The 54,951-nt window shown below is 55.2% G+C and carries 59 protein-coding genes, 2 tRNA genes and 3 pseudogenes (1 of these 64 running past the window's edge); 23 read left to right on the top strand and 41 right to left on the bottom strand.

From position 1 onward, the window contains the following. On the bottom strand, window positions 1-768 hold the 5' portion of the coding sequence (locus ACYQ15_RS08140) for a PstC family ABC transporter permease (RefSeq protein WP_459937022.1). It extends 81 nt beyond the left edge of the window; the window shows 768 of its 849 coding nt (coding positions 1-768); its start codon is at window positions 766-768; its stop codon lies off the left edge, out of view. Window positions 769-787: 19 nt separating this feature from the next. Beyond that, on the bottom strand, window positions 788-1,621 hold the full coding sequence (locus ACYQ15_RS08135; RefSeq protein WP_459937021.1) for a phosphate ABC transporter substrate-binding protein: 834 nt from the start codon (window positions 1,619-1,621) through the stop codon (window positions 788-790). 286 nt (window positions 1,622-1,907) lie between these two features. On the opposite strand from ACYQ15_RS08135, the gene ACYQ15_RS08130 reads away from it, so the two are divergent. The 3 genes from ACYQ15_RS08130 (at window position 1,908) to ACYQ15_RS08120 (ending at window position 3,400) form a co-directional block, all read left to right on the top strand. Then, entirely contained in the window at window positions 1,908-2,129 is a 222-nt protein-coding gene (locus ACYQ15_RS08130) for a hypothetical protein (RefSeq protein WP_459937020.1), read from the top strand. A 164-nt stretch (window positions 2,130-2,293) separates the two neighbouring features. Continuing rightward, window positions 2,294-2,809, top strand: coding sequence for a hypothetical protein (locus ACYQ15_RS08125; protein WP_459937019.1), 516 nt, complete (start codon window positions 2,294-2,296; stop codon window positions 2,807-2,809). A gap of 120 nt (window positions 2,810-2,929) precedes the next feature. Next, window positions 2,930-3,400, top strand: coding sequence for an HAD family hydrolase (locus ACYQ15_RS08120; protein ID WP_459937018.1), 471 nt, complete (start codon window positions 2,930-2,932; stop codon window positions 3,398-3,400). A gap of 285 nt (window positions 3,401-3,685) precedes the next feature. On the opposite strand, the gene ACYQ15_RS08115 is transcribed toward ACYQ15_RS08120, so the two are convergent. Both ACYQ15_RS08115 and ACYQ15_RS08110 read right to left on the bottom strand, forming a co-directional pair. Then, window positions 3,686-3,940: a type II toxin-antitoxin system RelE family toxin gene (locus ACYQ15_RS08115; RefSeq protein ID WP_459937017.1), complete on the bottom strand. Its 255-nt coding sequence runs from the start codon at window positions 3,938-3,940 to the stop codon at window positions 3,686-3,688. After that, entirely contained in the window at window positions 3,918-4,139 is a 222-nt protein-coding gene (locus ACYQ15_RS08110; protein WP_459937016.1) for a ribbon-helix-helix protein, CopG family, read from the bottom strand. Before ACYQ15_RS08110 ends, ACYQ15_RS08115 begins: the two co-directional genes overlap by 23 nt. 295 nt (window positions 4,140-4,434) lie before the next feature. Between ACYQ15_RS08110 and ACYQ15_RS08105 the strand changes: the two genes are divergently transcribed. After that, window positions 4,435-4,866: a hypothetical protein gene (locus ACYQ15_RS08105; protein ID WP_459937015.1), complete on the top strand. Its 432-nt coding sequence runs from the start codon at window positions 4,435-4,437 to the stop codon at window positions 4,864-4,866. A gap of 107 nt (window positions 4,867-4,973) precedes the next feature. Here the strand turns inward: ACYQ15_RS08105 and ACYQ15_RS08100 are convergent, their stop codons facing one another. From ACYQ15_RS08100 to glmS, 27 genes and pseudogenes are all read right to left on the bottom strand, one after another. Next, a complete protein-coding gene (locus ACYQ15_RS08100) occupies window positions 4,974-5,309 on the bottom strand; it encodes a helix-turn-helix domain-containing protein (protein WP_459937014.1) in 336 nt (111 codons plus the stop codon). Between the two features lie 128 nt (window positions 5,310-5,437). Next, window positions 5,438-6,280 (bottom strand): ATP-binding protein, encoded by an 843-nt coding sequence (locus tag ACYQ15_RS08095; RefSeq protein ID WP_459937013.1) that lies wholly within the window; start codon window positions 6,278-6,280, stop codon window positions 5,438-5,440. A gap of 111 nt (window positions 6,281-6,391) precedes the next feature. Next, window positions 6,392-6,541, bottom strand: a complete 150-nt coding sequence (locus ACYQ15_RS08090) for a hypothetical protein (RefSeq protein ID WP_459939637.1) — start codon at window positions 6,539-6,541, stop codon at window positions 6,392-6,394. A gap of 104 nt (window positions 6,542-6,645) precedes the next feature. After that, window positions 6,646-6,708: pseudogene (locus ACYQ15_RS08085) on the bottom strand (hypothetical protein); the annotation flags it as partial. Between the two features lie 102 nt (window positions 6,709-6,810). Further along, window positions 6,811-7,188, bottom strand: a complete 378-nt coding sequence (locus ACYQ15_RS08080; protein ID WP_459937012.1) for a hypothetical protein — start codon at window positions 7,186-7,188, stop codon at window positions 6,811-6,813. A gap of 96 nt (window positions 7,189-7,284) precedes the next feature. Beyond that, the gene (locus ACYQ15_RS08075) at window positions 7,285-7,875 is read right to left on the bottom strand and encodes a PqiC family protein (protein ID WP_459937011.1); all 591 of its coding nucleotides are present in this window, start codon (window positions 7,873-7,875) and stop codon (window positions 7,285-7,287) included. Window positions 7,876-7,877: 2 nt separating this feature from the next. After that, entirely contained in the window at window positions 7,878-8,948 is a 1,071-nt protein-coding gene (locus tag ACYQ15_RS08070) for an MlaD family protein (protein ID WP_459937010.1), read from the bottom strand. Window positions 8,949-8,966: 18 nt separating this feature from the next. Then, entirely contained in the window at window positions 8,967-9,731 is a 765-nt protein-coding gene (locus tag ACYQ15_RS08065; protein ID WP_459937009.1) for an ABC transporter ATP-binding protein, read from the bottom strand. Beyond that, window positions 9,728-10,882, bottom strand: a complete 1,155-nt coding sequence (locus ACYQ15_RS08060; protein WP_459937008.1) for an MlaE family ABC transporter permease — start codon at window positions 10,880-10,882, stop codon at window positions 9,728-9,730. The genes ACYQ15_RS08065 and ACYQ15_RS08060 overlap by 4 nt, the downstream gene beginning before the upstream one ends. Before the next feature lie 219 nt (window positions 10,883-11,101). Continuing rightward, window positions 11,102-12,382, bottom strand: coding sequence for an OmpP1/FadL family transporter (locus tag ACYQ15_RS08055; protein WP_459937007.1), 1,281 nt, complete (start codon window positions 12,380-12,382; stop codon window positions 11,102-11,104). Window positions 12,383-12,463: 81 nt separating this feature from the next. Further along, a complete protein-coding gene (locus ACYQ15_RS08050) occupies window positions 12,464-12,643 on the bottom strand; it encodes a hypothetical protein (RefSeq protein WP_459937006.1) in 180 nt (59 codons plus the stop codon). Window positions 12,644-12,777: 134 nt separating this feature from the next. Continuing rightward, a complete protein-coding gene (locus ACYQ15_RS08045; RefSeq protein WP_459937005.1) occupies window positions 12,778-12,903 on the bottom strand; it encodes a hypothetical protein in 126 nt (41 codons plus the stop codon). Window positions 12,904-12,981: 78 nt separating this feature from the next. After that, window positions 12,982-13,191 carry a DUF1254 domain-containing protein gene (locus ACYQ15_RS08040; protein ID WP_459939557.1) on the bottom strand — a complete coding sequence of 70 codons (210 nt, stop codon included), beginning with the start codon at window positions 13,189-13,191 and terminating at the stop codon, window positions 12,982-12,984. Between the two features lie 31 nt (window positions 13,192-13,222). Then, entirely contained in the window at window positions 13,223-13,516 is a 294-nt protein-coding gene (locus tag ACYQ15_RS08035; protein WP_459937004.1) for a hypothetical protein, read from the bottom strand. 117 nt (window positions 13,517-13,633) lie between these two features. Beyond that, complete coding sequence (locus ACYQ15_RS08030; protein WP_459937003.1) at window positions 13,634-14,479, bottom strand: transporter; 846 nt, start codon at window positions 14,477-14,479, stop codon at window positions 13,634-13,636. Window positions 14,480-14,497: 18 nt separating this feature from the next. Then, window positions 14,498-15,358, bottom strand: a complete 861-nt coding sequence (locus tag ACYQ15_RS08025; RefSeq protein WP_459937002.1) for a bile acid:sodium symporter family protein — start codon at window positions 15,356-15,358, stop codon at window positions 14,498-14,500. Between the two features lie 36 nt (window positions 15,359-15,394). Beyond that, window positions 15,395-15,853, bottom strand: coding sequence for a YidH family protein (locus ACYQ15_RS08020; protein ID WP_459937001.1), 459 nt, complete (start codon window positions 15,851-15,853; stop codon window positions 15,395-15,397). Window positions 15,854-15,884: 31 nt separating this feature from the next. After that, window positions 15,885-16,253, bottom strand: coding sequence for a DUF1622 domain-containing protein (locus ACYQ15_RS08015; RefSeq protein WP_459937000.1), 369 nt, complete (start codon window positions 16,251-16,253; stop codon window positions 15,885-15,887). Between the two features lie 266 nt (window positions 16,254-16,519). Next, on the bottom strand, window positions 16,520-18,061 hold the full coding sequence (locus tag ACYQ15_RS08010) for an arylsulfatase (RefSeq protein ID WP_459936999.1): 1,542 nt from the start codon (window positions 18,059-18,061) through the stop codon (window positions 16,520-16,522). An 18-nt stretch (window positions 18,062-18,079) separates the two neighbouring features. Further along, on the bottom strand, window positions 18,080-19,411 hold the full coding sequence (locus ACYQ15_RS08005; RefSeq protein ID WP_459936998.1) for an anaerobic sulfatase maturase: 1,332 nt from the start codon (window positions 19,409-19,411) through the stop codon (window positions 18,080-18,082). 13 nt (window positions 19,412-19,424) lie between these two features. Further along, on the bottom strand, window positions 19,425-19,760 hold the full coding sequence (locus ACYQ15_RS08000) for a putative quinol monooxygenase (protein WP_459936997.1): 336 nt from the start codon (window positions 19,758-19,760) through the stop codon (window positions 19,425-19,427). A 422-nt stretch (window positions 19,761-20,182) separates the two neighbouring features. Continuing rightward, the gene (locus tag ACYQ15_RS07995) at window positions 20,183-23,314 is read right to left on the bottom strand and encodes a sigma 54-interacting transcriptional regulator (protein WP_459936996.1); all 3,132 of its coding nucleotides are present in this window, start codon (window positions 23,312-23,314) and stop codon (window positions 20,183-20,185) included. A gap of 116 nt (window positions 23,315-23,430) precedes the next feature. Then, window positions 23,431-24,675: a BamA/TamA family outer membrane protein gene (locus tag ACYQ15_RS07990; RefSeq protein WP_459936995.1), complete on the bottom strand. Its 1,245-nt coding sequence runs from the start codon at window positions 24,673-24,675 to the stop codon at window positions 23,431-23,433. A gap of 168 nt (window positions 24,676-24,843) precedes the next feature. After that, the gene (locus tag ACYQ15_RS07985) at window positions 24,844-25,740 is read right to left on the bottom strand and encodes a DUF6268 family outer membrane beta-barrel protein (protein WP_459936994.1); all 897 of its coding nucleotides are present in this window, start codon (window positions 25,738-25,740) and stop codon (window positions 24,844-24,846) included. Window positions 25,741-25,844: 104 nt separating this feature from the next. Further along, window positions 25,845-26,441, bottom strand: coding sequence for a DUF3611 family protein (locus ACYQ15_RS07980; RefSeq protein WP_459936993.1), 597 nt, complete (start codon window positions 26,439-26,441; stop codon window positions 25,845-25,847). Between the two features lie 795 nt (window positions 26,442-27,236). Continuing rightward, window positions 27,237-29,774 carry a mechanosensitive ion channel domain-containing protein gene (locus tag ACYQ15_RS07975; RefSeq protein ID WP_459936992.1) on the bottom strand — a complete coding sequence of 846 codons (2,538 nt, stop codon included), beginning with the start codon at window positions 29,772-29,774 and terminating at the stop codon, window positions 27,237-27,239. 1,490 nt (window positions 29,775-31,264) lie between these two features. Continuing rightward, a complete protein-coding gene (glmS, locus tag ACYQ15_RS07970; RefSeq protein ID WP_459936991.1) occupies window positions 31,265-33,088 on the bottom strand; it encodes a glutamine--fructose-6-phosphate transaminase (isomerizing) in 1,824 nt (607 codons plus the stop codon). Window positions 33,089-33,533: 445 nt separating this feature from the next. Between glmS and ACYQ15_RS07965 the strand changes: the two genes are divergently transcribed. From ACYQ15_RS07965 to ACYQ15_RS07955, 3 genes and pseudogenes are all read left to right on the top strand, one after another. Further along, window positions 33,534-34,409 (top strand): YitT family protein, encoded by an 876-nt coding sequence (locus ACYQ15_RS07965; RefSeq protein ID WP_459936990.1) that lies wholly within the window; start codon window positions 33,534-33,536, stop codon window positions 34,407-34,409. 75 nt (window positions 34,410-34,484) lie between these two features. Further along, window positions 34,485-35,752 (top strand): annotated as a pseudogene (locus tag ACYQ15_RS07960) (ISAzo13-like element transposase-related protein). Window positions 35,753-35,936: 184 nt separating this feature from the next. Then, window positions 35,937-36,764, top strand: coding sequence for an SAM hydrolase/SAM-dependent halogenase family protein (locus ACYQ15_RS07955; protein WP_459936989.1), 828 nt, complete (start codon window positions 35,937-35,939; stop codon window positions 36,762-36,764). 104 nt (window positions 36,765-36,868) lie between these two features. Here the strand turns inward: ACYQ15_RS07955 and ACYQ15_RS07950 are convergent, their stop codons facing one another. From ACYQ15_RS07950 to nifU, 4 genes are all read right to left on the bottom strand, one after another. Next, window positions 36,869-37,375, bottom strand: a complete 507-nt coding sequence (locus ACYQ15_RS07950; RefSeq protein WP_459936988.1) for an FmdB family zinc ribbon protein — start codon at window positions 37,373-37,375, stop codon at window positions 36,869-36,871. Window positions 37,376-37,596: 221 nt separating this feature from the next. Then, on the bottom strand, window positions 37,597-38,535 hold the full coding sequence (gene epsC / locus ACYQ15_RS07945) for a serine O-acetyltransferase EpsC (RefSeq protein ID WP_459936987.1): 939 nt from the start codon (window positions 38,533-38,535) through the stop codon (window positions 37,597-37,599). A 14-nt stretch (window positions 38,536-38,549) separates the two neighbouring features. Further along, window positions 38,550-39,731 carry a cysteine desulfurase NifS gene (nifS, locus tag ACYQ15_RS07940; protein WP_459936986.1) on the bottom strand — a complete coding sequence of 394 codons (1,182 nt, stop codon included), beginning with the start codon at window positions 39,729-39,731 and terminating at the stop codon, window positions 38,550-38,552. Further along, window positions 39,728-40,573, bottom strand: coding sequence for a Fe-S cluster assembly protein NifU (gene nifU, locus ACYQ15_RS07935; RefSeq protein ID WP_459936985.1), 846 nt, complete (start codon window positions 40,571-40,573; stop codon window positions 39,728-39,730). The genes nifS and nifU overlap by 4 nt, the downstream gene beginning before the upstream one ends. Before the next feature lie 187 nt (window positions 40,574-40,760). Here nifU and ACYQ15_RS07930 point away from each other — a divergent pair, with 187 nt between their 5' ends. The 12 genes from ACYQ15_RS07930 to ACYQ15_RS07875 all read left to right on the top strand — a co-directional run bounded on the left by ACYQ15_RS07930 (window position 40,761) and on the right by ACYQ15_RS07875 (window position 48,100). Further along, window positions 40,761-41,501, top strand: a complete 741-nt coding sequence (locus tag ACYQ15_RS07930) for an adenosylcobinamide-GDP ribazoletransferase (RefSeq protein WP_459936984.1) — start codon at window positions 40,761-40,763, stop codon at window positions 41,499-41,501. Window positions 41,502-41,505: 4 nt separating this feature from the next. Next, window positions 41,506-41,949: a flagellar export protein FliJ gene (fliJ, locus tag ACYQ15_RS07925; protein WP_459936983.1), complete on the top strand. Its 444-nt coding sequence runs from the start codon at window positions 41,506-41,508 to the stop codon at window positions 41,947-41,949. Further along, window positions 41,906-42,559, top strand: coding sequence for a MotE family protein (locus ACYQ15_RS07920; RefSeq protein WP_459936982.1), 654 nt, complete (start codon window positions 41,906-41,908; stop codon window positions 42,557-42,559). Before fliJ ends, ACYQ15_RS07920 begins: the two co-directional genes overlap by 44 nt. A 9-nt stretch (window positions 42,560-42,568) precedes the next feature. Beyond that, window positions 42,569-43,459 carry a tRNA pseudouridine(38-40) synthase TruA gene (truA, locus tag ACYQ15_RS07915; protein WP_459936981.1) on the top strand — a complete coding sequence of 297 codons (891 nt, stop codon included), beginning with the start codon at window positions 42,569-42,571 and terminating at the stop codon, window positions 43,457-43,459. Between the two features lie 146 nt (window positions 43,460-43,605). After that, the gene (gene panC / locus ACYQ15_RS07910) at window positions 43,606-44,463 is read left to right on the top strand and encodes a pantoate--beta-alanine ligase (protein ID WP_459936980.1); all 858 of its coding nucleotides are present in this window, start codon (window positions 43,606-43,608) and stop codon (window positions 44,461-44,463) included. Window position 44,464: 1 nt separating this feature from the next. Continuing rightward, entirely contained in the window at window positions 44,465-44,854 is a 390-nt protein-coding gene (panD, locus tag ACYQ15_RS07905; protein WP_459936979.1) for an aspartate 1-decarboxylase, read from the top strand. Next, the gene (locus ACYQ15_RS07900) at window positions 44,847-45,500 is read left to right on the top strand and encodes a DUF502 domain-containing protein (protein WP_459936978.1); all 654 of its coding nucleotides are present in this window, start codon (window positions 44,847-44,849) and stop codon (window positions 45,498-45,500) included. The genes panD and ACYQ15_RS07900 overlap by 8 nt, the downstream gene beginning before the upstream one ends. A 183-nt stretch (window positions 45,501-45,683) precedes the next feature. Next, window positions 45,684-46,853 (top strand): methionine adenosyltransferase, encoded by a 1,170-nt coding sequence (gene metK, locus ACYQ15_RS07895; protein WP_459936977.1) that lies wholly within the window; start codon window positions 45,684-45,686, stop codon window positions 46,851-46,853. A 78-nt stretch (window positions 46,854-46,931) separates the two neighbouring features. Continuing rightward, window positions 46,932-47,435: a DciA family protein gene (locus ACYQ15_RS07890; RefSeq protein ID WP_459936976.1), complete on the top strand. Its 504-nt coding sequence runs from the start codon at window positions 46,932-46,934 to the stop codon at window positions 47,433-47,435. 46 nt (window positions 47,436-47,481) lie between these two features. Beyond that, a complete protein-coding gene (locus ACYQ15_RS07885) occupies window positions 47,482-47,829 on the top strand; it encodes a hypothetical protein (RefSeq protein ID WP_459936975.1) in 348 nt (115 codons plus the stop codon). A gap of 107 nt (window positions 47,830-47,936) precedes the next feature. Then, window positions 47,937-48,010: transfer RNA gene (locus ACYQ15_RS07880), tRNA-Gln, on the top strand. Between the two features lie 12 nt (window positions 48,011-48,022). Further along, a tRNA-Glu gene (locus ACYQ15_RS07875) sits at window positions 48,023-48,100 on the top strand. Window positions 48,101-48,186: 86 nt separating this feature from the next. Here the strand turns inward: ACYQ15_RS07875 and ACYQ15_RS07870 are convergent. The 4 genes and pseudogenes from ACYQ15_RS07870 to ACYQ15_RS07860 form a co-directional block, all read right to left on the bottom strand. Next, window positions 48,187-49,293, bottom strand: a complete 1,107-nt coding sequence (locus ACYQ15_RS07870) for a tyrosine-type recombinase/integrase (protein WP_459936974.1) — start codon at window positions 49,291-49,293, stop codon at window positions 48,187-48,189. Window positions 49,294-49,873: 580 nt separating this feature from the next. Beyond that, window positions 49,874-50,098 (bottom strand): transposase domain-containing protein, encoded by a 225-nt coding sequence (locus tag ACYQ15_RS07865; RefSeq protein ID WP_459936973.1) that lies wholly within the window; start codon window positions 50,096-50,098, stop codon window positions 49,874-49,876. Between the two features lie 35 nt (window positions 50,099-50,133). Continuing rightward, a pseudogene (locus ACYQ15_RS22060) lies at window positions 50,134-50,211 on the bottom strand (hypothetical protein); the annotation flags it as partial. Window positions 50,212-50,480: 269 nt separating this feature from the next. Next, complete coding sequence (locus ACYQ15_RS07860) at window positions 50,481-51,167, bottom strand: transposase (protein ID WP_459936972.1); 687 nt, start codon at window positions 51,165-51,167, stop codon at window positions 50,481-50,483. 176 nt (window positions 51,168-51,343) lie between these two features. Between ACYQ15_RS07860 and ACYQ15_RS07855 the strand changes: the two genes are divergently transcribed. Together ACYQ15_RS07855 and ACYQ15_RS07850 are read left to right on the top strand one after the other, a co-directional pair. Next, window positions 51,344-51,472 carry a hypothetical protein gene (locus ACYQ15_RS07855; protein ID WP_459936971.1) on the top strand — a complete coding sequence of 43 codons (129 nt, stop codon included), beginning with the start codon at window positions 51,344-51,346 and terminating at the stop codon, window positions 51,470-51,472. A 176-nt stretch (window positions 51,473-51,648) separates the two neighbouring features. Beyond that, window positions 51,649-52,746, top strand: a complete 1,098-nt coding sequence (locus tag ACYQ15_RS07850; RefSeq protein WP_459936970.1) for an IS1380 family transposase — start codon at window positions 51,649-51,651, stop codon at window positions 52,744-52,746. Between the two features lie 258 nt (window positions 52,747-53,004). Here the strand turns inward: ACYQ15_RS07850 and ACYQ15_RS07845 are convergent, their stop codons facing one another. Next, window positions 53,005-53,385 (bottom strand): hypothetical protein, encoded by a 381-nt coding sequence (locus ACYQ15_RS07845; RefSeq protein ID WP_459936969.1) that lies wholly within the window; start codon window positions 53,383-53,385, stop codon window positions 53,005-53,007. After that, window positions 53,351-53,629, bottom strand: a complete 279-nt coding sequence (locus ACYQ15_RS07840) for a hypothetical protein (RefSeq protein ID WP_459936968.1) — start codon at window positions 53,627-53,629, stop codon at window positions 53,351-53,353. Before ACYQ15_RS07840 ends, ACYQ15_RS07845 begins: the two co-directional genes overlap by 35 nt. A 205-nt stretch (window positions 53,630-53,834) precedes the next feature. Between ACYQ15_RS07840 and ACYQ15_RS07835 the strand changes: the two genes are divergently transcribed. Further along, on the top strand, window positions 53,835-54,107 hold the full coding sequence (locus ACYQ15_RS07835; protein ID WP_459936967.1) for a hypothetical protein: 273 nt from the start codon (window positions 53,835-53,837) through the stop codon (window positions 54,105-54,107). A gap of 134 nt (window positions 54,108-54,241) precedes the next feature. Then, window positions 54,242-54,448, top strand: a complete 207-nt coding sequence (locus ACYQ15_RS07830; RefSeq protein ID WP_459936966.1) for a hypothetical protein — start codon at window positions 54,242-54,244, stop codon at window positions 54,446-54,448. The last annotated feature ends 503 nt before the right edge of the window (window positions 54,449-54,951 follow it).

Here is a 54,951-nt window from a genome sequence, read left to right as displayed (position 1 = left end):
GAAGACCGAATGGTAGAAGGTGCTTTGGCTGTCCGTGGCCACGACCAGGGCGATGTGCGCGGTGAGGGTCCGGATGGAATCCAGCGGAGATCCGGGAACCATGGGGGCATTGCCGGCCAACATCAGGGAAATCAACGTGTCACCCACGGCCCGGCCAAAGCCGAGAATCACGGCGATGAGCAGGCCGCGCCGGGACAGGGGCAGCAGGACATGGCGGATGTAGGAGGGCCTGGAAAAGCCCAGGGAAGCACAGGTGATCCGGGACGAGCGGTCCACCTCCCGCAGCGTGGCATGAAAGACCAGGACAATGGTGGGCAGGATGAGCAGCGTCAGGACCAGCATGGCCGTGAGCAGGGAAAAGCCGGTGCCCCGGTCGAACCATTGGCGCATCAACGGCACCAGGAGAAATACCGAAACAAAGCCGTAGATGACCGTGGGGATGCTGGTCATGTAGTGGATCATGGCCAGGAAGAGCCCCCTGATTCGCCCGGGAGCCAGCACCTGGACAAAGCAGGAAACGCCGACGGCCAGCGGCGTTGCCAGGACCAATGCTCCCAGGGAGAGGAGCAGGGAACCCGTGACCATGGGCAGGATTCCGAAGCTGCCTTGAAACGGCAGCCACTGCCAGGAAAAGACCGCGCCCAGATTGCCCGAGGTGAACAGCGGCAGCACGAGGTAGATCAGGACCAGCAGAATGCAGAAGGCCGCCGCGGTGGACGTCATCGCGGCGGCGCAGAGCACGCGCCGAATCCAGGATTCGGAAAGCACGAAGGGAGAGCGGACGGAATTACCGCAGCGGGATGTAGCCTGAAGCGCGGATGATTTCGGCCCCTTCCTCGCCCAGGATGTACTCGACGAACGCCTTGGTCAGGGCGGTGGGTTCGCTTCCGGTGTTCATGTACAGGTGTCGAATCACCGGATAGCTCCCGTCAATGGCTGTTTCCTGGGAAGGAGCGACCCCGTCCACGGCCAAAGGCCGCACGTTGTCGTCAATGTGGCCGATGCTCATGTAGCCGATGGCGTTGACGTCCTGGGAAACGGCCACTTTCATGGCGCCGTTGGACTGGATGATGTTCGCCGTGCCCACCACCGTTTCCTTGCGGAGCAGCCTGCCCCAGAACACTTCATGGGTCCCGCTGGCCTCTTCCCGGCTGTAGACGTGAATGGCCGCGTCGTTGCCGCCCACTTCATTCCAGCGCGTAATCCGTCCGCCGAAAATGTCCCTGATCTGCTGGGCGGAAAGATCCCCGACAGGATTGTTCGGGTGCACCACGGGAGCCACGCCGTCAATGGCAAAGGCAAAGGACTGCAGGCCGTACTTGGCCACTTCTTCTTCGGAGAGAGGCCGGCCGGTGTTGCCGATATCCACCAGTCCTTCGCCGGCTTTCTGAACGCCGATGCCCGTTCCGCCGCCGGTCACGGTGATCCGGATTTTGGGGTTGGCCATCATGATCCGCTTGGCCGCCTCGTTCATCACCGGAATGTGCGCGGTGCCCCCGGCAATATCCAGCGTGCCCTCCATTCCCGTGAACTTGTCCAGGTTTGCGGCCAGAACCGGCGAAGCGAGCAAGGTCAGAACGAGCAAGGTCAGAGTCATGATTTTTGTGTTTTTGAAAAACATGCGGCTCTCCATTCGAATGTGTGTTATGAAAAACGGTGATTGAAATATCCATGTCACCTCTTAGATTGATTTCCGGAAAAATCAAATTGGATTTTTCTATCATCCCGAATCTTTTCAATCATAATTTTCGATATCCGGTTCCTCAACCGCACGCTGTTCCTGTCATGTTCCTCTTTTGCGTAATGTCATAGGTCTGGACAATCCATGAACGCCTTCCTGATCGGAAAAATCAATTGGACAAACACTCGGACGAAGAGTGATATACAGGGTTGACTGGATGCAGGCCATGGCAGGCCTGACCCATTATCAGCAACTATTCAGCTTCGTTCGGGCTTGTCACGATTTTTCGGCCTCGCAACTCCGTCGCCGGCTTCGTAACATCGACCATTGCTCGAATAAATTCGAAATGGTGCTTCAGGCGTTTGGCAATGGTTCGATGAACGGATCCTGGCTCAGTCAGACAGGCGAGGCCGAAAAATCGAGACAAGCCCGAACATTCCGTGTCTGATCATGAAAAGTGCTGAGTAGTTACCATTATCCGACCATTCCCACGCTGGATCTTGGGATGGTGAAAAAAAGAAAAAATCCTGGGAGCGCCGCACCCCAGTGCGGCACGAGCGGAAATACATCAAGTCCGGATTGGTTCTGAAAATTGTGATCCTGGAGACAACCATGGCCGCGATCATTTACGACCCTGTTCAGTTCAACAAGAAGCTGGAAAAGATGCATTTGGCCGGTGGCAAGGCGGCCTTTGCCGCGCGGCAAACCGAGGAGCTGATCCGGGAGTTGGCCGAGAGCGACAATCTGGATCAGAAACTGAGCGGCAAGCTGACCAGGAACGGCGAGGCCAGGATGGAGAACTGCTCCAAGTTCCATCTTGTCAGCGGCCATCGATTGGTGATGGTCAGGAAGGATGGGTATTTCGTCCTGCTGTTCCTGGGGACGCACGACGAAGCGGACAACTGGATCAAGAACAATGCCGGATCCAAGCTGGATCTTTCCAGGGGCGAAATCGTCTCTTGCCCCCGGCGCCATGCTGAGCCCTTGCTTGAGGATTTTCTTGTGGAGGAAGCATGTTCACTTGAAGACGACTACTACGACCTGCCGCTCCATGAAATCATCGACCAGAACACCCTGAAGGAAATTTTCCAAGGCCTGTGCACCCAGCCGAGCAAGACGCCTTCGTGATCTACTCCTGATTTGCTGTCAAAACAGGCTCGCTCCTGATTCTCATCGTGCTTGCCCGAAAGTGCGACAACTCGTTCCCCGGTCGAAGAACTTTATCCCGAAATAAAACAGGAGACCGCCTTGCTGCATATCGACGTACCGGGCTGGAAAACACTGCGTCTGGCCCATCTCTTTCTGGACTACAATGGTACCCTGGCCCTGGACGGACGGCTTTTGTCCGGCGTCGCTGAGCGGTTGGAGGATTTGTCACGGCACCTGGATATTCATGTTCTTACGGCGGACACCTTCGGCGGCGTGCGTGCCGAATTGAATGCGGTCCCCTGCGATCTGTTGATCATCCCGCCTCAAAACCAAGCCCAGGCCAAGGCCGACCACCTGCGCGCCTTCGACCCGACCTTGTGCGGGGCCATGGGCAACGGCCGCAACGACGCCCTGATGCTTCGGGAAGCGGCCCTGGGTATTGCATTGCTCCAGGAAGAAGGGGTCGCCCCGGAAACTTTGGCCGCGGCCGACGTGGTCTGCCGCTCCATCCAGAATGCCCTGGATCTTCTCCTCAACCCGCTACGCTTGGCAGCCACGTTACGCGAATAAAGCGAGCGATGGCGATGGCAATGGGCGATGGGAGCAGGGATTGGGGGACATGGGCATACTTGACCACATGGTCTGCTCTTCGATTACCTTACGGGCAATGAAGTGACGTTATGTATCGCCAGGGAGTATTTATTCAGCAAAATTCGAGAAGAAGATCTGGATACCGGCGTTCGCCGGTATGACTGATGTTGTAACGGTTTGCTGCAACAAGTCATTCCGGCGAAAGCCGGAATCCAATGCAGGAGTATGACCATCCACCGAATGAGCTGAATGGTTACGGATGTTTCAGCGATAAACCTCACGTCGGTGGCCGATCCGTACGACCAGGACCGTCAAGCGGGCATCCTGGATTTCATACACCACTCGGTACAAGCCAACCCGTACCCGGCGCAACCCGGAGAATTCGCCCTTCAAGACAGATCCCGCACCAGGGTTGTTCCGCAGCAAATCAATAGCTTCGATAATGCGTCGCCGGTCGGATTTGGGGATGTTCTCGAGTGTCTTGGCAGCACTCCGTTTAATCGAGATGGAGTAGGTCATGCTTTACCTTTTCCCAATCCAATACCGGATCCGCCGGGTCTTGCAATACCTCAATGGCGAGAGTGATGTCCTCGAAATCGTCGAGATAGTACTCCACTGCCTGGCGTACCACTTCCGCGCGCGAGCGGCGAAGCCGAGCCGCGGCAGCATCCAGGGAGGAAAGAACATCATCCGATAAACGGGCGGTAATTTGAGTCATGGGAACCTCCACCTCTTTAATGTCAAACGATGTCAATCAATGTAATCTATGCAAGCCTTTGTCACTCAGTCAAGCCTCATCACACCGCAGATTGCACAGATCACCAAGCACTATTTGATTCCCGGACGGACGGCTATCACCAGGTCGCCCCGGATCTCGTCATGATACGCCAAATCCGTTCATTCTCAGCCTGGCTGCGGACCATGAACACAAGGCCCCGGAACCGGAAGCCCGGTCCGCTGCGGAAATCCTGAGGGCGAGGTTAAAGAATTTGCGGGCGCTGGGACAGTAGTTTTTGGCCGGACGCGAGGCGCATCCGCATGACAGAGAGAAACCTCAACCCAATATGTCTGCAATGATACGATATTTGTTTCGTCAGCCAAGGTTTCCTCTCCTGGTAGAGTCAGAATTTCGCGTCTTTGGCGCGTACGATCAAGAAAAAATCCAAACCATGATCGCAAAAGACGCCTTCAATGCTGATGCATTTTACCAAGTGATTGACTCGAACGGCGAAGGTTGGTCTTTTTATGCGAAATACGCTGTCATCAGCCCGCTGTGCGTGAAGAAGCGATGGAACAAGCCCAAGATAATTGAATTTTTCAACCAATCATTGGAAAAAGCAGGATTGCCGCAGCGTTTCGTGGGGCGCAGTCTTTCCAGCAAAAGGTTGGAAAGAGTCATTTTGGAAATCATTGAATTCGAGGATACTTTGGAAGATCAAGTGTGATTTATTTTACTGACATGGAATGAGCTTCCGTTTGCCCATGACCTGAAGTCCTGGTCAGTCCAGGTCAGCCTCATAAATGAATATGATGGCGGATAATGACATATCTGCTATTCGAATGCGAGCTGGAAATGCCCTACAGGCGTCTTGGCGGGTTTGACACGGATTTCAATGTCATAGCCCAGTCTGTTCAGGCAATCCATCAATTTTCGTTCCGAAAACATGGCCAGATTGCCGCGCATCATTTCTGAAACTCTGGGTTGGGTGAGCCCCATTTTCCTGGCTGCCTGTTCCTGGGTCAGGCCATGACGACGAATCGCTTGGATAATTTTGACAACAAGTTCAGACTTCAGTTTCAGTTTTTCCGCATCGGGCAAGCCGAGATCCGTAAAGATGTTTTCCGAGCTGATCAGAATTTCATGGCCGTTCACGATTTGCTTTTCCATTTATCACCCCATTGCAATATCTTCGGCCATTTTTAACCTGGCCCGGATAAGGTCAATATCAGCTTTCGGCGTTTGAATACTGCCTGAATGTATTTCCAGGGCGCCTCCATGCGCAAGGTCAATCCTCGTCATGGGGGGGGCTGCGCCGCGAAAATCGTCAGCTTTAGCTCGGCATCATCAATGAGCATGTATTCCGGTTTCTTTCCCGACAGCTTTTCGCTTTCGGTGATGATGATCGGCACTCCCTCACCTCGTTTGTCCATAATAAAGTTCCGCCGGCTGCCGATGACGTCCACATTCATCGGGCAACGAGCCAGCAGGGAACTGAGTAATTCGTTTCGTGCCGACTGCCGCTCCGAAAGGCTCTCAATGGTCATGGTGTTGGGGATTGTACCGGGAGAAAACAATTCCAGCCGATCTGAAAACAGGTGCAGGCGAATTTTGGAACCGTAAATTGAATAATCACGATGGGCGACCGCGTTGACCACCGCTTCGAAGACCGCATTCATTGAAAACTGCGGGGTTTCAATCCGATTGGGCGCTTTGACGGCAAAGACCCGCATGTTTCTTTCCACAAACTTGCAGGCGTCCCGAATCTGAACATCAAGCGGGCCAGTGATGTCCTTGGCGTCCAGTTGATAGGCGGCGTTACGTGCGGTGCCTCGGTAACAAACGGCCTGAACAAATGCGCTGGACATAAAAGATTCCGGTGCGTCCGAGGCCATCAGAATGCCACTGACCGTGACGCGCAGGGCGCCGTCTTCGTCCTTGGCAATGAGTTTCATCTTTTCGAGAAATTCCTGATCCGCTTTGGACGAGATAACCGTCCTGAATTGGTTCCATAGCTTGGCATTCAGATCATCGACGGATGTGCCCGGAACCGTCTGTTCATCGAAACGAATGAGTCGCGCCTGGCTGCAGTCTTCGCCCAAGGATATTTGTTTAAGCAGGTCGGAAATGCTTTCGTACATCATTGACCTCCGTTAGCAATGTCGTTTCCGCCTTTTCCACTGATCTCAATCTCCGTGCCTTGACTCAACCAGACATTTTTCTTCCGGCGCTCAATGACGCTATCTACTCAGTTACCGTCCAAGGCCCGCCCCGGTTGCGGAATGCTCGGCCTGTTGTTGATAAGTTACGCCGAAGATGGTGTCGCCCAGCCATTTCTTGAATGATGGGTTGTCGCTGAACTGCTTGAACAGCTCGGTGTGGTCGGACAAGAGGTCGACCATGACCCGTTGCAGCGCGGCGTCGTGTTCGATTCTTGCGGTCTTTTTTGTATGAGGATGTTCTTGGACCAGCCGAATTTGCGGGTCATGCGGATGTAGAATTCTCGCTCCAGCGGGTCCTTGCAGCGCTCTAGAATGGCCAGGTTGTGGCTCCAACCGATTTCTCGCACCAGTGTGCGAGTTTTTCCAGGCCGGTGTACGCCTCGAAAAAGGCCTTCATCCGCCAGAGGTTGGAGGACGAGAAACCGCCCAAGCAGGACAGAGAATCACATTCATACCCGACCCTGCTCCAAATCGGATACGAACCGTTCCAGGTCGTTGGGCTCTCCTTCCCGGTAGTCCTCCGGATAGAGCAGCGCGGACATGTAGAAGACGCTGTTCAGTTTGAGCGCCGTGGATGCGCTCATGGAGAAGCGTTCGAGGCGGTAGTCGATCTCCTCTCGTTCCTCCCGCGGAAGCTGCTCCACGAAAGAGGCCATAGCCTTGGGCAGGCTCCGCAAAACCTCCGCCTTCTCCCGCATCCGCGTTCTGTAAAACCCGTCGTCGCCCCGGTCGTGCAGAGCCGCCAATGCCTCCGCCTCGACCCGACGGATCTCCTCGGCCACTCCGCTAAGCGCGGTCACGAGCCTTGTTCGTGCGTCGTCTGCCATGCATCGTCCTCGTTAACTTTATCTCGTGGTTTTCACAATGAGCGCTGATTCATAATTATTGCCGGGATTACCAAAAAGAACTCACTCACATTCACCTCACAAAATTCGTTCCAACTCCTCGGCAATGACGCGGCTTAATTCGGCAATGGTCCGACTCATGGCAGCGACAAAGTCTTCATAGGTTTCAGAATGTGTCTGCTCCAGGAATGAGAAGCCTCTTGCGAGATAGATCTTTTTTCCGTCATCGCTGAAGATACTCAATCGTCCGCTCAAAATCACCATGCCCCCCAACTCTCCATCGAAACGCAGCACCTCCACGCCGACGAGAAACCGTAAAGGGAGTCCAAAATTCTGGTTGCTATTGATGATTCCGTTGGTCTGGAGGAGGTGCGAAAGATTTTGGACCAGGGTTGATGTGATATTTACCCGGAGCGGTTCCGCCCAGCGCTGAAAATCATTCAGATAAATCGAATTCTCCCCGATCCGCGTCACGATCTGGGGTCTGTCCAGGTAGTCCGGGATCCTGACCGGAAAGACTCCGATCAGTCCGTCCTGCGCAGCCAGTTGCGGCAAGGGCTGCGGACTGAGCAGATAGAAGTCCGCAGGGTGGCTTCTCGTTGAGCAGCCGGAAAAACAAACCACTGCCAGGAGCAGGAAGGTGAAAAGAGTGGAAGCTTTGTATTTCATGGCTAGTTACCCCTTGGGCTGCCCTTGCCCCGCAGAAGCGATTCGGGCTGTCGGTTCAGTTGATCCGCCAGGTTGCGTAGGGTCATGGCCATTTTTTCAACCTCCTGCAACGTTTCCCTGACCTGAAACATCAGCGCGGAATCCGCCCTGGCTGAGACCCGCAATTCAGCGACCAATTCCTCCACGGTTGCGATCGTGCCGGAAACCATGGTGATGGCCTCCTGAAACTCCCGCGACACACTGGTGATGTTTTCGCCAGCTAGATGAATGAAGGATTGTCCATCGCCCACAGCCTCTTGCAAACTTGTTCCCAAGGCGACGATCTGTTTATCCGCGTGACCGATCAGCGTTCTCGAATCGCGCAAGGTTGCGGTCAGCTCGTCGCTTAATGGCTGGATCTGGGCATCCACGTTGCGAATCAGATGTTGTGCATCCTGGATAGCGGCGTTGATGTTCACAATGGTCTGGCGAAATTCCGGGGCCTCGGCAAAAGCAGCAATACTCTCAAGACTCCGGTTCATGTTATCGACGATTTCATGCAGGGGGATCTCCTGAAGTGTTTGGGTCAAGGCCTGCAACGTCGTCGGAACGGTGGGGATCTCCGGCATCTCCGGATAAGCATTGGTGTATACCGCGGGTCTGTCCAGGAAGAAATCCAGTTCAATCCCCAGTTGCCCGGTAACCAGACTCTGCATTTCCAGCCTGGCCCGCAGTCCGCGCTCCACCAGCCCGTCCATTACCTCGGCGTGCGTAGCACCGCGCCGGGCCAATTCATCGTATGTGTTCCGACCCAGGGTGCCTTTCAGGAATTGCACGAAGACCAGGACGATCATGTCCTGTTCCTCGATGTCGAAATGAATCTGGACGTCACTGACCTCGGCCACCCGCACGCCCCGAAAGTTCACCGGCGCGCCGACATGCAGCCCGCTGACCGTGCCCTCAAAGACCAGGACATAGGTGAATCGTTCCTGGAAAAACCTCCCGGAACCGAGAACCCCGACGGCCACGACAATCAGGGCGACCGCCCCCATCACAAACAGGCCGATCATGGTTTTGTTAGGGGCTTTGCTCATGAACCACCCCACAACAAGTCAGACATGCTGTTTTTCTCCGCGAGTCAAGAATTTGTGGACATTGAGATTGGGGGGAGCGGCAAGCAGTTTGTTCGGGTCGCCGTTGGCGGACATGGTGCGCTCTTCCACGTCCAGAAAGACGGAATTGTTGCCAATGGCGAAAATGCTGGCCAGCTCGTGGGTCACGATGACGATGGTCGTGTTCAGGCTTTCCCGGAGCTCCAGGATCAGGTCGTCCAGCATCCGGGAACTGACCGGATCCAACCCCGCCGAAGGTTCGTCAAAAAAGAGGATGTCCGGATCCAGGGCCATGGCCCTGGCCAGCGCGGCCCGTTTCTTCATTCCCCCGCTGATCTCGGAAGGAAGGAAATCCTCGAATCCGGCCAGGCCCACAAGGGCCAGCTTCAGGGCCACGACCTCCCTGACCTGCCCCGGCCCGAGCTTCGTGTACTGCTCCAGGGGCAGGGCGATGTTTTCCGCCAAAGTCATGGAACTCCAGAGTGCACCGCTCTGGTAGAGCATGCCGAACCGTCTCTGGATCGCTTCCCGGGCCTCGGCGTCCGCATCCCAAAAATTGACGTCTCCATGGAAGACCTGTCCCCTGGAGGGACGTTTGAGGCCGACCAGGATCTTGAGCAGGGTGCTCTTCCCGCACCCGCTGCCGCCCATGATGATGAAAACGTCCCCGCGGTTCACCGTAAAGTTGAGATCGCGCATCAGCACGAAGTCCCCGTAGCCCATTTCCAGGTTGCTCACGGTGATCACCGGTTCCGGCGCGGTCATAAGCCCAGCACCTCGCACATGAAGGTGATGATCGCCGTGGCCACGATAATCGCCACGATGCTCGTGACCACGGCTCTGGTCGCCGCGGCGCCCACGTCGGAAGCGCTTCTTCCGCACTGCATCCCGCGCAGGCAGCTGGCCAGGGCCACCAGCACGCCGAAGACCAGGCTGTGGAACAGTCCGATCCAGAAGGTGGTCAGGGTCAGGGCCTCCTGGGTCCGGTGCAGGTACTCGATGGGGTTGATGCCCAGCATGCCTACGCCCACGATAAACCCTCCCAGGATGCCCATCAGGTCGGCATACACGCAGAGCAAGGGCATCATCACGATCAGAGCGATCATCCGCGGCAGGACCAGAAACTCCACCGGGGAAATGCCCATGGTTTTCAGGGCGTCGATCTCCTCGTTGACCTGCATGGTCCCGATCTGGGCCGCGAACGCCGCCCCGGTCCGACCGGCCATGATGATCCCGGTCATGATCGCCCCCATCACCCGGACCATGGCAATGGCCACGATATCGGCCACAAACACCTCCGCGCCGAAGAGTCTGAGCTGGATGGCGCCCACGAAACCCAGGATCAGTCCGACCAGCAGGCTGATCAGGGAGACGATGGGCAGGGCTTGGCTCCCGCACTCCTGGAGCAGCAGCGAAAGGTCCGAGCGTCGGAACGTGGCCTTGCCGCGGACCATTCGGGCGAAGGCGATGGCCGTCTCTCCAAGAAAATCCACGGTCTCCCGCGTGGAGCGCCAAAAAGAGAGGGTTTGCGAGCCGACGCGGGGCAAAAAGGGTTCGCGCCTGCTCTCCTTCTTCGCTCCCGCTCTCGCGGGAACCGCCCTGGCCAGGACAAGCAGGCGCCGAACCCCCTCGGGCAACGCATCGGCGTCAACCTGAATCCCGGCTATGGAACAGTGCTCGATGATCTTGATCAGAAAGGTGAGCAGACCGCTGTCCCATCCGCTGATCCCCGTGTCTTCCAGGACCACGCCGCGAACCGGCGGCCTTGATGCGAATGCCTGAAGCAGTGGATCAATGGACGGCAGCCCCTTCTCCAGTTTCCAGTCCCCGGAAAGACCAATGGCGATGGTATCCGCACCGTACCTGTCGATACGTATCCGGGAGTCCGGACGGACGCTGTGTTCTTGAGTGCTCATCACATCCGTTGCATTCTTATTGCGTTATTCGCATTGGTCATGGAGTTGTACCCACACAGGGTCCGGAAGATGCCCGTTGGATAATGGTTAGCGGCTTATTAGAGGCGGATATTGCGGGCCGAGGGGGATGCGAGAGAAAGTGCCCTCTCGCATCCGCCGCAGATACGTCGGCCCGTTGATACGCATACAAAGAATAAGGCCTTCCCAGAGTTCTTTGAATCAGAACTTCCAGATCAGGTTGAGGGCGAAGACATGAATGGCGTTGGGGTCGTAGTCCCCCTTGAGCCGGCCCTTGAGCGGGCCGTCGTTTCTGTCTACCCCTCCATCGCCGAGATCAATGTACTGGTAGGCCCCACCGATGGTCACGTCTTCGTTCCAGTCATATTGCAAGCCGGAGGCCAGGCGGATCTGGCGGTCCAGGGCGAGTTCCGGGGTCCGGCCCTTGTCGCTGTCCACCGGCGAGGTGTCATAGGCCGCGCCGAAGGACCAGAGCCATTCCGGTGCGAACCGGAACTGGGCGCCCAGTGCGAAGTGCCAGGTGTCGTCGTACTCAAGGTCCTGCTTGAAGGACCGCGCCTGCAAGGATCGCAGGCCGATTTCCTGTTTTCCGAACTTGCTCCACTCCTGCCAGCCGATATTGCCCAGAATGGCCCAGCGGGGCGTGAGCTGGTGGTACCCGCTGACCATGACGGACTGCGGGACGGTCATCTTCAGGTCCACCTGGCTCCCGGCAAGCCCGGTCATGGCGAAAAGGCCCTGAAGCACGGGCCCGGCCCCGCTCACGCTGGCCACATCCTCAAATTCCAATTCAACCTCGGAGCGATAGGTGATGCCGAAACGGGTACCCGGCCTGGGCTCCAGGAGGATCCCCAGGTTGAAGCCGTAGGCCAGGTCGTCGTCCTCCAGCCTGAGCTGGCCGTCAGGCAGGCCTGTCTGGCCCGGAATCGCGGCGTTGTTGATCGCGACCTTCTGTTTCAGTTCCGCGTACATGATGCTGAACCCCGCACCCACCGAAAGCCAGTCGTTGATGCGGTAGCCAATCCCGGGGTTCACGCCGAAGGTGAGCAAATCCGCCTCCGTGATATAGTAGCGGCCCGCCCAGTCCTTGCCGTAATCCACACCTAGCCCGAAATAGGACCCCGCACTGATTCCCAAGCTTAAGTCCGGGGTCACCCGGTGCACGTAGTGCAGGCTGCCGGTCGGCACGAACCCGCCGGCATTGCCGCCGTCGCCGCCGCCGAAGCTGGAGAATTCCGTGTTGAATTTTGCATTGACGTAAAGCCCCTGCAGAGCCACCAGCAACTGGGACCGGTCAAGATTGGTCATGCCTGCAGGGTTGGCGGCGGCCGTGGAGGCGTCGGAGGCCAGAGCCGCCTTGCCGGCGGCAGCCGTGCCGACATCCGGCGAACCTGTTTCATACAGCCAAAGACCCGCGCCAAAAACCGGGGTGCCCACCAGAAGAGCGGCCATCAAGGCCAGGCCGAGTACGCATCTATTCATTGCCATGCCTCCTTTCGGTTTAACTGAGTGTTGCAAAAGTCCTTATTTCGCAGTCAGTTCAAAATCCCAAGTGCAAGAAACTCAGTAGAGCGTGCAGACCCCAAAGGCGACGTTGCCGACAAGGTCTCCCGAGGCGGTCAACACCATCCGGCCGGTATCCTCCATGATGGCGATGGTCCAGCCGAAGCCATCCTGGATATCTTCATATCCCTCTTCGGCCCCCTGTAGGATGAGCTTGTTATCGATTGACTGAACGCTCATGATCGGGCTCTTACGGAACTCTTCGCCTTCATCCTTTTCTTTGTCCTTGATGATCTTGTTTTTGACGCAATCCAGAAAATTCGCGGCAGGTTGACCTCCTCGGGGGTCACTCTATGGCAACCCTCTTCCATGGTTCATTCCGTAAAATCAATGACGGTGCAGACCAGCGGACGGGTGCCGTCAAAGTCATCGGCCGCGGAGAGCGGCGGCAGAGCCAAAACAAATACCAAAACCAACAGAACGACACATATTGCTTTCATGAGGTTCCTCACGATTATGTTTCAATTGGGCGAACGGCAAACCGAAGCCGCATGCCAGATCAGTGGACGGTGTAACCCTTACCCTGCAAACAGGCCTTGAATGCGCGGTCGAACCGGTTTAAAGGTGCGCGAACGTGCAACAAAATAGCCATCTGGAATTTCTTCTTCATAATCTGGCGGCAGCAGCAGATACTTGCCGCCTTGCCCCTGATCCGGGCCAGCCATGCCAAAATCGACGACAAACCTAAAATAGGCATCGTTGGCCATGCCCAAGACCTGCGGCGGGATCTCAACTACGGTTGGCCCATCCCGCTTCAGGTCAACATTGCCAACAAAATAAAATGCTTTCGGTATTCCCAGTTAAAATCAACGGAGTGGCGTCAAGCAAATCTGCGGCAACCCCAAGGTCAGAGCATGCCTTGCACCCAAATCCTTTTTCCTGGCCCTCAAGCAGTGAATACATGGACATGGCCGGCATGAATTCAAGGTATGCTTGGCATGCCCGCTGAAAATCAAGCGCGTTGAAAAGTTTCTGAGCTGACTCCTGGGTTGGATACCCGCCCAGTGCAAACTCAAAGTCGCCGATCGGCGTGGTCAGGTTGTCTATACTCATCGTATCATCTCCTGATGTTCAATGGCTGGCGAACGTATGAAGCGTGATGGTCATGTTTGACTCCTTTCTCGGGTTTGGGACGTGGATCTCGCGTCTCTGCCGTGAGTTACCTCGGACTTATCTGGGAAAAAGAAACTGGACCGACAACCTGAGAGACCAGTCGGCCCCGAAGTCCGGCTTTTCCACGTTGTAATAGGCTTGCAGCGAGGTGTTTACGGGCTGGCGCCCGAGGAAGAACAATCTGCCCACCCCGCCCCCCACGGGAACGGTCCAGGTCTGGTTGCTGTCCGCTTCCCAGTTGGCGGTGATGATCGGCGCGGAGGTCAGGAACCAGCCGCCGGGAAAATTGTAGTTGATGAAGGGTTGAATCAGGGACGTATTGACATCGTCCCGGGCGCTGTCCCCGGCAAAGGACCAGATGTGGTTGGCGAGCACCCCGAAGAGCCAGGGGCCGCGGATGGTCAAGGCGACCGCTGACGGCCCGGCGCCCCACTGCTCGGACCCCAGCTTGTCGTCCGTGGCCGACGGCAGGAGCAGGACCGGCCCGGCGCCCCAGATGATCCTGCCCGGGCTCGCCGGGGAGAGAAATGCCGTGAAGACCGTGTCCCCCAATCCGAACGTGCGGTCATCCCCGGGAAAGAGCGCAGGCTGGCTGATGACCGGCAGGATGGTCCGTGTGATCAGGTTCCAGTTCTGCCCGAGCGAAAAGGGTATGACCGGCTGGATATTGAGTATGTTCTGGGTCTTTTCCAGCGGGCCGAAATTGAAGTTGGTGTTGTTCTGGAAGGGAAGGCTGATGACGTTGGCCACCGGGTTCTGCGCGGCTTGGGCCAAGTCATATGCCAAATCCTCACCGGGTTGAGGAATCTCATACCCAAAAGCGAGACCATGATCTGAAATGGTCGTGGACGCGCTGAACAGCAGGGCAAGGCATGCCACGGACCAAAATTTTCGAAACTTCATAATTTCCTCCTGAATCCGCTATTTTTTCAACTGGCGTTTGCTCCAAATCATATACGGCATGGACACGACGCCTCCCAAAACCAGGTAGGTTACGAGGGTGGGCACAAATTCCCGGCCGTAGTCGGACAACCCCGCGATGAAGAGCGCCAAGCCAAAGTTGCGGGCAATGCTGGTGATGGCCAGCACCGCCCGCTTCTCCTGGGTCGGCCCGCCCAGGAAGTGGCCGGATGCCAGCGAGAGAGCCACCATGAGCACAATGGCCATGGTGGCCGACCAGCCCAGGTTCAGCATCATCCGCAGATCAGGGGCGATGGCCAGCACGACCACCACCAGCAGCAACAGGATTATCAGCAGGATGTTGCCCAGGATCCGCAGCGGGTTGCCGATCCGTTCGGCGATGTCGGGGAGAAAATACCGGACCAGGAAACCGGCGATGACCGGCAGAAACGTGACCTGTGCAACCTGGCGGGCCACGTCCAGGGGCGCCACCCTGTCGATCACCAGATCGAAGATGGAATAAAAGACCGCGAGGATCAGCGGGGTGACGACAACCGCCAGCAGGGCCAGTGTCAGTTGGAGATTCACCCCGTATTCCATCTCCCCGCCGGCCATTTCGACCCGTTTGTAGCCGACCGGAGCGCCGGGAGCCGCCGCCAGCACCGCGAGGCCCGTGGCCACGGCGGGCGGCAATGAAAAGACCCACACCAGAACGACCACGATGCCAGGGACCATGACGAGGACAGACATCAAGGAGCGCACCATCAGGACGGGCTGCCGCAAAAGATACGTTACCTGCCGGAACGAGTGATTGACCCCAAGGGCAAACATCAGGCTGAATATCGTTGCGGTGATAAAAATGCCGATAATCGGATTATCCATAAGTTCCCCACACTGCTTCAATGATGTCCAAGGACGCTAGGCCCAGCTAAGGGACACCGCCAGGCTGTAAAGCGGAAGGACCCGCCGCTGGAAGAGCGCAATCAGCGCGAAGATGCCGATGACCAGCAGGATCAGGGCCACGATTTTCGCCAACGGCTTGGAGTCGGCGTAGGTGAACTCGCTGGCCTGGATCTGCCTCAAAACCTTTGCATGCTGGATCACCCCGCCCAGGATGCAAAGCATCCCCAGAATGATGAAACTTATCCCGAATATGAGGGGGGCGTGCATATCGTCGAGTAAACGACCGGTTCTCTCCAATGTTTCGTAATGAATGTATTCGTACGACTTGGCAATGGCGAACCCGAAGCCGATCAGCGAGATGGCCGTGCGGATCCAGGCCATGAGTGTCCGGTCATAGGCCGCCCGGTTGCGCTCCTTGGCCAGTTCGTTCGTGAGATTCACCGTCACCGTGACTCCATCTTCGTCTGTTGGCATGTCTCCACCCCTTTCCAAGTTGATTCCTTGATCAGTGCGAGACGTCCGGCTTCTCCGCGGCTGGAACGCCATGCTGCCAGGGCCAGTGTCCCGTGAGCTCCATCTCGATGATCACATGCAAAAAAGTTCGTACTATCACCAGGCCCATGAGCAGCCCCAGGCTTTTCAAACTCTGCTCGATAACCATGGTCAGCACGAGGTCGGCGGCCACCAGAAGGTCGAGAGCCAGCAGCAGGGTGCGCCCGAAGCCCTTGCGGAACTCACTGTATGCGCTGGAATGCTTCACCGGTCGCAACCACTGAATAATCATGCGGAAACCAAAATAAAAAAAACCGCCAATCAACACGCCGACTGCGAGCGTTTCAAATAACAACACCACCATTTTAAAGAATTCCGTCATTAACGCCCTGCCTCGTTGGATGCGTCGAAGACAACCTGGTCGGAGAACCAGAGCTGCCTGGAGAACTGGAGAACCAACGGAGGCTCTTTCCCGCAGGTCTGGGGGGCATGTCTGGGGACCCCGCGCGCCCCAGCAGACCGTGATCTCCGTGGTGCAGTCTATGGCCTCGAAAGTCCGGTGTTGCTCCGGAGTGATGAGCCGAAACAGCAGGAATCCGCCAGTGCACCGTCTCCATGATGCGGTGCATTGGCCGGATCCGGTTCGGGTTAGTCAATGTTCAATGCCTGTTCCATCTTTTCAAGTATCTGGTCGATGCTGAAGCTCGCCGGTTTCATCCGCGGCGGAAACTGCTTGAAGGTTTCAAGGAAATCTTTCACGATGAATTGAGCCCCGTACATCATAAACGCCCGGTCGATCATCCAGTCCCAGTACGTGTTGGAGGTGGTGTCCGCCCGCTCGAATGGGTCGGTGCGCAGATTGAAAAACTTCGGGATGCGCAGGAAGACGAAGGGCTCAGCCCAGATCTGGACCGTGCCGATGCAGCGCTGCTCGGCAAAGACGAACTTCCAGTTGTCGTAGCGTAGTCCGACCAGATCGCCGTCGTCCGAGAAGTAGATGAAACCCGGTCGGGGTCCCTTCTCCGCCTCGCCCGTCAGGTGCGGCAGGAAATTGTACCCGTCCAAATGAACTTTGAATGTTTGGTCACCGACTGCGTGGCCTTTCTTCAGCTTTTCGCCGATCTCCGGTTCACCGGCCGCGGCCAGTAACGTCGGCAGCCAGTCCTGCTGCGCGATGATCTCGTTCGAGATCGAGCCCGCCTTGATCTTTCCGGGCCAGCGCACCAGCATCGGCACCCGGAAGGCGCCCTCCCAGTTGGAATTCTTCTCGTTCCGGAAAGGGGTCATGGCGCCGTCGGGCCAGGTGTTCATGTGCGGTCCGTTGTCAGTGGAGTACACCACGATCGTGTCTTCGGTGATCCCGAGTTCGTCCAGGTGGTCCAGCAACTGGCCAATGTGCTTGTCGTGCTCCACCATGGTGTCGTGGTAGAAGGACTGCCAGCGCCCGGCTTGCCCAAGAATCTCCTTGGGCGGGTGGACGCGGAAGTGCATCCAGGTGGTATTGAACCACACGAAGAAGGGCTTCTCCTCCTTGCTGGCGCGCGTGATGAAGTCCTTGGCCGCACCGAGGAACTCCGTGTCGCAGGTCTCCATGCGCTTCTTGGTGAGCGGCCCGGTATCCTCGATTTTTTGCTTCCCGACCCGGCCCCAGCGCGGGTGCTCGGAGGAATCGTCCGTTTCCGTCGCCCAGGCGTGGATGACGCCGCGGGGGCCGAAGATCTTCTTGAAATTGGGATAATCCTCCTCCTTCGGGTAATCCACGTTCTCGGGCTCCTCCTCGGCGTTCAGGTGGTAGAGGTTTCCGAAGAATTCATCGAACCCGTGGACAGTGGGCAGGTACTTGTTCTTGTCGCCGAGGTGGTTCTTTCCGAACTGCCCGGTGACGTAGCCCAGCGGTTTGAGCAGCTCCGCAATGGTGACATCCTCGGCCTGCAGGCCGATATCCGCGCCGGGCATCCCCACCTTGGTCAGACCGGTGCGGTAGGGGCTCTGGCCGGTAATAAAGGAGGAGCGGCCGGCGGTGCAGCTCTGCTGCCCGTAGGAATCAGTAAAGCGCATGCCCTCGTTGGCGATGCGGTCGATGTTGGGCGTGCGGTACCCCATCAACCCGTCGCTGTAGCAGCTCAGGTTGGTGATGCCGATGTCATCTCCCCAGATGACGAGAATGTTGGGTTGCTTCTGTTTGGCCATACAAATTCTCCTGATTGTTTAGGTTGATGGTGTCCGGAGCAAACCATGACACCTCTTATATTTGAGCCCGCTGCCGCAGGGGCAGGAGGCATTGCGGGAGATTTTCCCGGAGCCCGGCCGCGACTGCTCCTCGGCCTGCGCCAGCAGGTTCATCACCTGTTCGGCCGGCCGGCCCCGGCGCAGCAGCTCGGCCAACAGCTTCAGGGGCGTGTCGGCGTGCTCGAAAAAACTCTTGTAGCCGGCGCAGAGGTAGTTCAGTCCGGGCTCGCCCTCCGGGGTGGTCAGGAAGCGGTTCCTGGGGCATTCCCCGTGGCAGGCGAAGCGCACCGCGCATTCGTGGCAAAGACGCGGAAGGCTCTCCAGCTTGGCCCGCCCGAACTTCTGCTGCCGCTCGGAAGTTGCCAGGTCCGCCATGGGAGTCTTCAGGATATTGCCGAGCAGGTGGCCGGGCTCGACAAAGTGGTCGCAGGCGTAGAGGTCGCCGTTGTGCTCCAGGGCCAGGCCATGACCGCAGGTGGGGTCGAAGACGCACATCCCGGAGGACCCCAGTCCGAGCCAGGAGCGCACCGCGGCCTCGAAGGTCTGGACGAAGACCTTGCCCACATCGTTGCGGACCCACTCGTCGAAAACGGCCGTGAGAAAATCCCCCCACTGCTCAGGCGTTACGCTGCGTTCCGAGACGCCGGTTCCCTCCTGGTGGGGACTGACCACTCCGCCCTGCATGCGCTCGATGGCCGGGATGAACTGGATCCAGCTCACGCTCGCCTCGTCCCGCAGAAATCGGTAGACCTCAAGGGGGACTGCGGCGTTGTTGCGGTTGACGGTGACGAGGACGTTGGTCTCGACCCCATGCCGCTGCAACAGGCGCAGGCCGTGCAGCACACGGTCGAAGGTCGGTCCCTGGGCCTTGTCCTTGCGATGAATGTCGTGGATCTGGCGTGGACCGTCGATGCTGATGCCCACAAGGAAGTTGTTCTCGCGCAGGAAGGCGCACCAGTCGTCCGTCAGCAGGGTGCCGTTGGTCTGGAGCGTATTCTCGAAGTGCATCCCGGGGCGGCGGTGCTTGTCTTGCAGTTCAACTGCGCGGCGGAAAAAATCCAGCCCCATCAGGGTCGGCTCGCCACCCTGCCAGGCCACCGCGACCGTATCCGTGCGGTGGGCGGCGATGAGCTGCGAAAGATAGGCTTCCAGGACCTCGTCTCTCATCCGGAAGCGGCTTCCCGGGTAGAGGCTCTCTTTCTTGAGGTAAAAGCAGTAATCGCAGTTCAGATTGCAGGTTGAGCCTGTCGGCTTGGCCAGCACATGAATGCGCCCGGGAAGAACGGTTTTGGAAAGATCGGTATTGGTCATAGGATCCCAAGCATCAGCTATCGGTCAGCCGTTGATTGTCCGGATTGAGGGCCCTGAATCCCGTGGATTCCGTAACCGTATGGATCGCCATCTCCGGCGGCCGGCTCAACAGACACTTTGCCCCGAGCAGTACTGAAAATCGGCTCGATTGCAGGTGATCATCCAGCGCCACGCGGGTTTGCCAGGCACTGATCAGCAGAAAAACCGACTCATCCCCCACCTGCTGGTAGAGGCCCGACTCCAGGCAGCCCGCCTCCGATTGGATCAGCGAGGCAAGCGACTTGAGGGTCTGCTGCACTTCCCTGCGTTTTTCCGCCATTGAATGCATCTTGACAAAGGTTATGAACATGGGGCCTCCGTGAGCGGTTACCCGACGATCGAATGTGCACTGACACCAGACCTGCTTTTCTATTATCCTCAATCCCTCGCGCAGGTGCCTTGAACCGAAATGAAGACGGAACTCGTATAAAAGGCCCCGGTCAGAACCCCGTTCATGGAAGCGAAATGGTTCCGAAAATCGGCCGAGGGTATTACCGGAGGTTCATGGATGATACCCTGTTGCCGGCTGAGGCGGGTGATTGTTGTCCATGTGCACCTCACATGCGCATAACAATATGCATGCCAAGGGGCTTGCTGCTGATCTGGACAAGCAATCTCTCGGAATAACAGTATGATTTTTTGGTTTGCTCCTGGGAGGAGCACCCCATGGGGTTCCGCGATGCTGCGCGAAATATCAAGGAGATGCGATATGTCGCGGAAAAGAGATGTGGCTCACGTTTTCTTGATGCCGAGCTTCCGCATCCGTGAACGCAGAGTGGAGGGGTTGATCATGAGAATGGCGGCAGCGCCTTTGGGACCGTCGATACGCTGATTGGTCTGTTCCAGCACCTTGATGATGTGCTCGGTTTCGACCTCCTGGAGGCTCATCAAATGTCCGTTTTCGTCACCGGCTGGTGCAACTGGTGACCGGACAAGGTTTTCCGCGAGGTGCAGCTTCGGCCCCGAACAGCTGATGATCGCCCGTTCGATGACATTCTTCAGCTCGCGTATATTTCCCGGCCAGGGATATTCCTGTAGCTGATTCAGAACGCCTTGCGGGATGAATTCAATCCGCTTGCCCATCCGTTTGGCGGTCTCTTCCATGAAAAACTGCGCCAACAGGGGGATATCCTCCTTTCGTTCCCTGAGTGGCGGCACCGAGATTGGGAAGACATTCAGACGATAGAAGAGGTCTTCGCGGAATCGGCCCAGTTGGATCTGGGTCTCCAGGTCACGGTTGGTGGCGGCGATGACGCGGACATCGACATGTATCGTCACGGAGCTTCCGAGCCGTTCGAATTCTCCTTCCTGAAGCACTCTGAGCAATTTGCTCTGCAGATCCAGGGAAAGCTCGCCAATCTCGTCCAGGAAGATGCAGCCGCCGTTGGCTAGCTCAAAGCGTCCAATGCGGCGCGATCCGGCCCCGGTAAAGGCCCCTCGCTCGTGGCCAAAGAGTTCGCTTTCAATCAGGTTCGCCGGCAAGGTGGCGCAGTTGACCTTCACAAGAGGGCGGGCCTTGCGCAGGCTGTTGCTGTGGATGGCGCGGCAGATCAGCTCTTTGCCGGTCCCGGTTTCGCCCAGGACCAGCACACTCGAGTCGGTTGCGGCCACCTGTTCGATTTTGAAGAGCACGTATTGGATGGCCGGGCTGCGGCCGATGATGCCTTCGAAATTGTGCTCCTGTTGAATTTCCTCCTGCAGATAGGCCGTTTCCGCCTCGAGCTTGTTCTTCAGTGACTCGATCTCCGTGAATGCTTTTTGCAGTTCGATTTCGGCAAGCTTGCGTTCCGTATTTTCGATCAGGGAAAGAATCGCCCCGCCCTTCCTGCTGGAAAACGGGACAACCCTCATGATGAACCACTGTTTCCAGTCCGGCGCATGGCTGGGGTACTCCAGGGTGAACTCCGTGCTTCTTCCTTCCAGCACGGACAGGACGCCCTCAAGCACGGATTGGGCCTGAGGATCGCCACTGTCTGCCGCCTGACGGCATACGGCGAGATAATCGTCGCCAAAAACGCTGGCCTCCGCGCATGGGGTGGCCTTATCGGCCGCATAGCGCCTCCAGCTCGCATTGACGTCCAGGACATGCCCTTGCCTGTCCAGGACCGCGATGTGGTAGGTCAGGGAATCCAGAATCTGTCGATTGAATTTCTGGCTCTGCTGGAGGGCCGTTTCAAAATGATTGCGACCCAGGCTGTTGGCGATGATCTCGGCAATTATCGAGTAGCGACGGATATCTTCCGGCGACCATTTCCGGGAGCTTCCAACCATGGCCAGGGTCAGGAGTCCATGGTTACCCTTCCCGATGTCAAATGGGATCAGCACTCCAGATCGAATGCCCTGCGACGTCAGATAGGCCTTCTCCGTTTCCGCCGACTCCGGCAACTCATCCAGGTTGCCAAAATGAACCAATCTGGCTGCAAGAAGTTCTTCCCGAATCCAGGTCATCCTTCGGAGATCGATCTGCTCCGGCACCGACGGGGAATCCTGCGTGGCATGGAAGTGCTTCGCCAAAATCTGCATCCCGTCTTCGGAAAACTCAAACACCCCGACCCGGTCCACATCCAGGGCCTCTCCGACAAATTTCACCGTCTCGGCGATCTGTTCGGACACCCTGCCGGGAGCGGTCAACGCGAAACGGGCGGAGAGGGTGGCCAGATGCTTCTCGAACTCCAGCTGTTGGGCGAGCGCCAACTCCGCCTGGCGGCGCTGTTTTCGCTGGATCAACAGAAATGAGACCAGACCGCTTTGCAGTAGAAAGAGGATCAGGGCGCCGAATGCATGGCGGTGATACAGGTCCCAGAAGGAGGGTGTCCTGAAGAGAACGAGGCTTCCGGCGGGCAACCCATCCTCGCTGATTTGCCAGCGCTGCAACTGCCGCCAGTCGAACTTGTGCAGATGGACGCCATAGCCAATGGACACGGTGTGGGGGAGCACACCCCCCTGGAGGATCTGCGATCCGACATCAGCGGCCTTGCGCCCGATCATCTCGAAGCTGAAAAGCCATCCGCCCAGGACGCCAGAGGCCATGTAGGAATCAAAACAGATGTAAACCGGGACGCTGGAGGCCTCGGCCAGAAGGGCGGCGACTTCAGCGGTGACATACCCGCGACCCTTGGCGTCCAAGATAAAGGTGCTCAGCAGAACAACGGTATCCGGAGGCAGCTCCCGGACCTGTGCTTCGATCTCCTCCAGAGGCAAGTGATTCAGGTAGGTGAACTCAAGGCGGTCGGTGAACGGTTTGGCTGCGTTACGGAACAATCCCAACAAGGCAAGATCTGTCGTGGAGACCCCGGTGATGAAGACAACCCACTTGGTCCGCGGCTGAACCTTGAGAATGAGCTCCAACTGACCTGCAAAATCAACTTCCGCGAGCACTCCGGTGAAGTTCTCGTCAAGATTGATCTGTTTGAGCTCTTGCGGCAAGACCGCGGCGTAGACAACCGGGACCAGCGGGAAGAGTTCGTCGCCGTGCTCCACTGCGAACCGAAGGGCGGGACTGCCGATCGTGATCACCAGATCGAGCTCGACACCCGAATATTTTCCACGAAAGAACTCAAGCAGGCCATTGTGATGGTCCGGGCTGAGATCACGGTAAAAATCCATGTACTCGATGTAATACTCGATATGCGGGTCAGGGCTGAGGGCAAAGGTCGATTTGATGCCCTGGTTGATCAAGGCATAGGCCGGCAGGTGGCTCGGGCCGGGAAACAGCACCAAGACATTTTTATTGGTTCCCGGAACGGCTTCGGCCTCAGGCAACGGTGGAAGACACAAAAGCAGGGCAAGCACAAACAGGAAAAGCCCTGAAAACAACGGTGCCAGGAGGGAGCGGCGGATGGGTTTGAAACGGTTGTTGCTCATGGAGACATGAACCCTGCAAAGGGAGCGTTGGAGTGCATCCGAGTATGATCGGACCCGGCGACATGTGCCAGGAGCAATAGCAGGTTGGTCATGCCAAGTTGTGGTCCGCGGACCGGCTAAAACTGAAACGGCTGGGAAATCATCATCTGGATGCCGACTCCTTCCGTGGAATAGGCGGCATCAATCCGGGCCACGATTCCTTTGGCCCAGGCCCGGATCCCCAATCCGGCGCTCCAATTCATGTCCGTGTGGAGATCCGCCGCATTCCAGGTTGGAGCCACCCGTCCGACCTCGACAAACGGGGCGAACTGGATCCACTCAATCCCGACATACTGCTGGAGCCAGGTCCAGCGGTCAAAGGGGTTCCATTCGGGGATCATGCGCAGTTCGGCTGCGTAATAGACAGCGGCCTTGTCGTTGAAACGCTGGGTTGGGAATCCACGCATCCGCCACAGCCCTCCCAGGGTTGAGCCGGTGTAGGCCGGTGGGTTGTTGGCAATGGAGCCATCGGTTTTTTCATCCCAGGATGGAGAATAGGAGGTCCAAGAACTGAGCGCAAGAACTCCTTGACGAAACCGTTTGCCCAGATGAAGAGGAATATAGAGGTCCAGCTCGGTTTCGAGATTGGTCCAGGAATTGGAGCTGTCCAGCCAGCCATAATCGCGTGAGTATCGGGCACGCAGCCCGAAGCCGCGAGAGGGGTTGGCGTAGAAGTCGCGGTTGTCCCAGAAGATCGATAAATCCAGGCCGTTGGTCTTCAGGTCCGTCTTCAGTTCATCCCCATCGATCTGTTGCCAACGGTAGAAGGGCCTCAGTTCCAGGTACGTCCTCCCGCTCTCCAGCGGGTTCAGGGAATCTCCTCCGGCGGCGCCGGACACGAGTAGCCCGTTTTGAAGATGGAAAGCGCCAATGATCCGGTCGCGGCCGTGACCGGTCGGAAGGAGGTATTTGAATCGCAACCGCAAGAAATTCTCCCAGCCGTTGCCTTCGAGGAAATTATCCGGGTCCGAATCATTGCCGCCGGCACGTTCGTTGGGGAACTTGGGGTTGCCGTCGATAAACGCCTTGGCATTCTTGAAATACCCGACCGAGACAATCGGATCCATGAAAAGCCGATCGATAGATGGCATCTGCAGGTCCCGGCCCATGAGAAATCCCATGGCCGAGCCTTTGGTCCCGGCGATTGCAGTTGCCAGCAACGTCGCCTGCTTCTGGGGCCGCCCGACCACCCCATGCACATACCCCGCAGCAAAGCCAAAATTCTCGTTGAAAAAGGCGTAGGGCAGGCTGAGGGTGCTTTCCACCTCCTGACCGTCCGGGCCGACCCGTATCCCCTGGCCGAAAACCGGGGATACGGGCATCAACGCCACAACAACGAAAAAATGCAGTGTCAAAACAGAGCACTGTCGAACAACTAATCGAAATTTGAAGGATGAACTTCCATCAATGGACTGGGTTCTTCTGTTCATGAATTTCAATTTCCGATCATGCATTCAACAGGTTCACGGCCAGCGGATGGCCTGATGAAGTCAAAACCAGTAGCTGACCCCGCCAATAATCGACCAGGCAGGATCGACGTCGTCCGATCGCAATTCGTTTTCGTGACGATCATACACGGTAACTGAGCGTCCGAAGAATCGTCGCAGGCCCAGGCTGAGCCGCAACTGGTCCATCGGCGCGTATTCCAGGTGTAGTCCGATGATCATGTCTTCATTCTTGATAAAGCCGTTTTTGGCAAGCGCATTATCCTGATCGAGGCTGTAGATGCCCAGGTCGAACTCGAAATCCAGCCTCGTGGAGAGATGCTTGTTGAAGCGGTAGCGGACCATGGTTTCAGGGATGCCGATGGCTCCGGAAAATCCGGTGGGTGCATCCTTGTTCCAGTTCACGCCGATCACCGGGTAAACAATCGTATCAACGGGATGATACAGCATTCCGGCCCCGCCATAGAGCGTGAACCGCTCATTGAAGGGATAGAACCCGATAATCTGGGGGTTGTATGTCCAGGACTTGGAGCGCACTGTATCCTCGAACCCGGCGATGGCCTTGAACTTGGCCCAGAGGCTCCAACCTGATGCCATGACGTGGTAGTACTGCAACCCGGGCGCAATGGCAGTCAAGGCATCCCAGGGCTTTTCTCCCTGCCGCCCGGCATATTGCTTGCCGTTTCGCCAATCGTATTGATCGTGGTCGACCTCCAGGAGGAGAACCTTCCAGCGCAATTCTGCGGAGTAGCTGGTCCTGGCGAAGGATGCATCCGAGCTGTCGATGTTGGCATACCCCGTTCTTTCGACGGCTAAGTGCGTCTTCAGAGTTTGTGTCCTGGCTCTCTCCAACTCGGTATCGTCACTGGCCCAGCCACTCGCTGCGAAAACAACAATGAACAAGACCCACAGGCACAGCCTGATCTTCTGAACGATACGCATAATTTCTCCTGTTTTGTGCCGATGTCTCCATGTCTCGGCTCGGTTACGGCATGAGAATGCCGGGTTGTATCACACACCATTCCTGGCAATCAGGAAGGCCCCCGCTACTGCTCCGTCTGGACCTGGATGGTCCTGAAGAGAAGCAGCAGCCCGATGATCAATGCGAAGATCTCACCCCCCAAGGTCAGGATCACTGACATCAGGTTCATCATATCCACCTTTGATACCAGGTTGGCCACCGGAACCCCGGCGGACTGCATGGACGCATAACCGGCTGAGGGGGCAGAAAGCAAAGAGAAGAGCAAGGCGCCCACTTCAAAAAGCAGCACAAGCATGGAAAAAAGAATTGCCAGACTTGCCGCCGTCACCCCGATCCAGACGGTTTTGCGCAGTGAGGACTCGGAAGGACGGGATTCAGGATCCTGGAGGCGGAGGGCAATTCGGCCATAGCGGTGGAACCACAGGGCCAAAAAGACCAGGAGCAGGACACCGGCCGTGGAAAAGAAGCGGATCAGGGGCAGACCGGAAGGGACGATATCGGGCGACTGGCCGGGGAGGACCAGGGTGTATGCCATGATCATCAGCGGAAATATCCCCGTCGCCACCAGGACCCAGAACCCGCTGCGCCCCCATCGGGAAAAGGCCTTGGCCAGGGTTTCGCTTCTGGAGGATATCAGTGTTTCCGTCAGTTTTTCCAACATCACTCGGCTCCTTCCTTCGGTTAAATGTATTGTCTGGAAAAACAGGTTTTTCATTTGAACGGTGGAATTTCCCCAGATCCATTATGAACAGCCAATAGGATTGATTATCATGGGTTGCAGCCCAACCGGGCGATTACTCTCGTCATCTCTTCCGGCAATGAGATTCCAACTTTCATGCCAGGGATATTTTCCCTTTGATTTTGGTGCATTTAGCCAGATAAACTAATATTTTTACTATGGGTGGCAGGCAGCGGGGTTCTTCGGCATCTGGATAATCCGCGAAATATCGAGAAAGTGTTGCATGTCGCAGAAATGGTCTCAGCGGGAACTTTCATCTTCAGTGGAAGCCCATAAGATTCGATCCGAGGATGTCTGGCGAAAAGGCACTGGAAAAAATGAGCATTGCTGCGAAACTTCACGAAAGCTGCCATTGGGCGCTGTATGCTCGTGGGCCGGAAGCCCGCGCACCCAGGTAATGCATGCATTTCTGAGTGCGCAGGAGTTGGGCAAGGGTGGAACTTTAGCGGTTCAGGGGGCAGGTCGTTTTGCTTCGCCCTTGCTCGCGTCTGTCGGAGCGGATGTGACTATCACTCAGGAATGCCTGCCTCGAATTTCATCGCGTAGGGACGATCTCCGAAACAGCGGCTAATTCAAAATCGCAGCCAGGATTTCGGTCTTTTGGCGCAACAAGGCAGACGTCATGGCTTCCAGGAATGTATTCCGCGAGTCCGCACCATGCATCAGCCAAGTCCGGATCTACGGCTCCAAATGATCCCGGACACCTGGTCATCTTGATCACTTCCTGACTTTCTTCTTCTTTTTGCCTGCCCGCAAATGGTCGTCATCATCCAGAAGAGTCACCGTGGCAGCGACGGCGGCTTCAATCAGCAGGAGCTGTTCATGACTGAATGGCTGCACTGTTGCGTCAGATGTTTTCGAAACTGATCGGGCAGCCCCAGGACTTTCCAGCCTTTTAGGCTCTCCTTTGGCCTCGGCGATCATCTCTTTGCCATCATGGACATCCGCGCTGCCCTCGACGTCCGTATTTGACGGCATATCCGGCTTCAGCATCTGGGCCACTTGTTCAGGGGCGAGGGTTTTTCCCAAACCAGGAAAATTTGACAGGTCGACTTTCACAGACCTGCAGGCAAAGTCGATCCCCTTTTCGGCCAAGGCCTTTCGGAGGAGTTCCAAGGATTCACGCTTGATCTTGAACTGGGTGCCGGGCTTGGCCGTGAACTTAATCCCAAACTGCATGACCGAGTCCTGAATGCCTTTGCACCCTTGGGACTTCAGCGGCTGGAGCATGTTGGGTCCCATTTCCGGATCAGCCATGATGGTCTTGTTCACCTCTTTAACCACCTTTTTGACCAAAGCGGGGTCAGTGCCCAGGGGCAATGGAATCTTGTATTTCACAGTCATGGGGCCGCGGGTGAAGTTGATCACGGAATTTATGTTCCCATAGGGGACCACATTGAGTGAGCCGAGAAAATGGCGAAGCGAAATTGTGCGCAGCGACATCTTTTCAACGTATCCTTCCCTATCGTCCATCCTCACGTAGTCGCCCACACGAAAGGTGTCGTCCATGAGAAAGAAAACCCCGGCCACGATGTCCTTGACCAGGGATTGGGAGCCTAAACCGATGGCTAGACCGAAAATGCTTGCCCCAGCCAGCATCGGCCCGATGTTCAGTCCGAGAGAGGAGAGCACGATCAGGAAGGTGACAACGAACAAAAAAACGCCCACGGTTTTCTTGAACAGCGGCAGCAAGGTTTTTGTGCGGGCAAGTGACCCGCCAGAGTCTTTTCCTTCAGGGACTGTCTGAAGTCTCCGCTCGATATAACTCTTAATGAGTTCCCAGATCAGATGCACCGCGAGCAGGGTAAAGAAAATCTCCAGTGCCGCACGGGTCACGGCTTCGCCCAGGGGAAGGCTTATGCCCCGAAGATTCAGTAGAAAGGTTACAAGCACAAAGGCGATAACCAAGCGGACGACCCGGCGCGCTACGGGGAGTTTTTGCTTGATCGCGGCAAAGGGAATAATGCTGTCGTCACCTTTCTGCTCACCATTTTGAAAACTCGGGGTCTTGTCATCCTGTACATCTGCTTTCGTAACGTCTGACGGAACCTGCACATCGTTTTTTTTCTCCTCAGAGATTCTTCGAAACAGGAGTTGGACCAGCTCATCCAAGAGGAAATACAGAGGAATGATGATCAGGCTGCCGACATAGGTGAACCCTGGACTTGGTTGACCGGTGACCCAAAGGCGAAGAACCCAGTATGCGGATACCAGGAGGAAATAGAGAATTGCCGCCAGATGCCAAAGGTTGGCGAACATCAGGCGCAGTGAGCTCGGATTGTCCGGGTCGGGTGCATTCTCGCGAATTGTAAGGGCTACGGTATTCTTGAAATACAAGATCGCCGCGATGATCAGGATGCCTAGGACGCTCTCTTTAATGGTGGCCAGCAGGAGGATCACCCCTTCGTCACCATGGGCCTTTGCAACCATCTCGTAAAGGATGCGGGTGATCAGGCCCACAATGACAGTGGCCTTGATCCAGTTGTAGACCTGGGATGTCGTCGCGTCCCCAAGCCGCATCAACCGCAGATTTTGGTTGTGCGGCGCAAGAAAAAAAATCGCGACCAGGAAAACGATCCGCGCGGCAATGATCGCCTCTAAAATGAGGCTCAGAAACAATCTGGGCGGGCTGTCCGTTTCATGCAGCAGAACCAGGATTAAAATGGAGCCCGCCGCGAAAGCCAACACGTTCAAACTTCGCAAAATGGCGTGCAGGATGTTCAGGGCGACTTTGTTCAGCAACCCTATACTCTCGGAATCAGGTACGTTGCTGATTGCTGGCCTGACCCTGCGCCGGAAGATCCATTCCGCCAGCAAACCGGCGCCGATCATCAGCAGCAGGCTGCCCACAAGGCCCAGAAAGCCCAGAAAACCTCGGCCATCCGAGGGCAGGGCAAGCGCGCGGAACAGCTCTCCGCCTGTTTTGGGTACTGCCGCGGCGATTGTCCGAAGGTTCTCGCCCATCAGAAAAACCTTTTCCCGGACTCGCTCGGAAAACGTGGGGACGATGAGCTCCGTCTCGTCCCTGGCCTGGGCCTCATGGTGCAGCCTAGCCAGCAACTCTTCCCGGACCTGGACGTCGCTCAACCTGGCGACTTCGGCATCAACCCTCTCCGAGGGTATTGCAGCTGGAAGATTTCCCGCCACCAACGGCACATTCTGTTCCGCCATCGCGAGGCAGGAGAGTGCCACAACATTCAGAATGCCAAAAAGAACAAACGACACCAACGTGATGAGCAGCTTTGACTTCCGCATAGCCTCTCCTTGAGGTGATAGAGGATATGCAAGTTTTGTACTCGAGCTCACAGCGACATCCCCCAAGAACGGATGCTTGAGGGAACCGGTCTCACCCGCCAGCAACACAGGCGGTGATCCAAGCCCTCGGCTGCCTGGAGGGATCGTTCCATATTTTCGATTCCTCGTGGACGGTATTTCCGTAACTGCTCAAAAACTTGTTGCAAACAACGGGATAAATCCTGGGAGCACCGCACCCCAGTGCGGCAAAGGTGTAACGCACTCAGGGCAAAGTTCCGGCTGGAGCATGGCCCCCGTAGCTTTCTCACGAAACTCCGCGTCGATGGAATATCCTTGCACAGGGAACTTCATCGCCCGATCTTTTTGAGCAATTACGTATTTCCGCATGCACCTGGTTGGGTATTCGAGGGCATCGACAACGAGCGAGGCCTTGATTTGCATTGCGCGGATTCGTTGTTTTGCGTGAACTTCTGCAGCTCAAGACTGCCGAGTCCGTCCCGACCATTCGTCCTTGAGCCGGACTCGAAACAGGCTTCTGCTTGAAGCACATGACAAGATTTCTATCTGGGTTCTGAAGAAGATAGCCAAAGTCGACTTGATGCTGGGTGGGAGGATCGGTGTGGATGCCACGACCATGGAAGCTAATCCACCTTGGACGATCGCCCGTTGGGATACGGGAGAAAAACTTCAGGCAGATGCTTTCCAAGATGGCCAAGGAGAGCGGCGTTGAGACGCCCACAACGGAAGACTCGGTCCGGATGGACAAGAACTGGAAGGAAAGAAGCTTTCCAACAAGGATTGGGAGTCGTCGATTGATCCGGATTCCAGGATCGCCAAGATGAAAGACGGTCGCGCCCATGGAAATGCCCGGTCGCGGCCGGAAGGGCCAGGAAGGTGCTCAGGGGGCCCTGGAAATTGAGAATTTCCAAGGCAGGTTCGACTTTGAGATCGAACCCCGGATGGCAGAGGGCGATTACGTTGCCGTTGCAGGCCTGCGTGGCGCAAGCCGGAACCGAAGTTGGGATCAGTTGTGCAACATCATTAAGGCGTTCAACGACCAGCCCGCTGCCGCTGGTGGGCACGGGGCCGCGGATCGCCCTGAACCTATCCGACCTCCCTCACGAGGGAGGTGACGATAATCGATTCCAGGCCTTTTTCTCTGGTGTCGGTTGTTCTGTTCACGGGTCATCCTTCGCTCATTGGCAAAAACATGCGAAAATGGGCGAAAATGAAATCCATTGGCCACACATTTCATTACGATATCGAGAGGTTCGTAGTCCACGCTCTAGACCATGTAGGCATTGACCTTGTCCAAAAGCGCCGCCGAATTGGCCAGAGCCGATAGATACTCGCCGATCTTTTCCGGCTCGGCCGGTTATGCTTGAACTCCACCCACTCCGTTTCGGCAGGCAACTTACGCAGCATGAACAAGCCCAATGAGGTAGCTGAGTAGATACAAAAAAATATAATAATATATTGTTAGGTTACGTTCATTCAACCGTGACACTTTTTGCCAAATTTCGGGGCTGATCCACGTCCTTGCCGAGATAGACGGCCATTTCATAGGCGAAGAGCTGCAGGGCGGGGAGGGCCAGGAAGGTGCTCAGGGGACCCTGGACATTGGGGATTTCCCAGGCATGGTTCACTTTGAGATCGAACCCCGGATGGCAGAGAGCGATGACGTTGCCGTTGCGGGCCTGCACTTCCTCCAGGTTGGAAATGGTCTTGGGGAGCAGGGCGTCGTTCATGGCCAGGGCAAAGGTGGGAAATTCCGGTTCGATCAGGGCGATGGGGCCGTGCTTCATCTCGCCGGCCGCATAGCCTTCGGCGTGGATGTAGGAGATTTCCTTCAGTTTCAGGGCGCCTTCCAGAGCCAGGGGAAAGGACATGCCCCGGCCGAGATAGAAGAAGCTGCGGGCCGTGCTGTATTCCGGCGCCAACTCCTGGGCCTTGCCGCGTAGCAGCGGCAGTTCCGCCTCGAGGATCTGGGGCAGGCCGAGCAGGCCGGTGAGGATTGATGATTCCACGTCCGCGGGCAGGGTCTGCTTGCGCCGGCCCCAATACAGGGCCAGCAGGGTCAGCAGGACCAGTTGGCTGCACATGGCTTTGGTCGAGGCCACGCTGATCTCCGGGCCGGCCTGGGTGAAGATCGTGGTATCCGCCTCGCGGGAAACGCTGGAGCCGACGACGTTGCACAGACCCAGAACCCTGACTCCGTTTTCCTTGGCCAGGCGCATGCCGGCAAGCGTATCCGCCGTCTCCCCGGATTGACTGATGGCCAGGATCACGTCCGAGGGCTTGAAGATGGGGTTACGGTAGCGGAATTCCGAGGCGATTTCCACGCGTACCGGTATTTTTGCCCAGGATTCCAGAAGGTGCTGCCCCCACAGTCCGGCATGGTAGGAGGTGCCGCAGGCCACGATCTGGATCTGTTCCGGAATTTCCAGGGCATCCAGTTCAGGCAGGCACACTGTTCGGGTTTTGGCGTCCACCCGTCCGGCCAGGCAATTGGTGATCACCGTGGGTTGCTCGAAGATTTCCTTGAGCATGAAGTGGCGATAACCGCCTTTTTGCGCGGACTGAAAATCCCAGGTGATGTTGTTGATCTTCTTTTCCAGCGGCTCCAGCGTGGACGCGTTGAAAACCTGCCAGGAAAACGGATCCAGTTCCACCAGTTCGTTGTCCTCCAGAAAGACGACATCTCGAGTGTATGCCAGGAATGCGGGGATGTCCGAGGCGACGAAATTCTCCCCCACGCCCACGCCCAACAGCAGCGGACTGGATTTGCGGGCGGCCCAGATCCGGTTCGGATCGTCCAGGTCGATCAGGGCCACGGCATAGGTGCCTTCGACCTGGCTCAAAGCCTGGCTGAAGGCTTGGCGCAGGGAGGTGTCCGGGGTTCTGAGTTCGGCGATGAGCTGGACCAGGACTTCCGAATCCGTATCCGAGAGAAAGGTCCGTCCCTTGCCTTTGAGCATCTCCCTCAGGGATTGATAATTCTCGATGATCCCGTTGTGCACCAGGGCCAGGCGTCCGCTGGCATCCCGGTGGGGATGGGCGTTGCGTTCCACGGGCAGGCCGTGCGTGGCCCAGCGGGTGTGGCCCAGAGCCGTGGTGGCGTGGAATACGTCGCATCCGTTAAGGCGGTCTTCGAGTTGACACAGCTTGCCCTCTGCCCGGATAATATGAAGCTGGTTTTGCTGGGCAAAGGCCACGCCGGCCGAATCATAGCCGCGATATTCCATGCGTTTGAGTCCCTCGATGATCACGGGAACGGCCGGTCGATGCCCCGCATAGCCGATGATTCCGCACATGTGACAGTCCTTCTGATGGGTTGATGAGATAGAGATCTCGAATTATGGACGGTGTATCAGGCTGTCTGATTTTCCGTTTTCTTGAAATACCACGCGCGACTTGCATTGAGTCTGACTGAACCGGGAGCGTGTTGTCCGGGAGCAGGTTTGCGGCGTCACGAGCAGGCCCCGGAGGCGCTTTTCCCCGGAATCTTTCCACGCCCGCGGAATTGAACATGACTTCCACTGGATGACATGAATTCCTCCTAGCCTCAGTCTTCCGAAAAGTCATCCGCGACATGTTGCCTTCCGGAGGATCTCATGGATAAATATTGGGATACATTCTTCATCAGTGACTATTTCTTGCAATGCAATCTCTCATGTCCGAGTTTATCAGAAACATGATGCGGGCGTGATCTAAAAGGTCGAAAGCAGCAAGAACCGTTCCGCACAAAAGGCAGGATCCATGGCCGAAAATAGAATGAAGATATTTCGGAATCTATCTTTCTCCGTACCCTGGAACATGATGTTGATCACCCTGGGTGCGTTGATCTTTTCCTTCGGCGCCAAGACAGTGGCCATTCCGCAGGAATTCATCAGCGGCGGGGTGACCGGCACCGGCCTGATCCTCTATTATGTCGTGGGATTGCTGCCGCCGGGAATCTGGTATCTTGCCCTGAACGTGCCCATCTTCATTCTGGGATGGATCTATGTCAGCCGGCGCTTTTTCTTCTACAGTCTCTACGGAACCCTGCTGACCAGTCTTTTCATGGACCTGATCCCCTGGGTGCTGGTGATCAATGACGCTCTGCTTTCCGCCTTGACGGCCGGGGCCATCATGGGCGCCGGCGCGGGAATAGCCCTGCGCTCCCTTGGCTCCCTGGGGGGGCTGGACATCATATCCGTCTACCTGAATCAACGTTTCAACATCGGCATCGGCAAGTTCTCCTTTGCCTTCAATCTGGTTCTGTTTTCCGGAGGCCTCTTTTTCATCGGTCTGGAGCAGATACTTTATTCAGTGTTCCTGGTCTTCGTGAACGCCATGGTCATGGATTATTTTCTGGGCCTGTTCAACCAGCGCAAGATGGTGCTCGTCGTTTCGGAAAAACCCGATGAACTGGCCAAGGCGATTCTGAACACCATCAACCGCGGGTCCACCTTCATCTACGGCCGCGGAGCCTATACGGGCAAGCGCAAGAAGATTCTGTTGACCATCGTGAACAGCTTGCAGCTCAAACGGTTGGAGGAGATCATCTTCACCATCGACCCCAATGCCTTCACCATCGAGGAAAACACCCTCAACGTGATCGGCAAGGGTTTTTCCCAACGCAAGGTGTACTGACGCGGGCCAAGCCCGCAACCCAAAGAATGTTCTCAGGGACTTGGAAAATACTAAATTACCGTTTATGATGTTTTCATGCAACCAATCTCAACCAAAGAGGTGCAATGCATGAAGACATCGACGTTGACACAAAACAAGGTTCCTGAACAAGTCGTACCCTTAATCTCTCGCCTGGTTAACTTAATCCCTTGGCCCCTGCGACGGCAAGCAATGGCAGATGTGACCTTATCGCTCCTCAAAGGCAAGCATCGTGCCGCCGAAGAAGCATTTGGCTGGGGACGTTCCGTGGTCGAATTAGGCATGAACGAACTTCGAACGGGGCTTTTATGTTTGAATGACATCTCTACTCGGAAAAGGCCCAAGGCAGAGGAGAGAGAACCTGAATTGCTTGCTGATATTCGTGAAATCATGGAGCCTCACTGCCAATCCGAATCACATTTACGAACAACGCTGTTGTATACGAACATGACGGCAAAAACAGTATATGGCGCTTTGCTGGAAAAGGGCTGGTCTGAAGAGGCATTGCCGACCATGCGGACAATTTCTAACATTTTGGAGCGCCACGGTTATCGGTTACGCACAGTTGAAAAGACAAAGGTTAAAAAAAAACGGCAGATACCGATGCGATCTTCGCAAACGTCAGGGAGGTGAATATGATGGCCGATGCGGACCCTGCAACGTTGCGAATCAGTATGGATACGAAAGCGACCGTCCATGTTGGCGAATATTCAAGAAGAGGTCAGTCCCGTGGCCTTAAGGCCGTCAAGGCATTGGATCATGACATGTACACCAAGGAAAAACTTGTTCCTGGCGGCATTCTTGAACCAGTGACTGGCAAAGCCTTCATTTTTTACACCGACAGCAACAAAACTAGCGATTTTATGGTTGATGGGCTTCTGCTTTGGTGGAATGAAAATAAGGCAAAGCAGCATTTTTCAAAAGTGACAAATCTTGTGGTCAATATGGACAACGGTCCGGAGTGCAGTGGGCGCCGCAGTCAGTTTTTGTTACGCATGGTTGAGTTTGCCGACATGACACAACTCACTGTCCGGCTCACTTACTATCCGCCTTATCATAGCAAGTACAATGCAATTGAGCGCTATTGGGCTGGGCTTGAAAAATCATGGAATGGTTACCTGTTGGATACGCCAATAGCTGTTATAAACAGAACCGCTAATTTTGTTTGGAAAGGTTTTCGTGCCACGGTGAATCTGATGAGCAGTGTTTATGAAAAAGGTGTCACTCTTTGCAGAAAGGAGAAGGCAGCCCTTGAGCAACGTTTGAAGCGCTCCTCAAAATTCTCACTGTACGATATCCTCATCCAGCCAAAAACGGTAAATTAGTATTTTCTATACCCCTCACGCAGAGGCGCAAAGGCGCAGAGCACTAATGATTTTTACCGGCTACGCCGGAGAATATTATGTCTCCCCGTGCACTTTGCGAACTTTGCGTGAGGAAAAAGAAGAAATGAAATCCTGCCGAATTTTCTTTTTTTTCTGACAGGACTTCAGGAGTAAGTCATTAAAGATGGATAGCCGCCAAAAGCACGCATCCCTGATCAAACCGGTCATTGCCCTGCTTACGGACTTCGGGCTGGACGATACCTATGTGGGGCAGATGAAAGGGGTCCTGGCCGGATTGACGCCCGAGGCCGTGGTCGTGGACGTCAGCCATCAGGTGCGGCCTTTCGACATTTTGCAGGGAGCGTTCTATCTGGCTGCCAGTTGGCCGCATTTTCCAGAGGGAACGATTTTCGTCGGCGTGGTCGATCCGGGAGTGGGCACGGCACGCCGGCTGGTCATGATCCGCCGGAACGGACGCATGTTGTTATGTCCGGACAACGGCTTGGCGGCTTTACTGCTGGATGGCGGTGATGGGATTCAGGCGTGGGAGTTTGCCTTAGGAGGGAATCTTCAGGCCGGGCGAGAGGTCTCGAATACGTTTCATGGCCGGGACGTCCTGATGCCCCTGGCCGCGGAACTGGCCCGGGGAGGAAGGCCCGAAGATCTGGGGGCGGCCTTGGATCCGGCGGACCTGGTTCGGCCGGAATGGGCCCGGGCCGACCGGGATGGCCGCGAGATTCAGGCCCATGTGCTGCACGTGGACCGTTTCGGGAACTGCCTGCTCAATCTCGCATTGGAAAAATGGCCGGCGGAACTCCTGGCGGGAGTGGAACTGCTCCGGCCCCTGCTTCAGCCCCTGACCCTGGTCAGGACATACGGGGAACTCGGGCAGGGGAGTTTCGGAATATTGGCCGGCAGCCAGGGCTACTGGGAGCTGGCCGTGAACCAGGGCAGCGCGGCCCAGTTGCTGGGCCTGGGGCCGCGAACCCGGATCGTGTTCCGGACGAGCTGACCAAGGCATTTGAACCGTCCGCTTCGCTGCAGACGCAGACAAGGTCACGGGGATCAGGTTGCTAAAGAGTTTCCATTCGGAAACTCTTTTGTTTCCGGATGAAACTAAAGATTGTAGATGGTCTCGTCCTGGGCCGGCGGCCGCAGGGCGCGGCGCAGTTTTTTGGCTCCACTGGGGCTGAAGTCCATGTTTTCGAACATGTCTCCCATTTCCGCCTCCACCTGTTCCGGATCCTCTCCGGCTTCCATCCGGGCGAGGGCCTCTTCCATGCCCTCGCCGAAGTTCATTCCCGTCACGTCGCACAGCTTGCGCATCAACTGCGCTGCCTGGCGTGGATCATCCTCGTCCATGCCTTCGGCTTCCCTGGCCATCATGGCCATGGCCCGCTCCAGCTTGGCTTCGTCCAGTCCCGAAAGATCCGGCATGCCGTCTGGGCCGTCGGCTCCGCCGTCATCGGAGCGGTTTTTGGAGATGGCAAAGACGGAAACCTGGCGCTCCAGCTCAGGCCGGGCGCATTTCGGGCAGTTGGGACGCTTTTCCGTGTTGATCCGCGGCGAAAAGAAATTGTAGATGGTATGGCAGTCCCGGCAATAGAATTCGTACAGGGGCATGTTGTACTCCGTGAAAATGGCAACTACTCAGCAAATCATAGGTATGGTCATAAACGCGCACTGTATTCCGGCTGTCGCCGGAATGACATGTTGGAGCAACGCGTTTCCACGTCAGTCATACCGGCGGAGGCCGGCGCTACCGCTATCCAGGCCTTTTTCTCTAGTTGCTGAATAGTTACTGAAAATGTTGATGAAGTTCTGATCCGCCATTGCACTATTACTCAGATACCCTCGCCCCCGCTGAACAACTGTGAGCTGGGACGTTGCTGCAGGATCCGCGATCCCGGCGGCACGCTTTCCGTGACCCACACGTTGCCGCCGATGACCGACCCCTTGCCGATGGTCACCCGGCCCAGAATCGTCGCGCCGGAATAGATGATCACGTCGTCCTCGATCACCGGGTGGCGGGGCAGGCCTTTGATGATCTGACCGGAGGCATCCTTGGGGAAGCTTTTCGCGCCCAGGGTGACGCCCTGATACAGCCGGACATTGTTGCCGATGATGCTGGTCTCGCCGATGACCGTGCCGGTTCCATGATCAATGAAGAAATGGGTGCCGATCTCGGCGCCGGGATGAATGTCGATTCCGGTTTTGGAATGGGCCATTTCGCAGATGATCCGGGGAATCATGTCCACGCCGAGATGATAGAGTTCGTGGGCGATCCGGTAATGGGTCAGGGCCGTGATGCTGGGGTAGCTGAAGATGATTTCCCCTGGAGTTTTGGCCGCCGGGTCGCCGGCCATGGCGGCCTGGACGTCCGTGGCCAGAAGCCCGCGGATGCGGGGCAGGATGGTGATGAACTTGGTGGCCAAATCCACGGCCACTTCCTGGCAGTCGTCGCAGTTTTCCTCTCCGTTGAACCGGCACAGGAAACAGTACCCGCGCTTGATCTGCTCGATGAGCAGTCTGTAGACCCGGTCCAGCCCCGCTCCGATGTAGTAGGTCAGGGAATCCGGTGTGACTTCGGAATCGCCGAAATATCCGGGGAATAGAATGCCCTTGAGCTGGTCCACGATTTCCGTGAGCACGGGAATCGACGGCATGGGCTGATCATGCATCGGCGCTCGGCAGACTTCACGGCAGGATTCCGGCTCACAGAGTTGGCGGACGACGTCTTTCAGAGGGGCGACGCGTAAATCCAGCATGATTGGCTTGTTCATGGAGTCCTCCCTGTTCAGCACGCACAGTCCTGCCCGGCTCTGTCTTCGGTGAACGGGGACATGGCCCGCAGCCTGGAAACGATCCCGGGCAGTTCCCGCAGGACAAGATCGATTTCCTGATCCGTGGTGTACCGGCTCAGGCTGAAGCGGATGGAGCCGTGGGCATAGGTGAAGGGCACGCCCATGGCCCGCAGGACATGGGAAGGCTCCAGGCTGCCCGAGGTGCAGGCCGAACCGGAACTGGCGCAGATGCCGAACTGGTCCAGCATGAGCAGGATGGATTCACCCTCGATGTACTTGAAAGCCAGGCTGGACGTGTTCGGGAGACGGTTTTCCGGGTCGCCGTTGCGCCGCACATCCGGGATGGTTTCCATGATCGTGTTCTCCAGGCGGTCCCGAAGTGTCTTGACCCGCGAATTCTCATCTTCGATGCCTGCCTGGGCCATTTCCATGGCTTTGCCCAGGGCGACGATGCCGGCCACGTTTTCCGTCCCGGCCCGGCGGCCTTTTTCCTGGTGTCCGCCGAGCATGAAGGGACGAAAGGGGACGCCGCGGCGCACGAAAAGCGCGCCGACCCCCTTGGGGCCATGCACCTTGTGCGCGGAAAGGGCCAGGAAATCCACGGCCAGCTTGTTCAGATCAATGGGCAGCTTGCCCACGGTCTGCACCGCGTCCGTATGCAGCAGAATGCCGCGACTTTTGACGATTTCGGCGATCCGTTCCAGGGGAAACACGACGCCGTTTTCATTGTTGGCGTGCATCACGGAAACCAGGGCCGTGTCCGGGCGCAGGCTGTCCTCCAGTTCCAGCAGGTCCAGCCGCCCCTGCTCGTCCACCTTGAGGCTGGTAATCTCGTACCCGGCGATTTCCAGGTGACTGGTCACGTTCAAAACCGCCGGATGCTCCACCCGGGTGGTCACGACATGCCGCTTTTCGGGCTGGGATCGGACCGCGGAGAAAATGGCGGTATTGTCGCTTTCCGTGCCGCAGGAAGTGAAGATGATCTCTTCGGGGGCGCAGCCCAGAGCCTGGGCCGTCTGTTCCCGGGCCTGAGAGATCTCCTTGCCCACCTTGCCCCCGAAGCCGTGCATGCTCGAGGCGTTGCCGTAATTCTCCCGCAGATAGGGCAGCATGGCCTCCAGGACTTCCGGCGCGACCATGGTCGTCGCATTGTTGTCCAGGTAGATTTCCTTCATGAGCGCACCTCCTCGACGATGATTTCCTGATCCACGGCATCGCGCAACCGGCGCTGGACCAGTTCCTTGATGGTCAACTGGCTGGAGGGGCAGCCGGCGCAGGCCCCGCGCATGGAGACGAGCACTCGTGTCCCCTCGATGTCCAGAAGCTCGATGTCGCCGCGATCCTTTTTCAGGCTGGGCCGGATCTCCTCATCGATGACCTTGGTCACCAGCTGCATGCGCTGGAGGTTGCTCAGTTTCTTTTTGGCCTTTTCCGGCTTGGCCGTGACCGGCTCCGTGCCCCGGGTTTCGGCCAGGATTCGCTCCAGGTCCAGGACGCACTCGCCGCACCCGCCTCCGGCCTTGGTAAAATCCGTGATTTCCTCGACGGTGGTCAGGTTGTTCTCGGTGATGGCCCGGCGAATCTGGACGTCCGTGACCCCGAAACATTTGCAGACGATCTCCCCTTCGGGCTTGGCCAGCGGTTCCAGTTCTCCCCGATACCGCTTCAATGCCGATTCCAGGGCTTCCTGTCCCATGACCGAGCAGTGCATCTTTTCCCGGGGCAGGCCGCCCAGTTCCGTGGCGATTTCCTTGTTGGTGATGGCCGCGGCCTCTTCCACGGTCTTGCCCTTGAGCAGTTCCGTGAGCACGGAGCTGGAGGCGATGGCGCTGGCGCAGCCGAAGGTCTGGAACGTGGCGTCGGTGATTCGGCCGGATGGATCGATCTTCAGGAAAAGCTTGAGCGCGTCCCCGCAGGCCAGACTGCCCACCTCGCCCACCACGGTAGGATCTTCCATGGGCCCGGCATTTCTGGGGTTGAGAAAATGGTCGCGCACTTTGTCGGTGTAATCCCACATGGCTGGACTCCTGGAAAAAAGTGTTCAAATTTTGTTCAAAAAATAAATCTATGCTTTTTACACTCCGGGTTCAACATTCATATCCTCGTGAATTTTGATGCAGTTCAGGTTGAAAGCAGAAGAGGGAAACGGTAGTCACGGCGGTCCCAGAGGCAAAAAAAACGAATGTCATGAAAACGAGGTCCGATTGCCGAAGCATCTCAAAGAATTCCTCCTGGCCGCCGGCTTTTTGACGCGGTGGGCTCCGGCACTGCTTGCGGACAACGACGAACTGGGACGCAGCATGCGCTGGTTTCCTCTTGTGGGCCTGTGTTTGGGACTCCTGCTTGCCCTTCCTCTCATGCTCGGACTCGCGGCAGGAAAGCCATGGGTTCAGGCCTGGATCTGGCTCGGATTCGCGATGTACATCACCCGCGGGCTGCATTGGGACGGCTGGGCGGACTTGTGCGATGCCTTGGGCAGCGGGGCCCGGGGGGAGCGATTCTGGGAGGTGATCAAGGACAGCCGGATGGGGGCATTCGGGGGCATGGGGCTGTTCATGGGCCTGGCCGGCTTTCTGGTGATGGTGCGGGATATTGTTGAAGCCGGGCAATGGGGGGTGCTGATCTGGGCGCCGGTCCTGGGGCGAAGCGCCGCTGTTCTCCTGGCGTGGCAGGCCAGGGAATTGCATCGTCCCGGACTGGCGGGTCTTTTTTTGAACGCCGTTACCTGGCGGAGTGTGCTTTTTGTATTGGGGCAAACAATCATCCTGGGGCTGTTTTTCGTGCCGTGGAATATGTTGTTGCCGGCCGCGGCGCTGTGTCTCGGCGGGATCGTAGTCCTGAATCGCATTGCCCGTTCACAAGGCGGGCTGAATGGCGACTTTTTGGGAACGGCCATTGTCTGGGGCGAATTAAGCGTATTTGCCTCCTGGATGATTGGAGGATAGGAGAGTGCGCAAGCAGTTTCATTTTTCGTTGGAGCACGTTCTGGACTACAGGCGCCAACTTGTGGATACTGCCCGGCTGGAGCTGGTTGCGGCCCAGAAAAATTATCAGGCCCAGGCCCGGAAAATCGACGACATGCGTCGCAAGCTGGAGGAAGCCGTTTCCCAATTGCAGAGCCGACGGCTGTTGTCCACAGCCCAGTTCTGGCTATGGAACCAGCACAGGGAACACCTCTTGCAAGAGATTGCTCGGGAAGAGCGTCAACTGCAGAAACTGGCCGCTCGAGTTGCCGCCTGCCGTGGCGAACTGATTCAACGATCAAAGGATGCCAAGATTTTGGAGCGCCTGCGCAACAGAAAGGCCCTGGATTATTATGAACAAGAAAAAAACACGGAACAAAAAGAACTTGACGAAATGGCAGCCCTTCGGCACCAATATAAAGGTATCTAGTCTGCTTGCGGCCGTGGCCGTGCTCAGCTTGACCAAGCTCGTTTGCCTGGCGGTATGGAGCGGGATACAGCCTGCTGATTATCAGGGAAAGTCCGTGGCCCAGGCGGCTCTTGTTGCTCCGTCCCCGGCGTATGCCCAGCTCCCGGCAACGGATATCCCCGGAGCCTGGGATGTGGCGCAGCAGGGGGGGGATCCTCAACAAGTGGGTGCTCAGCAATTCGCCGACCAGGGCAATCTTTCCGAAGAGTGGCAGAACCTGCGCCGCCGTCAGGAGGAGTTGCAGCGCAAGGAACAGGCGCTTCATGCCCTGGAGCGGGAGGTGGATGCCAAGCTGAACCGATTGCAGCAACTGGAAAATCGGATCCAGGCCATGCTTGACGAGGCCGACGTGCTTCGGGACGGCAAAATCAAACACCTTGTGGACGTCTACTCGAACATGAAGCCCCGGGAGGCGGCCAGGGCGCTGGAGGCCCTGGAAGAACCCGTGGCCGTCAAAATTCTGTCTGGAATGCGAGGCCGCAATGCCGGTGAAGTACTTTCCTTCGTTGATGCGGAAAGGGCTGCCAGATTGACCGAGGCCTTGACCCGGATTCATATTCCATTGCAATGACCATCTGCAATGCATAGCTGCAATGAACAGCCTGCGCGCGAAGAATACGAAACCACCGCGGCACCCAATGAACCCAACAACCCCACCAATCCCACCAAACCCAACAAACTCAATAAACTCAACAAGCCCGACAAACCCACAATCCGGCTGAAGCTCCAGTTGGCCTACGTGGGAACGGATTTTCACGGCTGGCAGCTTCAGGACGGAACTCGAACGGTACAGGGCTGCCTTGAAGAGGCTTTTGCTCAATTGGCGGGCCGGGCCGTGCGGGTGCATGGAGCCGGCAGGACCGATGCCGGGGTTCATGCCCTGGGCCAGGTGGCCCACGTCCTGGTGCCGGCCGAGCGTGCCAATCTGCCATGGCACCGCGCCCTGAACGCCTTGTTGCCGCCGGATGTCTGCGTTGTCGGTGTTCAGACCGTTCCCGATTCCTTCCATGCCCGCTTTGATGCGGTTCGCAAAACCTACAGCTACACCTTGTGGACTGAGCCGGCATACATCCTGCCCCAACGCAGGGCCTTCGTCTGGCCGGTCGGTTGTCTGGATACGGATGCCATGGTTCAGGCCGCAAAGCACCTGGTCGGGCGCAGGGACTGGGCCGCGTTTCAGAACCAGGGCACCCCGGTCCGCAGCACGGTGCGCACGGTCCTTGACGTTCATCCCGAGAGAGGTGTGAGACAGCATGAAACGGTATGGTTTTTTTCGGCGGATGGCTTTTTGAAGCAGATGGTCCGGAACATGATGGGCTGTTTGGTCATGGTGGGCAAAGGCAAGTTGAGTCCTGCCCAGGTGGACGCGATACTCCAACAGGGATCGCGGGCTTCGGCGCCGGCCACCGCCCCGGCGCGGGGACTGTGCCTGGAACAGGTGGAGTACCCAGCCTCCAGCGAGGATCTGTAGGGATTTCCCATGAGCTGCATATTCCGATGAAGGAAAGACTGGCGAGTCAAGGAAGTTGCATGTACTATCCTGTTTTGTCCGTGGGATGAGCGTTTGTTCAAGCACGCACGGAACAAGACTTCTTCAAACAACCTGGCGGTGCAGCTATGCAAATCATTACCAACCCGGATCAAATGCAGTCATGGAGCATGGAACAGCGTTGCGCGGGCAAACGTCTCGCTCTCGTTCCAACCATGGGATATTTTCATGAAGGCCATACGTCCTTGATGACCTGGGCCAAATCCAAAGCGGATTTCCTGATGGTCAGCCTGTTCGTGAACCCGACCCAGTTCGGGCCCCGGGAGGATCTGCGGCAGTATCCCCGGGATGTGGACCGCGACACCCGGATTGCCGAAGATCTCGGCGTGGATGTCCTGTTCATGCCTCGTGCGGAGGACATGTTTTCTCCAAGCCATGCCGTCTGGATTGATGCGCCTTCACTATGCAGAGGCCTGTGCGCGGTGCAGCGCCCGACCCATTTTCGGGGCGTGGCCACTGTGGTCGCCAAGCTCTTCATGCTGACCAGTCCCACCCTGGCGGTATTCGGGGAAAAGGATTGGCAGCAGCTGGCCGTGATCCGGCGCATGGTCCAGGATCTGAATATTCCCGTGGAAATCCGGTCACGACCCACGGTTCGGGAATCCGACGGACTGGCCATGAGTTCCCGAAACGTGAACCTCGATCCGGCCGAACGGGCCCAGGCGTCGGCTCTCTATGAAGGATTGCGCCAGGTGGAACAATGGGTCGGTGACGGCGAGACCGAGGCGAGCCTGCTTCTGGCGGCCCTGGGTGAATTTTATGCCCGAAAGATGCCTCTGGGGCGGGTGGAGTACATGGCCGTGGTGGAGCCGGAACTGCTGTACCCGTTGGAAGAAGTGAGCGGTACGGCTCTGGTGGCCGTGGCCGTGCAATTCAAGGGCGCCCGGCTGATCGACAATATTTTGATGAATGCCCAAGGACAATAAGATGGCGCTGCGTTGCTTTATGATCGGGAAAATCCACCGGGCCACCGTTACCGCGGCCAGGCTGGACTACGAAGGGAGTTTGTCCATCTGTCCAGCGCTTCTGGAAGCTTCCGGAATCCTTCCCCATGAGCAGGTGGAGGTGTACAACCTGAACAACGGAGAACGGTTGCGAACCTATACCATCGTCGGCGGACCGGGTGAGATCTGTCTCAACGGCGCGGCCGCCTTGAAAGGCGACGTCGGGCATTTGATCATCATTGTGGCCTATTCCTGGCTGGAGCCGGGGGAGGTTGATCAACTGCAGCCGCGTGTGGTGCTCGTGGACAGGGCAAACAAAATTGTTCAGACGGCAAATGCCGGGCCTGACTTCAATAAATTCGACAATGATTGACGAACTCCAGCCGCGCGGCTTCTGGTTCAGGATGAAGAATTTCATCCGGGTCAACCTTCTGGCCGGGATCCTTTTCTTGACCCCGGTCATGGCGACCTTTTTTTTCCTGCGCGTCCTGTTTAATTTCGTGGACGGCTTTTTGCGGTTCCTGCCCGACCCTTTCCAGCCGGAAAATTTTCTGCCCTTCCGCATCCCCGGTCTGGGATTGATCCTCCTGTTTCTCACCGTACTTTTGACCGGGTTCGTGGTCCGCAACTACATGGGCCGCAAGCTTGTGGAAGTGTGGGACCGGGTCATCGAGACCATTCCCCTGGTGAACAAGCTTTATCTCGCCGTAAAACAGCTTGTGGAAACCATTTTCAATCGGTCGCCCCAGGATTTTCAGCGAGTGGTCCTGGTCGAGTACCCCAAGGAAGGGAGTTACGCGCTGGGATTCGTCACCGGTTTCGCAAGCGGGGAGATCCAGCGCAAGACGAAACAGAAAGTGCTCAATGTCTTTGTCCCCACGACTCCCAACCCCACGTCGGGCTTTTATCTGATGGTCCCAGAACAGTCGGTGATCCCCTTGGAAATGAGCGTTGAAGACGCCTTCAAGCTGCTGGTTTCCGGCGGGATCATCAGCCCGGATAAAAAAGAAACCCAATAACAGTCCGTTGAAAAACTCCCAATTGCTGCGTCGCTGCTCCCGCACCTACTTGGGATAACTAATCTTTCAAGCGCCAGAGTGTTCCCTACCCAAGTAGGTGCGGGATTGCTCCTTGCACTTGGGGTTTTTGAACGGACTGTTGGCTAAGGACTTTTTCAACACTCAGATAAAGGAGGAGCGAGCATGCATGGGAATACCAATTCCTATTTCTTCACTTCGGAATCCGTAACCGAAGGCCATCCGGACAAGGTCGCGGATCAGATTTCCGATTCCGTGTTGGACTGCATCATTGCCCAGGACCCCAATGCCCGAGTGGCTTGCGAAACGCTGGTAACCACCGGCCTGGCCTTCATTGCCGGGGAGATCTCCACAGATGCCTATGCCGATTTGCCCAGCATCGTCCGTCAGACGGTCCGGGAGATCGGGTACGTCAACTCTGAAATGGGCTTTGATGCGGACACCTGCGCCGTTGTCTCCTCCATAGACAAGCAATCCTTGGACATTGCCGTGGGCGTGAACAGGACAAAGCCCGAAGAGCAGGGCGCCGGCGACCAGGGCATGATGTTCGGCTTTGCCGTCAATGAGACGCCGACCCTGATGCCGGCTCCGATTTTCTATGCCCATAAGTTGTCCCGTCGGCTGGCCTACGTTCGAAAAAAGAATATTCTGGATTTCCTGCGGCCCGACGGCAAAACCGAGGTTTGCATCGAATACCAGAACGGCAAACCCAAGCGCATCGACAACGTGGTCATCGCCTGCCAGCATGATGAAAACATCGCCTATGTCGACCTGGTGGACGCCGTGAAGCAGGAGGTCATTTTCAAGGTGCTTCCCGAAGAGATGGTGGATGAAAAGATGCGCATCTACATCAACACCACCGGCCGGTTTGTGCTGGGCGGACCGTTGGCGGACTGCGGTCTGACGGGACGCAAAATCATCCAGGACACTTACGGCGGCATGGGCAACCATGGCGGGGGGGCGTTTTCCGGCAAGGATCCTTCCAAGGTGGATCGCTCCGGAGCCTACATGGCCCGCTATATTGCCAAGAACGTGGTGGCCGCGGGCCTGGCCGAACGCTGCGAGGTCCAGGTGGCCTACGCCATCGGCGTGGCCGAGCCCATCTCAACGCTGGTCACGTCCTGGGGAACGGGAGTTGTTTCGGATGAGGTGCTGACCAAGGCCGTGCTCGAAGTTTTCGACCTGCGCCCATATTTCATCAGCAAACGCTTGGACCTGCAGCGAGCCATTTACAAGAAAGCCTCGACCTATGGACATTTCGGGCGCGAAGACGTGGATTTTACCTGGGAAAGCACGGACGCCGCGGACGATTTGCGCACAGCGGCCAAGGTATAAATTCCGGGTCAGGGCAGGCTGACCCTGCTCTCCCGCCGGCAACGGCAGGGGAGCCGGGTATGCATCGGAACAGCGGCTATGGCATATCAAGCCAGCGAAATTTTGCACGGAATCTGGAGCGATCCGGACTGTCGCCGCCGATTGCGCTTGGCCAGGCTGTGGTCGTCCTGGAGCGAGATTGTCGGAGACCATGTGGCGGAACTGGCAAAACCGCTCGGTCACAACAAAACCACCTTGCTCCTGGGCGTGGACGATCCCATGGCCATGCAGGAGATGCATTTCCAGACTCCGGCTATTCTTGCGGCGGTTAATGCGGCTTTGGGTGAAAAATACTTTGACAAGGTTCGACTTGATCTGCTAAATGGCCGTTCTCCCTTGGACGCAATCGAGCAGATGCTTGTTCGGGGGCGGGAAGCCGGATCCCGAACGCCGCGTCAGGTCCTTGAAAGCGCGGCATTGGACGCGGGAGAACTTGGTCATGATGCCGGCAGGTTTTCCACTGTCCCGGCTCTTGAACGATGTTACAGGGCCTATGTCCGCTTGGTTGAAGGGACACGGGCGCAAAAAAAAATAAATCAGTAAATCAACTTGATCGGGAATTTTTTCGGTCGTTTTTAAGGAGAACGGAATGAGCGAGGCGACAGATATTGTCCTGAAGAAGCCTTTGGATAAAATGACGGCCAAGGAACTTCGTGAACTGTGCATTTCCAAGATTCCCCAGATTTCCGGAGCCAGCGGAATGGACAAGGAAGCGCTGGTGGTAGCTGTCCGGGAAGCCCTTGGCTTCAGCACGGACGAAGACCACAAGGGTCCATCGCCTTACAAGGAGCAAATCTGGGCCTTGAAGCGTCAGGTTCGCGATTTGCGCGCCGAAAAAGACCAGCTCCCCGGCACCCAGCGCAAGGAGCGCGATCAGCTGCGTCGGAAAATCAATTTCCTCAAAAAACGGACCCGACGCCTGGCTGCTGCCGCCTAGGGTATGTTGCGCAAGCTGGTGCCGTTCATAATCTGCTTAAAATTTAATTTTTAGATAAAAAATGTTGACAGGCGATCCTCTTTCCCATATATCTACGGACTTTGTGTTGGGGGATCGTCTAGCGGCAGGACTACGGACTCTGACTCCGTCAACCTAGGTTCAAATCCTAGTCCCCCAGCCAAACCCAACAAATGTCCCCATCGTCTAGCCTGGTCCAGGACATCGGCCTTTCACGCCGGTAACAGGGGTTCGAATCCCCTTGGGGACGCCAATTAAAACAACGGTTTAGAGGTTAAAATCTAGGCCTACGCACTCCGCCGAAACGGGCGGGGTAAAATGCGGGGTAAAACCCAAAAATCAAGCCCTGGAAGCTACAGCTTTCGGGGCTTCGTTTTTTGCGAAAGGAAGAAGCTTGCCTGGGGCGCTATGCGCCTTAAAAACGTCCTCAAGTGCTTCCCGCGTATGTTCCAAGCCAAGGCTCTTCAAGTAGCGTTCAGTAGTTGATGGTGATTTGTGGCGAAGGATCGCCTGGATCACCGCCACAGTTTGCCCCGCGTGAAATAATGTTGAAGCGGTCAGATGCCGGATACCGTGAAACCCAAAAAACTTAACCCCGGCACGATCACATAGGCGCTTCATTAGATGTTGACGACTTTTGAAGGGCTTGCCGTGATATTCTTGGCAAAAATTGAATTCATCCTGGCAAACAAAAACATTCTCCACGTCCTTGATCGGCCGATTTTCCCACCATCCCAACAAGGATTTTTTCAATTCTTGAGTCATGGGAAGCCAATCATATTCAAGGGTGCCGTCCTTGCGCTTGTGAGTGCCTAAACGTATGCGGCTGTTCACAAAGTCCACATCCTGCCATGTCAAACGGAATAATTCCGAACGCCTTGCCGCTAGATGTAAGTAAGCAAGCAGCATGATCTTGTCTTGTCCTTCCGCCTTGTTAAATACTGACCAAAAATCTTCTTCCGGCGGTACATACCTGGGGCTACGTTCCTCCTTGAATTTGTCAACCTTCAGGAACGGGCAGGGCGGCAAATTATGGTATTTAATGCCCCAATTCCAGGCCGCGAGCAGGTTTTTGCGGTCCTTGTTACTGGCATATCCGCTCCGTGTTTCTGCCTGTTTTTGCAAGTAAAACAACGCATCTTTTGCAGTAAATGCATCAACCCCCATACCTGCATCGAAAAAAGTAAAAAAAAGCTTAAAAACATCTCTTTTTTCAAGATAAGTTTTATTGAAAAACTTAGTCTTAGCAAAATCAAGGTACATCGTCGCCCAGGTCCCCAAAGATACCGTGGGGGTCATGGCGTTCTTCGGCGACTCTTGCAACTGTTTTGCCGCTTTTTGCTCCCATCCCTTCGCCTCCCTTTTTGTCAAGCAAACCTTGCTCTTGCGTACGCCCTCGACCATCACAGACGCCCGCCACGTCCCGTTTTTTTGTTGATACGGCATTATCAATAAACTCCCATATTTTCTTTTCAAAGAACAACAGAGAACCCCCAACGCATGGTTGAAAGCCCCCCAGCGCTTGTTTGTGTTTGTAAACCCAAGATTTCGGTTTTTGCAACATGTTCGCAAGTTGTTCTGCGGTGTATGTTTTTAGCATAATTTTTTTTATTTTGTTTTATTATTTTGTTAGTCGATTCGTTCTTCCCACTTTATGTTTACATAAAATTCCTATTTTCCCGTCTCTGCTTGAAGTTTGCGCCCAACTTATTAATGAACCCGAGGTTTGCGATATGCTTTTGGTAACAAGTTTAAACGATTATACACCTTTAAACTGTTTTAGCAATACATTTTTATAGTTTTTGACAAACTTATTGTATTTTTTTTGTTTCACTATTTCAAATGGTTAAGCGAAAAAAAAGCTTTTGCTATGCAAATAATTTTATTTAACAAAATCAATTTGTTACGTGCTACGCCCTGTTTGGGCCGTTTTAAGGCCTGTTTTCGTGTATTTTGCGTTTTTGTGATGTTTTATACCAAAAATTAATTTTCTTTTATTTTTTTGATGTTTTTAAGCGTCAAAACACTAACATTTTCCTGTCAGGTCATGCGGATTATGAAGGATAGAAAGAATTCCAGCAGTCAATTCTTCAAGTTTTTGGGATGTGAGGTTTTGTGGGAGGAGTTGTCTGATTTCAGAGTTGGTTTTGGATTGAGGCAGGGTTGTGAAGACGTGCAGGAGGTAGAGGTAGGGATTGAGTCTGTTGGCCTTTGCGATTTCGATGAGGGAAATAGATTGTCGCTCTGGCATCCACACCTGCCGGAAATCCGGCAAAGACCCAGTTTTCTGCCCAGGGCAAAAGGGCGAATGGCGTTCTCCGTGAGGTTGTCAGGTCGCAGGCGTCCATCTTCGAGAAAGACCATAAACCATAAGGTTTGCTCTGACTGCCCGAGCACGTACAACCGCGAACCTGGGTGTGTTTTTTTGGGCGGTCAGATCAATCCTCTGTTCAAGAAGTCCGTCGTGCTGGTACGGAGTATTGCTATAGGGTAATGCCATATCAGGCTTGGATGTGGAGGGGGAGTACGACTGGTTTTTCTGAAGGTTGTACTTTTCAAAGTGTCTAGTTCATTATTTTTGGGTTTACGTTCCTGGTGGTGACGCGCTGACAGCTTGTATATTCAAGACGATTTTAGATGATTGGACGCAAATACCTGAGAACTCCCTTTGCCAAATAGACTTGGCCGGGATTGGAGTCCCCTTCTGTCAGCGCCGTCGTCAGATTGTTGTAGATCAAGACGGGAAATATCCCGCCAAAATACAGAAATGCCTGGATATGACCGTCAAAAAACGCTTGCTGACGTTCACATGGATAGAATCGACCAAAGTGCTTGCCGGAATATTTGCTGCGCATGCAAAAATACTTCAAGCGTACAGACTCTCCGCAGAGTATCGCATTCGCCGTTCCCCAATCCACATCCGCCTCCCGACCAACTTTAGGATCACTGGGAATGTAAACTTTGTTCGATGGATCAAGGCCGAGCTTGATCCGGGCAAAACGGACGTAGCGACGAACTGTATATTCGCTGCCGCGATAATCATGTTCCGACCGTAGGCGGTTGTAGACCCGCCGAGACTTATGCCATTGCTTTTTTGGTTGGCCCTTGTCCTGCTCAAGCCATGAGTCGATGTGGCCAAGATACCGGCCAAGTACAGGAAACGGCTGATGTTGCCGTTCCTTGTAACCCCAAGGCTCACCGCGCAGCGCTTTCCTGACTGTATTCCGAGAATGCCCAGTCACTTGAACAAGCTCGCCGATGCTCTTGCCGTAAACTCGATGAGCAACTCGCATAAATTCATATTGATCCATCTCAAGCATCCTCTTCTCTCCTCGTGTTGAATGACCTGGATAGGCCATTCTCTACTCGAAGATCGTTTGCTTGAGGGGGGCAAATTTTCGGTTATCAAAAACCCCTTTACCCGGTCAAAATTCAGTTAGCATTCCCATCCTCATTCGAGCCATTACAGAAATGCACCCACTGGGTGGAGGAGAATATGTCCAAGAACAATCGCAACAAGGCCCATGTCGTGAAAAAAGTTGAGGCCACCAACGAGACCTTGACCAGCCGGGCCGGCATCAACTTGTTCACGAGTATCTGCATGCAATCCAGATCATCCCCTTGATTGAACTGCTTTTCGGGAGAGTCCGCAAAAAAATCAAAAGGAACGTCCATCGCCGAGTTGTTCACTCAAATTTTGTGCTGGCACTTTGATGGAACCTGCCGTCATTTGTCATCCTTTGACACGCTGGCCAAAGACCCAGGATATGCACAGCCAGCATTGAAACTGACCGTGAGCATATGGTTTCCTCGTATGCCGTCAAAATGTTTTTTAACTCGATCCCGTTACGTTTTTCGTCCATGTTTCGGATGCTGCTGATGCGCCTTTTTGTTTGGAGGCTGAACATCAGCAAGCCGAAACTGATCGTCATCAATATCGATGCCATGGTCATGGACAATGATGACGCTTCCAAACGCGTAGGCGTCGAGCCGACTTACAAAAAAGTATGTGGTTTCGCCCCATTGCAGATGACTTGGGGCAGGTTCATCATCGACGCTATATTTCGCAGTGGGAAGAAACACTCCAACCACGGAAACGATACCGCCAAGATGATCCACCGAGCTGTCAAGCTGATCCGGAACAAATATCGTAAGGATGTGCCGATCATTGTTCGGATGGACTCCGGATATTGCGACCAGAAACTGTTCGCCGAAATGGAACGTCTCCAAATCGGGTATATCTGCGGCGGCCGTTTTCTGCCCGATGTGAAAAGCTACATCAGTTCATTGCCCCAGAAAGCCTTTGATCACCATTACGGCAAGAACGATGAAGACATCTGGGAATACTGCGAATTCGGCGACCGTCGTTCGACGTGGAAGCGTTTCCGCCGGGCCATCTTCTGGCGTCCACTGCTGGAAGAGAAACGCTTTTTTCTTCCAGGGGCACGGCCAGGAACCATGATCTACAACAATCTGGGCATGGGCCAAGCCATTGATGAACAACTCAAAAAGTCCGGTTACGAATACCTGACCAAATCAGAAGAGATCATCAGCTCCTATCACCAGCGTGGAACGGACGAACTGGTCCATCGTTGCCTGAAGGATTTCGGTATTGAACAGCTCCCCTTCAAGAATTTCGCTCCCAATGCAGCCATGTATTACACGATGCTTCTGGGGTTCTTTCTTTTCGAAACGTTCAAAGAGGACGTCAGTAATCCGGTGGTGCCCATATCCGCTACTCCGACCACCCTGCGCCGCAAGCTGGTGGATATCGCCGGGAAGATTGTCAGGACCGCAAAACAGGTCAAGCTTAAGGTGAACGTTGCCGTCATGGAGGCTTTGAATTTCAAAGAACTCTGGGAGCGTTGCGCGAAGGCCCCGCGTTTACTCTGGACATAATCCAGAGATTGGTGCTTGTTAGTAATAAGACAGGAGTATTGCGTCCAAAAAACGTTAAAATGCCAATAAATTGGTTAACTTTGCCAAAATCTTAAAAAATTAAGTCTACCTGCTCAGTGAAGCGGGAATTGTTCTGGCATAAAGTCAAAACCTAACCTCAAATTGGCCTGAATGGTCTACTTGAATTCTCAATCGATCAATTCAGGTTGGAGTTTCATCAGCGGTATTTTTATCCTGCTCATCTGATTTGTTAGGGACCTAGGGATATACATCAGGAACAACTCCCTTCTTCTCATCTTTTCGAGAAACAGCCTTTCCCCCTGGCGGTTGCACCTTCAATGCGTTCTGAAGTCGAAACTTGCGAATCTCATCTTCCGTCAGCAGTTTCTCCTCAAACGCCTTTTGTACAACATACAGAATATCGTTCTTGCGTGTGGACATTCCGCCGTCGCGCAAGATCCTGGCAATCTCAGCAGGACGAATCCCTTTCCTGATGCAGTCCAGAATTGTTTGCGTCAATTTCATGAGCACCGCGTGCTTATCCAACATCCTCTGTGGCTCCGCTGATTTCAAAATTGATTCAAATTTCTCCACATCTGTCATCTCAAAAAGCCGTTTTGACTTTGGCTTTACCGGCATATTTAGCTCCACCATTCATAAAAAATGGTATCGTTATTTTTGTAAAAATTAAACCACAATAAATCAATTTTGAATAAACAAAAACACCAAAACGTGTCAATGTCAAGACAATATTTGTACAAAATATTAATCCATTACCAATGCACATTATAGCGTCAACATCATTTTTTGCAGATAAAAAAACGGACATAAAACCATAAACTGTACAAGCGAGTCGTATAATTTTATCGGCACTTAACCCCATTTTTCGATGCAAAAAATTATAGCCATTCTATAGCTTTTGGGGCGCTAAAACAAGCATTTTTGATGCAAAACGTTTTGTTTTGCAAAATAATAAGTCGAAATTTCGTGAACAAATCATGAAAAAATAGCGAAAGAGAGGATACGGAGTGCGGATGCCTGGTTGTTGGGGGAGCTAAATTCTTTTGGTGGAGCGAAAGGCGAGTTGGATGAGATGGAAGGGGGATATAAGAAGAACCCTTATGATTCGTGGCAATTTCGAGGGTTGGGTATTCCAAAGAGGGTTTTGGAGAGACAGAAGGGGGTTTGGATGGGCGAGGAGTGCGCTTGAGAGAGTCCAGAGAGAGGTTTATGGGGTGGGGAGATATGGGGATGGGTGTTTTTGCGTTGGTGGTGCGGTTAAGGAGGTTGTGAGGTCGTTTATAGCGAGGATAGAGATGTTGGCAATTAAATTCTATTTTTTAAAGAGAGGAAAACCCTGATAATTTCAATAACGGATGGCAAGATTGCATGTTGACAATAAAAAGCTGACTAAGTGGGTTGACAATATTGACATCAAAAGGTAGGATAAGTTTGAAAATTGTTTAAAAATACCGATGGATTCTATGGAGGAAAAGTGGGCGAAAAGAAGACAAAAAAAATCATATCTTTTGAAATAGACTCGAAGCTGGCCTTGCAATTAGAAAGCATGGCTTATTGTACTTGCGTTAGCCGTAGTGAATTTATAAGAAATCTCATCCTTAAAAGATGGGATATGTTGTCAGCAAAAATTGATACAAGAATGGCAATTTTTACTTTAATGTATGAAGCTGATGCTAAGTAAAATATGCAATTGAAGATAAAAATATAAGCGAGAGAATATAGAAAATATTAAAGATTAGAGCAAAATTTTAGAAGGGATTGAAAAAAAGTAAGGAACAAATTGGGAGGTAAATAATGTTAGTAATCCAAAATATATTTCCGAATACTCCTGCAAAAAGTTCAAATATTCAAATTAATTTTCTGGTGAATAATGACGTTCCGACAGAACCAAAACGGTTTGAAATGAAACCAAAACGGTTCCATAGTAAACCAAAGCGGTTTCGAATAAAACCAAAATGGTTTTGAACGGAACCAAAACGGTTTGAAATGAAACCAAAATGGTTTTGAACAGAACCAAAACGGTTTGAAATAGAACCAAAATGGTTTCAAAATAAGCCAAAGCGGTTTGAAATGGAACCAAAATGGTTTCAAAATAAACCAAAGCGGTTTGAAATGAAACCAAAACGGTTTAAAATGGAGCCAAAATGGTTCTAAAATAAACCAAAGCGGTTTCGAATAGAACCA

It is taken from the genome of Desulfonatronum parangueonense, from assembly GCF_054656975.1.
This window is presented reverse-complemented; position numbering and strand designations above follow the sequence as displayed.

Coding starts and splice junctions, on each gene's coding strand:
- ACYQ15_RS08135 (WP_459937021.1), bottom strand. CDS start 1,621: ATGTTTTTCAAAAACACAAAAATCATGACTCTGACCTTGCTCGTTCTG.
- ACYQ15_RS08130 (WP_459937020.1), top strand. CDS start 1,908: ATGGCAGGCCTGACCCATTATCAGCAACTATTCAGCTTCGTTCGGGCT.
- ACYQ15_RS08125 (WP_459937019.1), top strand. CDS start 2,294: ATGGCCGCGATCATTTACGACCCTGTTCAGTTCAACAAGAAGCTGGAA.
- ACYQ15_RS08115 (WP_459937017.1), bottom strand. CDS start 3,940: ATGACCTACTCCATCTCGATTAAACGGAGTGCTGCCAAGACACTCGAG.
- ACYQ15_RS08110 (WP_459937016.1), bottom strand. CDS start 4,139: ATGACTCAAATTACCGCCCGTTTATCGGATGATGTTCTTTCCTCCCTG.
- ACYQ15_RS08100 (WP_459937014.1), bottom strand. CDS start 5,309: ATGGAAAAGCAAATCGTGAACGGCCATGAAATTCTGATCAGCTCGGAA.
- ACYQ15_RS08095 (WP_459937013.1), bottom strand. CDS start 6,280: ATGTACGAAAGCATTTCCGACCTGCTTAAACAAATATCCTTGGGCGAA.
- ACYQ15_RS08090 (WP_459939637.1), bottom strand. CDS start 6,541: ATGGTCGACCTCTTGTCCGACCACACCGAGCTGTTCAAGCAGTTCAGC.
- ACYQ15_RS08080 (WP_459937012.1), bottom strand. CDS start 7,188: ATGGCAGACGACGCACGAACAAGGCTCGTGACCGCGCTTAGCGGAGTG.
- ACYQ15_RS08075 (WP_459937011.1), bottom strand. CDS start 7,875: ATGAAATACAAAGCTTCCACTCTTTTCACCTTCCTGCTCCTGGCAGTG.
- ACYQ15_RS08070 (WP_459937010.1), bottom strand. CDS start 8,948: ATGAGCAAAGCCCCTAACAAAACCATGATCGGCCTGTTTGTGATGGGG.
- ACYQ15_RS08065 (WP_459937009.1), bottom strand. CDS start 9,731: ATGACCGCGCCGGAACCGGTGATCACCGTGAGCAACCTGGAAATGGGC.
- ACYQ15_RS08060 (WP_459937008.1), bottom strand. CDS start 10,882: ATGAGCACTCAAGAACACAGCGTCCGTCCGGACTCCCGGATACGTATC.
- ACYQ15_RS08055 (WP_459937007.1), bottom strand. CDS start 12,382: ATGAATAGATGCGTACTCGGCCTGGCCTTGATGGCCGCTCTTCTGGTG.
- ACYQ15_RS08050 (WP_459937006.1), bottom strand. CDS start 12,643: ATGAGCGTTCAGTCAATCGATAACAAGCTCATCCTACAGGGGGCCGAA.
- ACYQ15_RS08045 (WP_459937005.1), bottom strand. CDS start 12,903: ATGAAAGCAATATGTGTCGTTCTGTTGGTTTTGGTATTTGTTTTGGCT.
- ACYQ15_RS08035 (WP_459937004.1), bottom strand. CDS start 13,516: ATGAGTATAGACAACCTGACCACGCCGATCGGCGACTTTGAGTTTGCA.
- ACYQ15_RS08030 (WP_459937003.1), bottom strand. CDS start 14,479: ATGAAGTTTCGAAAATTTTGGTCCGTGGCATGCCTTGCCCTGCTGTTC.
- ACYQ15_RS08025 (WP_459937002.1), bottom strand. CDS start 15,358: ATGGATAATCCGATTATCGGCATTTTTATCACCGCAACGATATTCAGC.
- ACYQ15_RS08020 (WP_459937001.1), bottom strand. CDS start 15,853: ATGCCAACAGACGAAGATGGAGTCACGGTGACGGTGAATCTCACGAAC.
- ACYQ15_RS08015 (WP_459937000.1), bottom strand. CDS start 16,253: ATGACGGAATTCTTTAAAATGGTGGTGTTGTTATTTGAAACGCTCGCA.
- ACYQ15_RS08010 (WP_459936999.1), bottom strand. CDS start 18,061: ATGGCCAAACAGAAGCAACCCAACATTCTCGTCATCTGGGGAGATGAC.
- ACYQ15_RS08005 (WP_459936998.1), bottom strand. CDS start 19,411: ATGACCAATACCGATCTTTCCAAAACCGTTCTTCCCGGGCGCATTCAT.
- ACYQ15_RS08000 (WP_459936997.1), bottom strand. CDS start 19,760: ATGTTCATAACCTTTGTCAAGATGCATTCAATGGCGGAAAAACGCAGG.
- ACYQ15_RS07995 (WP_459936996.1), bottom strand. CDS start 23,314: ATGAGCAACAACCGTTTCAAACCCATCCGCCGCTCCCTCCTGGCACCG.
- ACYQ15_RS07990 (WP_459936995.1), bottom strand. CDS start 24,675: ATGCCCGTATCCCCGGTTTTCGGCCAGGGGATACGGGTCGGCCCGGAC.
- ACYQ15_RS07985 (WP_459936994.1), bottom strand. CDS start 25,740: ATGCGTATCGTTCAGAAGATCAGGCTGTGCCTGTGGGTCTTGTTCATT.
- ACYQ15_RS07980 (WP_459936993.1), bottom strand. CDS start 26,441: ATGTTGGAAAAACTGACGGAAACACTGATATCCTCCAGAAGCGAAACC.
- ACYQ15_RS07975 (WP_459936992.1), bottom strand. CDS start 29,774: ATGCGGAAGTCAAAGCTGCTCATCACGTTGGTGTCGTTTGTTCTTTTT.
- glmS (WP_459936991.1), bottom strand. CDS start 33,088: ATGTGCGGAATCATCGGCTATGCGGGGCATCGACCGGCCGTTCCCGTG.
- ACYQ15_RS07965 (WP_459936990.1), top strand. CDS start 33,534: ATGGCCGAAAATAGAATGAAGATATTTCGGAATCTATCTTTCTCCGTA.
- ACYQ15_RS07955 (WP_459936989.1), top strand. CDS start 35,937: ATGGATAGCCGCCAAAAGCACGCATCCCTGATCAAACCGGTCATTGCC.
- ACYQ15_RS07950 (WP_459936988.1), bottom strand. CDS start 37,375: ATGCCCCTGTACGAATTCTATTGCCGGGACTGCCATACCATCTACAAT.
- epsC (WP_459936987.1), bottom strand. CDS start 38,535: ATGAACAAGCCAATCATGCTGGATTTACGCGTCGCCCCTCTGAAAGAC.
- nifS (WP_459936986.1), bottom strand. CDS start 39,731: ATGAAGGAAATCTACCTGGACAACAATGCGACGACCATGGTCGCGCCG.
- nifU (WP_459936985.1), bottom strand. CDS start 40,573: ATGTGGGATTACACCGACAAAGTGCGCGACCATTTTCTCAACCCCAGA.
- truA (WP_459936981.1), top strand. CDS start 42,569: ATGCATAGCTGCAATGAACAGCCTGCGCGCGAAGAATACGAAACCACC.
- panC (WP_459936980.1), top strand. CDS start 43,606: ATGCAAATCATTACCAACCCGGATCAAATGCAGTCATGGAGCATGGAA.
- panD (WP_459936979.1), top strand. CDS start 44,465: ATGGCGCTGCGTTGCTTTATGATCGGGAAAATCCACCGGGCCACCGTT.
- ACYQ15_RS07900 (WP_459936978.1), top strand. CDS start 44,847: ATGATTGACGAACTCCAGCCGCGCGGCTTCTGGTTCAGGATGAAGAAT.
- metK (WP_459936977.1), top strand. CDS start 45,684: ATGCATGGGAATACCAATTCCTATTTCTTCACTTCGGAATCCGTAACC.
- ACYQ15_RS07890 (WP_459936976.1), top strand. CDS start 46,932: ATGGCATATCAAGCCAGCGAAATTTTGCACGGAATCTGGAGCGATCCG.
- ACYQ15_RS07885 (WP_459936975.1), top strand. CDS start 47,482: ATGAGCGAGGCGACAGATATTGTCCTGAAGAAGCCTTTGGATAAAATG.
- ACYQ15_RS07870 (WP_459936974.1), bottom strand. CDS start 49,293: ATGCCGTATCAACAAAAAAACGGGACGTGGCGGGCGTCTGTGATGGTC.
- ACYQ15_RS07865 (WP_459936973.1), bottom strand. CDS start 50,098: ATGCCAGAGCGACAATCTATTTCCCTCATCGAAATCGCAAAGGCCAAC.
- ACYQ15_RS07860 (WP_459936972.1), bottom strand. CDS start 51,167: ATGCTTGAGATGGATCAATATGAATTTATGCGAGTTGCTCATCGAGTT.
- ACYQ15_RS07855 (WP_459936971.1), top strand. CDS start 51,344: ATGTCCAAGAACAATCGCAACAAGGCCCATGTCGTGAAAAAAGTTGAG.
- ACYQ15_RS07850 (WP_459936970.1), top strand. CDS start 51,649: ATGGTTTCCTCGTATGCCGTCAAAATGTTTTTTAACTCGATCCCGTTA.
- ACYQ15_RS07845 (WP_459936969.1), bottom strand. CDS start 53,385: ATGCCGGTAAAGCCAAAGTCAAAACGGCTTTTTGAGATGACAGATGTG.
- ACYQ15_RS07840 (WP_459936968.1), bottom strand. CDS start 53,629: ATGGGGTTAAGTGCCGATAAAATTATACGACTCGCTTGTACAGTTTAT.
- ACYQ15_RS07835 (WP_459936967.1), top strand. CDS start 53,835: ATGAGATGGAAGGGGGATATAAGAAGAACCCTTATGATTCGTGGCAAT.